The following is a 54,832-nucleotide window of genomic DNA, read 5'->3' as shown; positions in this document are numbered from 1 at the left end:
CAGCGAGACGGACAGCGCCACGACGGCGAGCAAACTTGTAAATTGAGGCAAACGCTTCATGGCTTCCTTGGGTTTCTTATCTGACGAGCTGATTGATTTCGATAATCGGCATCAGCACGGCCAGCACGATCAGCAGCACCACCACGCCCATGGCCAGGATCAGGGCCGGCTCCAGCAGGCCGGCGATGGTGAGCGTGCGGCGTTCCAGGTCCTGCTCCTGCGCGCTGGCGGCGCGTTCCAGCATGGCCGGCAGCTCGCCCGTGATTTCACCCGCGCGTATCATGTGGATCAGCATCGGTGGAAAATGCTTTTGCGCCGACAGCGCGCGCGCCAGGCTGACGCCCTCGCGCACGGCGCCGCTGGCCTCCTGCACCAGTTCCTGCATCGCCACGTTGGTGAGCGTGTCGCGGCTCGTGTCGAGCGCGCGCAAAATCGGCACGCCGGACCCCGTGGTGATGGCCAGGGTGCTGGCAAAACGCGCCGTATTCAGGCTGCGTTCGAACTTGCCGTACAGGGGCGCCGTCAGCAGCCAGGTATGCCAGCGCCGTTTCAGGGCTGGCTGCTGCAGCGCGCGGCGCCAGGCGAACCAGGCGCCGGCCAGGATCACGGCCACGATAAGGCCATAGTTGCGCACGAAGTCCGACAGCGCCAGCATGATCACGGTGAGCATGGGCAGCTTCTGCTTGGTATTGGCGAACACGGAAACGATCTGCGGCACCACGTAGGTGAGCAGGAAGATCACGATGGAAAACGCCACCACGGTGACGATGGCCGGATACGTAAAGGCCAGCTTGACCTTCTGCACCAGCGCATTGCGCCGCTCGATATAGTCGGCCAGGCGCGAGAGCACGCGTGACAAATGGCCGATCTGCTCGCCCGACGCCACCAGCGCCCGATAGATCTCGGCGAAATCGCGCGGATGGCGCGCCAGCACGTCGGAAAACGCGGCGCCGCCGATCACTTCCGAACGGATCGAGGCGATCAGGTCGCGCAGATACGGCCGCTCGGCCTGTTCCAGCAGCGCGGAAAACGCCTGCTCCAGCGGCAGGCCCGCTTCGAGCAAACTGGCCAGCTGGCGTGTAAACAGGGCCAGCTCGGTGCTGGACAGGCGCTCGCCGAAGCCGCGCCGCTTGGTCACGCCGGCGGCGTCGACCTGCGCGGCGATCGGCTCGACGGCCAGCGGCACCAGGCCTTGCACGCGCAGCTCGGCGCGCGCGGAACGGGGACTGTCGGCATTGAGCACGCCCTTGCGGGTAGCGCCCTGCGCGTCGACGGCTTCATAGCGGAATGCGGGCATGGTGGCGGGCCTAGTCTTTGGTCACGCGCAGCAATTCAGCCTGCGTGGTGGTGCCGTCGCGCAGCCAGCGTTCGCCGTCGTCGCGCATGCTCAGCATGCCGTCCTGCAGGGCCACCGTGCGCACTTCCGCTTCCGACGCGCGGTTGTGGATCTGCGCGCGGATCTGCTCCGTCGTGCGCAGCAGTTCGTACACGCCCACGCGGCCCTGGTAGCCCGTCTGGCCGCAATGCTCGCAGCCGACCGCCTGCCAGTACTGGCCGTCGAAGGTCTTGCACGAGCCGCACAATTTGCGCACCAGGCGCTGCGCCAGCACGCCCAGCAGGGACGACGAGAGCAGGAACGGCTCGATGCCCATGTCGAGCAAGCGCGTGACGGCCGCCGAAGCGTCGTTCGTGTGCAGGGTCGCCAGCACCAAGTGGCCCGTCAACGATGCCTGCACGGCGATCTGCGCCGTTTCCAGGTCGCGGATCTCGCCGATCATGATCACGTCCGGATCTTGCCGCAGAATCGCCCGCAGCGCCTTGGCAAAGGTCATGTCGATGCGCGGGTTGACCTGCGTCTGGCCCACGCCGGCGAGGTCGTACTCGATCGGGTCTTCCACCGTCAGGATATTCGTGGTGGTGGCGTTGAGCATCGACAGCGCTGCATATAAGGTCGTCGTCTTGCCCGAGCCGGTGGGGCCCGTGACGAGCACGATGCCGTGCGGCTGCGTGATCAGGCCATCGAACTGCGCCAGCATGGGCGCGCTCATGCCCAGGTGCTGCAAGTCGAGGCGGCCCGCCTCCTTGTCCAGCAAACGCAATACGGCCCGTTCGCCATGCCCCGTGGGCAGGGTCGAGACGCGCACGTCGACGGGTTTGCCGCCCACGCGCAAGGTGATGCGGCCATCCTGCGGCAAGCGTTTTTCGGCGATGTCGAGCTGCGCCATGATCTTGATGCGCGAAATCAGCGAGCCGTGGATGGCTTTACGGGGGCGCACGACGTCGCGCAGGCTGCCATCGATGCGGAAACGCACGACGGACGTCTGCTCGAACGGCTCGATATGGATGTCGGACGCGCCTTCGCGCAGCGCCTGCGTGAGCAGCGCGTTGATCATGCGGATGACGGGCGCGTCGTCGGACGATTCAAGCAAGTCCTCGATGGCCGGCACGTCCTGCAGCAGCTTGGTCAGATCGAGGTCGGCGTCGAATTCATCGGCCATCTGCGACGCGTCGCCGCCGCCGCCCGCGTAGGCGCCGGCAATGGCCGCATCGAGTTCGCCGCGCGGCAAGACCGTCAGCTGGATCTGGCCGAAACGGCGCGACACTTCGGCAATGGCCGCCGGCGCCGTCGATGCGGCCACCAGCACTTCGACGGGGGCGCCGTCGATGCCGCCGGGCCGCGCCAGCAAGCCGAAATCGCGCGCGTAGGCGTAGGGAAGCAGATTGCTCATGACTGCCCCATCACTTCTGCTGTTGCGGCAATTGCTGCTGCTGGTATTGCTGCAGCAGCGGCTGCGGCGGCGTAGCCGCGTTGGCCGGCGCGCCTGGCGGCGGCGTCGGTGCCGGCGGCACGGGACGCGTCACCATGCTGCCACCCACGGGCTGGCCATCCTGCAGGGCCGGCAGTACCGGCGTGCCCAGGTCTTTCAGCATCAGGTTGCCCGTGGCCGGCACGGCGGCCGTCTCGGCCGAACGCATGTAGTCGTAGCGGTCGGCCGCCAGACTGCCGCTCTGCTCCTTGTTGCGCACGATGACGGGGCGCAGGAAGATCATCAGATTGGTTTTCTTGCGCTCGCGCGTCTGGTACTTGAACAGGTTGCCGATCAGGGGGATGTCGCCCAGGCCGCGTACTTTTTCCGCATTGTCGCCCGTGCTATCCTCGATCAGGCCGCCGAGCACGATGATCTGGCCATCGTCGGCCAGCACATTGTTTTCGATCACGCGGTTGTTGATGGTGATGCCGCTGACGGCGGCCGCCGTGGATTTGTCCACGCTCGACGTCTCGTGATAGATGCCCAGCTTGATCGTGCCGCCCTCGGAAATCTGCGGACGCACCTTCAGGGTCAGGCCCACTTCCTTGCGGTCGATGGTCTGGAACGGATTCGTGTTGGTGCCGGCCGTGCTCGTGTACTGGCCCGTCAGGATAGGCACGTTCTGGCCCACCTTGATGGTCGCCAGTTCATTGTCCAGGGTGATCAGGTTCGGCGTCGACAGGATGTTGGCATTGCCGTCCGATTCCAGCGCATGCGCCACGGCGCCCAGGCCCAGCGCGCCGTTGATCTGCTTGAAGATGCCGACCGTCAGGCCGCCCGTCGGCAAGACCTTGCCGCCGCCCGTGGCGATGGCGGCGATGTTGTTGCTGGTGCCCGAAGCGAACGATTGCAGCGCGCCCACGCGGTAGTTGCTGCCGCTGTCGCCGGACAGGCCCAGCCACTGCACGCCGAATTCCGAGGCCTTGGACGACGTCACTTCGACGATCAGCGCCTCGATGTAGACCTGGGCACGGCGCACGTCGAGCTGGTCGATCACGGCGCGCAGGTTGCGGTAGACGGCTTCGTTGCAGGTCAGGATCAGGGTGTTCGTCGATGCGTCGGCCTGGATGAAGCCAGCCGCGCCGCCCGACGACAGCTGCTGTGGGCCGTTGTTCAGCGAAGCGCCGCCCGTGGTGCCGCTTTGCGTATTGCCGCCCAGGCCAGTGCTGTTCATGCCGCTGTTGTTCTGGTTGATCTGGTTATTCGTGGCGGCGTTGCTGGTATTGCCTTGCTGCGCCGACGCGGCCGTGCCGTCCGATGTCACCACCGAGCGCAGGGTCTGCGCCAGCTTGGTGGCGTCCGCGTTTTTCAGGTACACCACGTGCACGTTGCCCAGCTGCGTGGTGGGCTGGTCCAGCTTCGAGATCAGCGACTTGGCCAGGTTGGCGCGCGCCGCCGAGGGCGCGCGCAGCACCAGCGAATTGGTGCGCGGGTCGGCCAGCACGGACACCTTGCCCGCGTCGGCCCCTGCGGCGCCGCCCGCATTGCCGCCTTCCATCAACTTGTTCACCATCGAGGCCAGGTCGGACGCGATCGCATAGCGCACTGGGATGACGTCCAGGTCCGTCGATGCGGGCACGTCGAGCGCGGCGATGATCTTCGCCAGGCGCTTGAGGTTATCCGCGTAATCGGTGATCACCAGCGAGTTGTTGCCCGGGTTGGCGTTGATCGTGTTGTTCGGCGAGATCAAGGGGCGCAGCACGGCCAGCAGGTTGGCCGACGATTCGTAGTTCAGGTAAAACACCTGGGTGGCGATCTGGTCGCCCTTCACCTGGCTGGCGCCATTGCCCACCTGGGTCGGCACGGATTGCAGCTTGGCGTCCGCTTCCGGCACCACTTTCGCATAGCCGTCGCCGGAGACCACCGCATAGCCTTGCAGGCGCAGCGCGGAGGCCAGCAGCCCGAACGCCTGCGTCTTGCTGATCGACTTTTCCGACACCAAGGTGATCGTGCCCTTGACGCGCGGGTCGATGACGAAATTGATGTTGGTGTAATGGCCCACCGCCTTGATCACCGATTCGATGTCGGCGCCGACGAAATTGAGCGCCGCTTCATCGCCGGGCGCGGCCCAGACGGGTGCCGGCATGCCGGCCACGGAACAGCACAGCAAGGCGGCGGCCGACAGGCGGCGCAGCGAGAAGGAGGAGGTAATGGGGCTCACGGATGGTTTTTTCATTGTCTGAACTCTAAGGCGATGATGTTTTTTTCGCTATTGCTACGGCGCTGTCCCAGCAAATTCAACAAACTCGCCAAGGTCTCTTCATATCCTGCTGCGGCCTGGGCCTGGCCGGAAAACTGCATGCGCCCCTGTTGCAGGCTGCCGCTGCCGTCAAGCAGCAGCGGTCCCTTGATGGAGCGCAGTGTCAATGTCGCCTGCTGCCCCTGCCAATCGAAATCGAGCTCGTAGCTGCCCAGCGGACGCAAGGACGACAGGCGCGACGCCATGTCCGTCATCTGCAAGGTGGTGCGGCCGACGGCGGAAAACTGCCGCTGCTCCAGGGCCAGCTGCAAGGTGCTCCACGACAGGCGCATGCTGCCCGTCGGCGCCACGGTATTCAATGGTGCGCCCAGGCCGCCGAGGCCATCGGCCGGCAGCAGCAGGGCCGCCGGGCTCACTTGCCAGTGCGACCACGAGCCGCGCAGGTTCACTGGCTGCGACAACGCCTGCGGGTTCTGCAGTTCCACGTCCGCCGATCCCCACAGCACCGAGGGCGAAATACGCCAGCTGAAACGCCCCGGCAGCAGCGGCGTCACGGCGCCATTCGCGCTGGCCGCCCCGCCGATAAAGGCCGAGCCGCGCCACAGGGTACCTTGCGCGTCGCCCAAGGTCAAACGTCCGCCCGTCTGCTTTTCCACGATGCCAGCGACCCAGCTGGCCGGGAAAAACACCAGCAGGGTGACGCAGACGCTGACGATGATGGCCAGCAGCCAGCCAAGCAAGCGCATCATCGTGCCGCGCCCGGGCTCTGGTGCAGGGTCAGGCTGGCGTCGACCAAGCCCGCCTTGCCCTGCGCCGTGATCTTCGCTTCCTGCACGGCCACGCGGCCTTCGCGGCGCAAGCCATCGAGCCACAGCATGACGCTGGCGAACGGCACACCGGTCAATTGCACGCGCGCGTACTCTCCCGTCAGCGACAGCGATTGCGGCGCCAGGCCGCGCGCTTTCAGCGAAGCGTCGAGGCTTTCACGGGCCATGGGAGCCACCTGCACGGGTGCCTGGCGCGCCAGCTCGCCCGCTTCACGGGCCAGCGCCTGCAATTGGGCCGCGTTCTGGCGCAGCTCGGGCAAGCTCTTTTGCAAGGCGATGCGGCCCGTCCAGGCGGGCTCGAAAAACACCGCGTAGACGAGAGCCAGCCCCGCCACCACGCCGCCGATGGCCAGCAGCTTGCGCTCCTGCTGCGTACGCTCCGTCCAGAACGCCTGCAGGTTCTGTTCCTGGCCAGTCAGCGCGGCGCGGACCTTGTTCAATGCTGCACTCATGCTTTTGCTCCCGTGGCCGGCGTGATCTTCCACACGCCCGGCGCCGTTTCATTCAAGGCCAGCTTGCGCGCGGCCAGGCCGTCGCGCACCTGCGCCTGGGCGCTGGCATCGACCATGTCCGGTTTCAGCTTGACGATCAGGCTGCGCTCGCGGTATTCCAGCGACGCCACCACGCCGCGCCCGGCCAGGCCGCCCAGCGCCTCGCCCAGGGCCGCGCTCATGCTCGTGAAATCATCCATGCTGGCTTGCCCGCTTTGCAGGCGGGCGGCGGCGATATTGCGCCGCATCTGCTCCGCTTCCAGCCCATACACGGGCACTTCGTTCGGATACGCGGCCTTGAAGGTTTGCTGCATCGAGGTGCGCACGGTGGCGGCCTCGCGCTTCAGCCGCATCCATTCGATATTCATGCCCGCCAGGTTGACGACCACCGTCAGCAGCGCCAGGCGGATGGGCCAGCGCCAGCGGCGCCAGTCGGCCGCCGCCCCCGTCGCCGTGCCCAGGGCGCCGGCCAGGTCCAGCCCCGCATTTTTGGCGCCGGCGATCCAGTGCGCCCAGTGATCCAGCTCCACCGTCACTCCATCCATGCCGGCGGCCAGCTGTTGATACTGCGCCAGCTCGGCCTGCGCCACATAGACCGTCAGCGGCACGTCGCCGGCAAACGCGCGCGTCGTCAGCAGCGCCTGCTGCGGCTGGGCCGGCAATACGAGGCCCAGGCCCTCTTGCGGCGCCTGGCGCAAGGCCAGTTCCAGGCCGTCGCCGCTAGCCTGCAGGGCGGCCGTCACGCTGCCCGGCTGCAAGGGCAGGCACAGCTGCGATGGCAGCAGCGCCACCTTGCGCGCGCCCTGCGCCAGCAAGGCTTTCACGAGTACCTCGGCCCAGGCGCGCTGCGCCACGGCCACCGTGCGCATGCCGGACGCGTCGGGCGCGCCGGCGGCCAGCAGGCAATCCTGGGCGTCGCCAAGGATGTGTTCTTCCACCAGGCCCGGCAGGGCCGCGCGCAAGCGGGCGCCGGCCAGCGGCGGGGTTTTCGGGCGCAGCAGGGTCACGTCGGCCGCCGCCAGCAGCAGCACCACCCGCTGCGCTCCGGCGATCAGCTGGCCCAGGCTGCCCAGCGGCGCGCTGCCCTGCTGCAGCAGGGCGCCGCCGTCGCCGGCCAGCACGAAGGAGCAGGCGGGCGCGCTGTCGGTGGACGCCTTGGCCGGGTGACGGATATACAATATTGTCAAAGTGACTCGCTTTCAGCTGTTAATTTTCCCGCAACCAGACCAGGCTGGTGGTGCGCTGCGGATTCGGCTCGCGCCACACCAGTGCCTGCGCATCGAGCGCGGCGCGGTCCAGGCGCACGCGGATCACGGTGAGGAAGTACTGACTTTTCACATCGATCTCCACGCCGTCGATCGGTTTCTTGCCGTTGATATTATTCTGGAAATTTGATCTATCGACAAACTTTTTACGCGGGTTGCTCAAGGTAAGCGCGCTGGCCTCGGACACGGACATGTCGGTGACGGCCGACAGCACCTCGGCCGGGGCCGTATTCACGTTCACCGCGGTCGGTTTCGGCAGCACGATGATGAAGTCGCGCAGTTTCTCGATCATCTGCGGCGTATAGCCGGGCACGGCCAGCAAATCCTCGACCTGCGTGAACGCCACCGGTTCGCTGCTGCCGCCCGATGCGGGCGTGGCGGAGGGCGTCTTGCCGTCGGCGCCGCTGTCGGCAGTGCGCGGTTTCGGCCGCGCGCGCAGCACGGCATCGGCCGTCGCCTGCGCCAGGGAACTATCGAGCTGCAAGTTGGACAGCAGCCGCTGGTAGGCCTGCACGTTGGGCTGGCTGACAATCCCCGTGGCGGCGGCCAGGTTGGTGATATTGAAACGCGCCTGCGCATCGAGCGCGCGGCCCGAGACGGTGGCGTCGAATTTTTCCGTGTCGACCTTTTCGCGGTCCACATAATCGTCAAGCCGCGCTTCCTCGATGGGCGTGGCCCAGACGCCGTCAAGCGCCGTCAGCGTGACATTATCCTGGCGCAGCCAGAAACGGGCAAAGTCGACCATGCCGCGCATGGCCCACTGCGTCTGCAGGCGCAAACGCTGGTTTTCCATCGAACGCACCTGCACCTGCTGCTGCCAGAACAGGCTGGCAACGACGGTAATCGCCAGCGCCGTCAGCAGCAAGGCCGTGATGACGGCCACGCCGCGCTGGCGCGAGGGACGTGTAAAAGTCCTCATCCCGGCCCCAATAAAAAGACCTTGGACAGGCCCGCGTCCTGGCCCGGCATCTGCAAGGTCACTTCCAGGCCCGGCACTTGCGTGGAAATGGCGGCGCCCGCCGTCAGCACGTTCCAGGCGCCATTGCTCCAGCCGCGCATGACCATGCTGTCGACGCCGCGCATCAGGGCCACGTCGGCGCTCGAGGTATCGGTATCGTCGCGCGCCGCCTGCCACAGGGTGTCGAGCACGGCCAGATCGCGCGTGCCGTTCGACTCGCGCCGCGTCAGCACGCCGCCGCGCAGGCGGTAAGTGACCACTTGCAACTGCTGCGGCTCCTGTTCCGACGCGGCCAGGCGCACCAGCGTCAGGCGGTCGGTCTCGGCTGTCAGATTGGTGCGACCATTGAGCAGGCTGGCGTTCTGGCCGGCGCCGGCCAGGTGGTCGCAATCGCTCTGCATCTGGGCAAACGCCAGCTGCATGCCGCGTGCCTGTTCGAGCTGGCTGGTCAGCACTTCGCGCGAGCGCATGATGCTGTCCAGACCGCGCCAGCCCAGCACGGCGACCATGGCCAGGATACCGATCGCCACGAGCAGCTCGATCAGGGTAAAACCGCCGGCAGGGACAGTGCGGCGCGCCATCAGTCGTTGAACGCCAATAACACCAGGCGCACGATGCGCCGGGCCGGATATTGCACGTCGTACACGTTGACGCGCACTTGCCGGATGCGGGGATTCGGCGTGGCCACCACTTCCTCTTCACAGATCAGTTTCAGATCGCCCTGCGGGCAGTCGACCGTGCGCTTGCCCGTCTGCGGGAAGGTTTTTGCCAGGCGCAGGCGCACCAGGTGGTTTTCCGCCGACCAGGTGGCCATCATGGCGCTGCGCAAGCCGTCGCTGTTCTGCGTCAGGCTGCCGACGGCGCGCAAGGAGGCGCCCAGGGCCGTGCCGACGATGACGAGGGCGACCAGGACTTCCAGCAAAGTGAAACCGCGCTGGCGGCGGCGCAATGAGAACCGCATCATTGCTCGACCGTGAAGTGGCCGATGCCGTCGGCGCGGATGGCCACGCTGCGCTCGCCGCTGGCCAGGGTCAGCACGAAAGGCTTGTCGACCGGTTCACGGCCGAAGATGATGCGCAGCGGCTGGGCCACGCTGTTCGATGGCTGCACGCTGAGCAGCATGGGCGTGTTGGCAAACGCCCGCTCGCGCAGCAAATCGTCCTGCGTCACCGGTTGCCACAGCTTTTCATTGAGAACCAGGAAACGGTATTGATTTTCGTCCGCCTCGAACGCCACCTGCCGGCTGCGCACGATGGCTTCATCGCGCGCCAGCTGCAGCAGCAGGGCGATGCGCTCGGCTTCCTTTTGCAGCGCCTGCTGGCCATTCGGCATGGCGTTCAGCGAGACCAGGCCCAGGGTGACGCCGATGATGACCATCACCACCAGCAGCTCGATCAGCGTGAAGCCGCTGGCGCGTGGCCGGGGCAGTGCGCGGCCGGTGCTCATGGCTGGCATGCAATGGAAAACTTACAGTTCCCAGGAACCGATATCGGCGTCGTCGCCGCTACCGCCGGGCTGGCCGTCGGCGCCCAGCGAGATCAGGTCGACTTCGCCTTTCACGCCCGGCGACAGGAACTGGTACGGGTTGCCCCATGGATCCTTCGGCATCTTTTCCAGGTAGCCGCCCGCTTTCCAGCCATTCGCGGCCGGTCCCGTGGTCGGTTTTTCGATCAGCGCCTGCAAGCCCTGCTCGGTGGTCGGGTAGCGCTGGTTATCGAGGCGATACAGTTTCAACGCTTGCATCACGGTGGCGATGTCGACTTTCGCCGCCGCCACTTTCGACTCGCCCGTGCGGGCGATCAGCTTGGGCACCACCAGCGACGCGAGGATGCCCATGATCACCACCACGACCATGATTTCGATCAAAGTGAAGCCGCGCGCGCGGCGCTGGCGTATCGGATGGTTTGCTGCGTTTTGCATAAGAAAGAGAGAAGAAGGTGAGTAATGAGAGCAGAGTATAAAGCGGAAATATGACAAAGCCTGTCATATAGGGAAAAATTTCTGCGGGGGCTGTCAGGCCGGCAAGACCACTTTGCCGCAAACGGCGCAGCCGGGGTCGCGCGCGACGCGCATGCTGCTCCATTCCATGTGCAAACCGTCGAGCAGCAGCAGCCGTCCGGCCAGCGATTCGCCCGTGCCCATGATCAGTTTCAGCGCCTCGGCCGCCTGCATGGCGCCCACCACGCCGACCAAAGGCGCGAACACGCCCATGGTCGAGCACGCCTCGTCCGTGAACTGCTGCTCCTGCGGAAACAGGCAGGAATAGCAGGGCTGAGTGCCCGTGCGCGGGTCGAACACGCTCACTTGCCCGTCGAAACGGATCACGGCGCCCGACACCAGCGGCACCCTGGCCGTAACGCAGGCGCGGTTGACGGCGTGGCGCGTAGCGAAGTTGTCCGTGCAGTCGAGCACCACCGTGGATGACAAGACCAGTTCGGCCAGGCGCGCGCCGTCGAGGCGCTCCTGCAAGGCCACTATTTCAATCTCGGGATTGATGCCGGTCAGGGTTTCGCGCGCCGACAGCACTTTCGGCTGGCCCACGCGGGCGGTCGTGTGGGCGATCTGGCGCTGCAGATTGGTCAGGTCGACCGTGTCGTCATCGACCAGGGTCAGCTTACCGACGCCGCTGGCAGCCAGATACATGGCCGCAGGCGAGCCGAGCCCGCCCGCGCCGATCACCAGCACATGCGCATCGAGCAAGGCTTGCTGGCCTTCGATGCCGATCTGATCAAGCAGGATGTGGCGCGAGTAGCGCAGCAATTGATTGTCGTTCATGGTTTTACGTCTACTGCAATCCCAGATCACACCCTGGGGTCGGACCCTCAGGGTCCGACCCCGGCACTTGCATTGGGTTAAGCATCAAGGCTTCCGCACCGGAATCTTCTTGTCATCGGCCTTGATGTCGGAAGCGATTTCCGGCTTGGCGCCGATCTTTTCAACCTTGGCGTCCACCTTGGCCAGCTGCACCGGCAAGCCCTGGAAATGGTTCAAGGCTTGCTGCAGCTGGAAATCGTCCTTGGCGCCGTATTCGAGCGGCTTGCGCTTTTTCGCCGTGGCGATCAGGCGCTGCTCTTCTTCCAATTGATCCTGCATGCCTTCCATCGTCGGCTTGGCCGCTTCCGGCTTGCCATCGTTGCTGCTCAAGTGTTTTTCCAGGTCCGCCTCGCGCACGCGCAGGCTGTTCCAGCCATCGCCCTCGGCCGTTTCATCGACCAGCAAGTCGGGCACGATGCCGCGCGCCTGGATGGCCCGGCCTTTCGGCGTGTAGTAGCGGGCCGTCGTCAGCTTGACGGCCGTGTCGGCCGTGATCTGGCGCAAGGTTTGCACGGAACCCTTGCCGAACGTCTGCGTGCCGATGACGGTGGCGCGCTGGTAATCCTGCAGGGCGCCGGCGACGATTTCCGAGGCGGACGCGGAGCCGGCATTGACCAGCACCACCAGCGGCACGGTTTTCAGCGCGGCCGGCAGCTTGGCCAGTGGATCGGCCTTGGCGCCCGGCGGCGCATAGAACTCGCGGCGGCCGTAAAACACCTGTTTCGACTCGGGCAGCTGGCCCTTGGTCGAGACAATCACGGAATTGCCGGGCAAAAATGCTGTCGCCACGCCGATGGCGCCCGGCACGACACCGCCGGGATCGTTGCGCAAGTCCAGCACCAGGCCCTTGAGCTTGGGGTCTTGCGCATACAGCGCGTTGATCTTTTTGACCATGTCGTCGACGGTCGGTTCCTGGAACTGGGCGATGCGCAGCCAGGCATAGCCGGGCGCGACCATCTTGGCCTTCACGCTTTGCACGCGGATTTCCTCGCGCACGATGGGGAAGACCAGCGGCTTGCTTTCGCCCTTGCGCGACATCGTCAGCACCAGCTTGCTGCCGGGCTGGCCGCGCATCTTCTTGATGACTTCTTCCAGCTGCAAGCCTTTCAGCGGAATGTTGTCGAGACGGGTGATCAGGTCGCCCGCCTGGATGCCTGCCTTGGCGGCGGGGCTGTCCTCGATGGGCGAGACGACTTTCACGTAGCCGTCTTCCATGCTCACTTCGATGCCGATGCCGACAAACTTGCCCTGCACGCTTTCGCGCATTTCCTTGAAGGCATTTTTATCGAGATAGACGGAGTGCGGGTCCAGCGACGAGACCATGCCGGAAATGGCTTCCGTCAAGAGTTTCTTGTCTTCCACCTTCTCGACGTAATCGGACTTGATCAGGCCGAAGACGTCGGACAACTGGCGCAGCTCGTCGAGCGGCAGCGGGGCATTCGTGATCTTCTGCGCCACGGCCGGGAACTGCAGCGACATGCCGATGCCGGCCAGTACGCCCAGACCGATCAGGCCGATACTTTTGACTTTGATACCCATGTATTCTTCGCAATCTACAAATTCGCTGCCGCAGCAATGGTGGGAACTTAAAACTTCACCCAGGTGGCGGGATCGAAGGCGCGGCCCTGATGACGCAATTCAAAGTATAGCCCTGATTCCTCGTTGCCGCCGCTGTTGCCCGCGCTGGCAATGGCATCGCCACCCTTGACGGCGTCGCCCACCCGTTTCAGCAACGATTGGTTATTGCCATAAATACTCATGTACTGGCCGCCATGGTCGACGATGATCAAATTGCCGAAACCGCGCAGCCAGTCGGAAAACACGACCCGGCCGCCGGCGATGGCGTGGACTTCGCTGCCTTCGCCCGTACGGATGAACACGCCCTTCCAGCTGGGGCCGTCACCACGCTTGCTGCCGAAGCGGGCGGCGATCTTGCCCGTCACAGGCGCGCGCAGCTGCCCTTTCAGGCTGGCAAAGGCGCCGGCCGGCGCGGCCGGGCCCAGGCTCGGGCGTTCCGGCTCCGGTTCCGGCTTCGGTTCCGGTTTCGGCGCCACCTTGGCCACTTGCGGCGGCTCGTCGTCGTCGATCGGTTCCAGTTTCACGGGCGGCGGAGGCGGCGTCTGCGGCTTGATCTTGCCCGATTTGTTTTGTTGCTCTTTCGCAATGCGTTCGCGTTCGGCCTGCGCCTGGGCAGCCTTGGCGCGCGCGGCCAGCAGGCGTTCGCGTTTTTCCGCCGCGATCTTCGCGTCGGCGGCCGCTTTGGCGGCGGCGCGTTGCTCGGCCAGCAATTGCTGGCGTTTCTTTTCAGCCGCGGCGGCCGCGGCCTGCTCTTCGATCAGTTTGGCCAGCTTGTCGACCAGGTTGCCCATGCGCTGTTCGTCGCGCTCGACATTGCCCACTTCCTTGCGCTGCGCCACCAGGCGCTGCGACAGGGTCGTCAGCAAGGCGGCGCGGCGCGCCTTCTCCTGCACCAGCAGGGCCTTCTGGTCGCGCTCTTCCTGCGCAATTTCTTCCAGTTCATCCTTGGCGTTCTGCACGTCCGCCTGGTTTTTCTCCACGGCCAGCAAGTTGGCGCGCAAGGCTTCCAGCAGGCGCGCCTGCGCCTGCGAGACATACGCCATCAATTGCAAGTCGCGGTTGATGCGGTTGGGGTTGTCGCCCGACAAGAGCAGCTTGATGCGGTCTTCGTTGCCGGCGACATATTGTTCACGCAGCAACTTTGACAGCTGCGTCTTTTGTTTCTCGACGGTGGCCGTCAATTGCTGGTGCTCTTGCCCCAGCGCATTGAGTTTCACGCCCGTCTCGCTTTGCTCCTGCGCCAGGTCGCGCAAGGCGCGGTTGGCATTGGAAATGGCTTCTTCCGACTCGGCCAGGGTATCGGCCGCGTCATCCTTGGCGCTTTCCGTGCGGCTGATGTCGCGCTTGAGCGCCGTCAGCTTTTGTTGCAATCCAGCACGTTGTGCTTCCGCGGCCGCCTTCTGCTTGCTGCGTTCGGTGGGCTTGGCGCCCTGCGCGGCACCGCTGGAAAGCAGCAGCGCCAGGCACAGCATGGCACCGGCGCGCCACGCCGGCAGGGGTCGTTCAGCAGAGGGGGCGATGGCTGTGCCGCGGAAGAAAGACGACAAGTTACTTGGCCTTCCCTTGGTTCGCCACGGCTGCTTGCGCTGCCGCAATCGCTGCCGGGTCGCCCAGGTAGTAGTGACGGATCGGTTTCAGGTCGGCATCCAGTTCATACACGAGCGGCTGGCCGTTCGGGATGTTCAGGCCGACGATATCGCTGTCGCTGATGCCATCTAACATCTTGATCAGCGCGCGCAGGCTGTTGCCATGGGCCGAAATGATGATCTTTTTGCCAGCGCGGATGGCCGGGGCGATTTCTTCATCCCAGGCCGGCATCACGCGCGCCACGGTGTCTTTCAGGCATTCGGTCAGCGGAATCGACGCTTTCGGCAAGCCGGCGTAGCGCGGATCGTTGAACGAGGCGCGGTCATCGTCTTCCGCCAGCGGCGGCGGCGGCGTGTCGTAGCTGCGGCGCCACACGAGGACTTGCTCGTCGCCATACTTGGCGGCCGTCTCGCCCTTGTCCAGGCCTTGCAGGGCGCCATAGTGGCGCTCGTTCAAGCGCCAGTCGTTCTTGATCGGCAGATACATCATGTCCATCTCGTCGAGCGCCAGCCACAGGGTGCGGATGGCGCGCTTCAGGACGGAAGTGTAGGCCACGTCGAACGTAAAACCTTCCTGCTTGAGGATCTGGCCGGCGGCCTTGGCTTCGTTGACGCCCTTTTCCGTCAGATCGACGTCGGTCCAGCCGGTGAAGCGGTTATCGAGGTTCCAGGTGGACTCGCCGTGACGCATGAAAACGATTTTGTACATAGTTCTATCTTCTCAAGGGGTTCAAATCAAAAAAGCAAAACGTAAAAAGACCTCGTCCAGCTTCTATTTTATAATGCGCGGATTGACTTAAACCATTGGACCCTACGTGAAATTCATTATCGACCACATTTTTCTGTTTGCCATCGTCATTATTTCCGGCGGCGCCCTCCTCTGGCCACTGCTGTCGATGCGCGGCAAGCGCGCGACCGTGCTGGAAGTCACGCAACTGATCAACCGCGGCAAGACCATCATCGTCGACGTGCGTAGCGCGGAAGAATTCGCCACGGGCCACTTGCCTGACGCGAAAAATATTCCGCTGCCGGAACTGTCAAAACGCCTGGGCGAGCTGGAAAAATTCAAAACGCGCCCCATTGTAGTGGTTTGCCAGAAAGGTTCGCGTTCGGCAACCGCCGTCGGCCTGCTGGGCAAAGCTGGTTTCGCTGAGGCAACGAGCCTGGAAGGCGGCCTCGACGAATGGAAAAAGCAAGGTTTGCCATTGAAAACCTTGTCGCTGGCGAAGTAAGCCGGCACTTAACTGGAAGGAATCATCATGACTGTCCCCGTAATTGTGTATAGCACCGCCGTGTGCCCGTATTGCGTGCGCGCCGAGCGCCTGCTGGAATCGAAGGGCGTCGCCGTGCAAAAGATCCGCGTCGACCTCGACCCGGAAGAGCGCATCAAGATGATGGAACGCACGGGCCGCCGCACGGTGCCGCAAATCTATGTGGGCGACACCCACGTGGGCGGATTCGACGATTTGTATGCGCTCGATCAAGCTGGCAAGCTGGACCCCTTGTTAAACGGCACGGCAGCCTGATATAAAGCTGGTTCGAGAAATTGCTTGGTTTTTTGTCGTATTGTTTTGATACAATTGCCCTCGCACCTGATCTGGCCGCGCCTATCCGGCGCGGTTTACATACCGCAAGCACCATATTTGAACGGTGTGCCGTTCTTGTCCTTTACAACGAAAGCGTTCCATGTCTGACGAAAACCTGCAACCAGTCTTCCAAATCCAACGCGTCTACCTGAAAGACATGTCGCTGGAACAACCAAATTCCCCAGCTATTTTCCTGGAACAAGAAGCACCAGCGATCGAAGTCGCACTGGACGTGGGCGCTGCGCCTCTGGCCGACGGCATCTTCGAAGCCACCGTGACCATCACCGTCACCGCCAAAGTCGGCGATAAAGTCGCTTTCCTGGTTGAAGGCAAGCAAGCCGGTATCTTCGAAGCACGCAACATTCCTGCCGATCAACTCGATCCGCTGCTGGGAATCGGCTGCCCGAACATCATCTACCCTTACCTGCGCGCCAACATCGCCGACGTGATCACCCGTGCCGGCTTCCCGCCAGTGCACCTGGCCGAGATCAACTTCGAAGTGTTCTACCAACAACGTCTGCAAGCTATTGCTGACGCCGCTGCAGCTGCCCCGGCAGCCGACGCGACGACGCACTAAGCTTCAGGCAAGACCCCGCCAGCCGTCAAGGCTGGCCTGACACGGCGGCCTGGCCGCCGTGTTTCGTTAAGGTTCAAAATATCATGTTGAAAAGTGCGCTCTTGAGCAAGTTCCGCTGGATGGCCGGCGCCGTGCTGCTGCTGGCGACCGCCGCCAGTCACGCCGTCGATTTCAAAACGGTGGGCGCAGCCCCCGTGATCCTGTACGACGCGCCATCCTCCAAGGGCGGCAAGCTGTACGTGGCGCCACGCGGCATGCCGCTGGAAGTCGTGCTCAGCTACGGCGAATGGGTCAAGGTACGCGACGCCAGCGGCGAAATGGCCTGGACGGAAGCCAAGGGCCTGTCGGCCAAGCGCAACGTCGTGGCGCGCGCCGCGAACCTCAAGGTGCGCGCCAGCCCCGACGATACCGCCTCCGCCATCCTCCTCGTCGACAAGGGCGTGCTGCTGGAAATGAGCGAGCAAGCAAGTTCCGGCTGGGTCAAGGTGCGCCACAAGGATGGCCAGAGCGGCTACGTCAAGACCAGCGAAGTGTGGGGCCTGTAAGCACCGCGTCCGTTCCCCCTGCCCCGTTTGAGGTTGCATGCAAGTTTCTCCTGAAGTCATTCCCGATAGTATTCCCGCCGCCCGCAAGATCACCCTCCTGGGCGCCGGCGCCTGGGGCACGGCCGTGGCCATGGCCCTGGCCGGCCGCCACGACGTGCTGCTGTGGGGCCGCAATGGCGACGCCATGGCCGCCATGGCCGCCAGCGGCGAAAACAGTTATTTGCCCGGCTTCCCTTTGCCGCCGCAACTGCGCATCAGCGCCGATTTCGACGCCGCCGTCGCGCATGCCAGCGGCGAACAGGGCCTCTTGATCGCCGCCTGCCCCGTGGCGGGCTTGCGGCCCATGCTGCATCAGCTGAAAGACAAAGCCATCGGCAACCTGGTGTGGCTGTGCAAAGGGTTTGAAGGCGGCACGGGCATGCTGCCGCACCAGATCGTGCAGGAAGTGCTGGGCGACACCATCCCCGGCGGCGCCCTGTCCGGCCCTTCGTTCGCGCAGGAAGTGGCGCGCGGCTTGCCGTGCGCGCTGACCATCGCCTCGCACAATGCGGCCTTGCGCGGCGCCGTCGTCTCGGCCTTGCATGGCGGCACCATCCGCGTGTATGCGAGCGACGACCTGGTCGGCGTGGAAGTGGGCGGCGCCGTCAAGAACGTGCTGGCCATTGCCACCGGCGTGGCCGACGGCCTGGGCCTGGGCTTGAATGCGCGCGCCGCGCTGATCACGCGTGGCCTGGCGGAAATCACGCGCCTGGGCACGGCCCTCGGTGGCCAGACGGAAACGTTCATGGGCTTGACCGGCATGGGCGATTTGATACTCACTTGCACGGGCGACCTGTCGCGCAACCGCCGGGTCGGCCTGGGCCTGGCGCAAGGCAAGGCGCTGGAGACCATCGTGGCCGAACTCGGTCACGTGGCCGAAGGCGTACCGTGCGCCAAGGCCGTGCGCGAACTGGCGCGCCGCATGGGCGTCGACATGCCGATCACCAATGCGGTGGCCGGCGTGCTGTTCGATGGGGATTTGCCGCACGTGATGGTGCAGCAGTTGCTGTCGCGCGACCCGCGCGCCGAAGCGGCCTAAGGCGAAACCTAGCGCCCCGCCTTGGCCATCAAGATCGTCAGCAGCAACAGACTGTCTTCGCGCGCTTCCAGGGCGTGCGCCTGGCCGCCAAGCAGGTACAGCATCTGCCCCGGTCCCAGCACTTGCACGCCGCCATGCGCTTCCACCGCCACCTGCCCTTGCAGGCACAGCAAGGTGATTTCACCGAGCACATGATGCTCGGGCATGGTCTTGCCTTTGGGCATGCACATGCGGATCAGTTCCAGCTCATCCGTCTTGGCCAGCGCAATGGCGGAAAACTGCGACAGGTCGTCGCCGTCCCTGCGCAGCACGTCGATCACCTGTCCTGAACTTGCATGCTCCAATGCCATCATGTGCTCCTTCAGCAATTATTCGGCGACTTCCTCCGGCTCTTTCGCGCCGCGCATCCACTCGACCAGCGGCCACGCATCCTTCAAGCCTTCCGCCAGGGTCGGCAGCAGTTTCTCGGGGGCGTTGACGGGCAGCGGTACTTCGGTCCAGACGAAAAAGCTTTTCAGCTTGATGAATTCGATATGTTCGGCGTCCGCGTCAAACCCCTTGGGCGGGCGCTGCAGCTTGCCCTCGTTCTGGATGGTGCCGAAACGGGCCTTCAAGCGCTTATTTTTCAGCACTTTGGAAAAGCCTGGCGCATCGTTGACCATGTGCTCGCGCAGCGCCTTCAGGCGGCCCGGTGGCGGCATGTACTCGCCGGCGCCGAACAGCAGGTTCCCCTGGCCGTCGATCTGCAGATAATACGTGGGACCGCCCGCCTTGCTGGGGCGGCGCATGTCGTTCGGTGCGATGGCGGCCGAAAAACGCGTCTTATACGGGCTTTTATCATGGGCAAAGCGCACGTCGCGGTTGATGCGGAACATGGCCTTCTTCGGATTGCAGTATTTCACGGCAGGGTCGAACTTGCCCAGCTCGCCGATCAGGCTGGTGACCAGCGCCAGGAATTCCTCGCGCAGGATGTCGTAGCGGGGCTTGTTCATCACAAACCAGGGACGGTTGTTGTTGTCGCTCAGTTCACGTAAAAATTGGGTCAAATCACGCACATGCATGTGTCAAATTCCGATCAGCAACTATTTGGAAAGCTCTTTCGGGATGGGGCGTTTTCCCACCATCACGTCGAGTGCCGCTTCGCGATTCTTGCGCAGCACCGTCATTTTAGCTTTTTCGCCAGGCGGCAGTTGGGCGATCAGGTTCAGCATTTCCGTCGTGTCGCCCACGGGCTTGCCTTGCACCGTCAGCAGGATGTCGCCGGGCACGATGCCCGCCTTGTCGGCCGGGCCGTTGCGCACCACACCGGCGATGATGGCGCCGCTGGTGCGCTGCAAGTTGAAGCTTTGCGCCAGTTCGGGCGTGATGTCCTGCGTTTCCACGCCGATCCAGCCGCGCACTACGTGGCCATCCTTGATGATGGCTTCCATCACCGTCTTGGCCGTCGACACGGGAATGGCGAAGCCGATGCCGACGGAGCCGCCGCTTTGCGAATAAATCGCCGTATTGATGCCGATCAGATTGCCGCGCGTATCGACCAAGGCGCCGCCCGAGTTGCCGAAGTTAATCGCCGCATCCGTCTGGATGAAGTTTTCAAAGCTGTTGATGTGCAGGTTGTTGCGGCCCAGGGCGGAGATGATGCCCATGGTCACCGTCTGGCCCACGCCGAACGGATTGCCGATGGCCAGCACCACGTCGCCCACGCGCGCCAGTTCCGACTGGCCCAGCACGATGACGGGCAGCTTGTCGAGGTCGATCTTGATGACGGCCAGGTCCGTTTCCGGATCGAGGCCCACCACCTTGGCCGGCGCCTTGCGGCCATCGGTGAGCACCACTTCGATTTCATCGGCGCCTTCGACCACGTGGTTGTTGGTCAGCACATAGCCTTCATGGCTGACGATGACGCCGGAGCCGAGGCTGTTTTTCAAGTCGTCGTCATCCCCGTCGTCCGGGTCGCGGTCGCCGAAGAAACGTTTGAAGAAGGGATCGCGCGCCAGCGGATGGGCGCCGCGCTTGGGGACTTGCAGGGTGAGGATGTTGACGACGGCGGGCATGGCGCGCGCCGCCGCGTCGCGGTAGGAGCCGGGCGCCAGGCTGCTCGACGCCGTTTCCACCACGGGCACCGGTTTGGCGGGAGAGCCCAGTTGCTGTACCCGGCTGGCCGGGCGCAGCGCGCCGTACACAAAGTACAGCGCCAACGCGATCGTCACGGTTTGCGCAAACAATAACCAGAATCGTCGCATACAGTTCTCTGCCCAGGTCAGCCGGCCCGTGCCGGAACGACTTATTTTGCCAGATCGTTGCTATTCTGTCCGTTCTTCTGCAGCGAGTCGCGGATTTCACGCAGCAGCACGATGTCTTCCGGCGTGGCCGGTGCCGCTGCCGGCGCGACCGGTTCGCTGCGGCGTGCCTTGTTCATCAGGCGTACCATCTGGAAGATGATGAAGGCGAGAATGACGAAATTGAGCAGAATGGTCAGGAAGTTACCGTAGGCCAGCACAGCGCCCGCCTTTTTCGCTTCCACCAGGGTCAGGGTGGTGGCTTGGCCATTCAGGGGCAGGTAGTAATTGGCGAAATCGAGGCCGCCGAAAATGCGGCCGATGGGCGGCATGATCACGTCTTGCACCAGCGAATCGACAATCTTGCCGAAGGCACCACCGATAATGACACCGACCGCCAGATCGACGACGTTACCCTTCATTGCAAATTCTTTAAATTCTTGCATCATTGCCATGAATTTCTCCTTCGGATAGATATAAAAACATGCCGATCATACTATTGATTCCTGGGGACACCAACTTGTGGTTGCCGGCAGGACCAATTCCGGCACAGCCATGCGCATCTAGTTCGAAAGAACTAGCCACCTCCTGCAAAAGTATATAAATTATGGTACAAGCAACGTTTTTGTTTTATTCGTTGTTTGCTTCACTTATAATTTGCGGTTGCCAGAAGTGGCTTTTTCACTTCCGGATAATCAACAAGAAACTGGCACGGGCTGCGCCATTGGCCGAAGTTCCGCAGGGATGTTGCCACGTTACCGTACAAAGATGCGGATCGCGGCAATCAGTGGGATAGAGCTTCGGCGACGGGTTTTTCGCGGCTGCCACTCATAATAAAGATTCGCATTTTGACTGATTGGGGTTTGCATGAGTAACGAAAAGCAGGTCGATTCAGGCCGTCGCGGCTTGCTCGTCGCCACGTGCGCGGCGGGCAGTGTAGTTGGATTGGCAACCGCGGGAGCCTTGGTAAGCACCTTCCAGCCGTCGGAGCGCGCGAAAGCGGCTGGCGCGCCGGTCGAAGTAGACATCACCACCTTGCAACCCGGCGAAATGCGCACCGTCGAATGGCGCGGCAAGCCGGTCTGGATCCTGAAGCGCACGCCGGAAATGATCGCGTCCCTGAAAAAGACCGACGGCAAAGTCGCCGATGCCAATTCCCAACGCAACCCCGACGAATTTACGCCACCGTACTGCATGAACGAGGCACGCTCGATCAAGCCTGAAATTCTCGTCGCCGTCGGCATCTGCACCCACCTGGGCTGCTCCCCTTCCTCGAAATTTGCCCCCGGCCCGCAACCGTCGCTGCCCGATGACTGGGAAGGCGGCTTCCTGTGCCCTTGCCACGGCTCCACCTTCGACATGGCTGGCCGCGTGTTCAAGAACAAGCCGGCGCCGGACAACCTGCAAGTGCCGCGTCATATGTATCTGAGCGACACCAAATTGCTGATAGGTAAAGACGAGAAAGGCGAGGCTTGATCATGGCTGCTTTCAAAGAGACGAAATTCCCGGCAGACGCTCCCGTCGCCGAAAAAGCGCTGGGCTGGGTCGATGACCGCTTTCCCCTGACCAAGCTGTGGAACGACCAATGGGGCAAGTACTACGCCCCGAAAAACTTCAATTTCTGGTACATCTTCGGCTCGCTGGCCATGCTGGTGCTGGTCTTGCAGATCGTCACCGGCATCTTCCTGACCATGCACTACAAACCGGATGCGGCCCTGGCCTTCAATTCCGTCGAGTACATCATGCGCGAAGTACCGTGGGGCTGGCTGGTGCGCTACATGCACTCGACGGGCGCCTCGGCCTTCTTCATCATCGTCTACCTGCACATGACGCGCGGCCTGCTGTACGGCTCGTACCGCAAGCCACGTGAGCTGATCTGGCTGTTCGGTTTCGCCATCTTCCTGTGCCTGATGGCCGAAGCGTTCTTCGGCTACCTGCTGCCATGGGGCCAGATGTCGTACTGGGGCGCCCAAGTGATCGTCAACCTGTTTGGCGCCATCCCGCTGATCGGCCCTGACCTGTCGCTGTGGATCCGCGGCGACTATGTTGTTTCCGACGCGACCCTGAACCGTTTCTTCGCCTTCCACGTGATCGCCATCCCGCTGGTACTGCTGGGCCTGGTTGCAGCGCACTTGATCGCACTGCATGAAGTGGGCTCGAGCAATCCGGACGGCATCGAAGTGAAAGAAAACCTGGGCGCCGATGGCCACCCGGTCGATTCGATCCCTTCACATCCTTACTACACCGTGCATGACCTGTTCGGCGTATCGATCTTCCTCGTCATTTTCAGCGCCGTCGTCTTTTTCGCGCCGGAAATGGGCGGCTACTTCCTGGAATACAACAACTTCCTGCCGGGCGACTCGCTGAAGACTCCGCTGCACATCGCGCCAACCTGGTACTTCACGCCGTTCTACTCGGTGCTGCGTGCCACCACGGCCGACTTCATGTACGTGCTGATGGGTGTCGTAGCTGCCTACGTGGTGTTCATCTGGCTCAAGTCGCGCCTGTCGACGGTCGTCAAGTCGGTCATCGCCGGCATCGCCATCGTCGCCATCATCGGCATGCTGCCGCAGGTGCTGGACGCGAAATTCTGGGGCGTGGTGTTCTTCGGCGGCTCCGTCGTGATCCTGGCGTTCCTGCCATGGTTAGACCATTCGCCGGTGAAATCGATCCGCTACCGTCCGACCTGGCACAAATACATCTATGCCATCTTCGGCCTGTCGTTCCTGATCCTCGGCTACCTCGGGACCCAGGCGCCAACGGATGCAAAAACCATCGTGTCGCAAGTGTGCACCCTGATTTACTTCAGCTTCTTCCTGCTGATGCCATGGTGGAGTGCCATGGGCAAGTTCAAGACCGTGCCGTCGCGTGTGACGTTCCACCCGCACTAAGCCGCTCTCACGCCACGCTCAAAGGACATACATCATATGAAGATTGCAAAAAAACTGCTCGCCATCCTGGCACTCGTGCCCGCCATGGCTCTCGCCAGCGAAGGCGGCTTTCCGCTGGACAAGGCGCCTGACCGCCAGACCAACATGGCAGCGCTGCAGCATGGCGCCAAATTGTTCGTCAATTATTGCTTGAATTGCCACTCTGCCGTGTCGATGCGCTACAACCGCCTGCGCGACTTGGGCTTGACGGAAGACCAGATCAAGCAGAATTTGTTGTTCACCAGTGATAAAGTGGGCGACCTGATGACGACAAGCCTGGCAGCGCAGGACGCCAAGGCCTTCTTTGGCGTCGTACCGCCGGATTTGTCGGTAATTTCGCGCGCGAAATCATCTTCCGCTGGCACAGGCGGCGACTACCTGTATACTTACCTGCGTACGTTCTATAAAGACGACACTCGTCCGACCGGCTGGAACAACATGGTCGTGCCGAATGTTGCCATGCCGCATGTATTATGGGAATTGCAAGGTGTCCAGACTGCCAAGTTCGTGGAAGAGAATGATCCGCACGAAGCTGGCAAGAAGATCCACAAATTTACCGGCTTCGAGCAGGTCAAGCCAGGTACGTTGAACAAGATCGAGTATGACAATGCGGTAGCCGACCTGGTCGGCTACATGGAGTGGATGGCCGAACCGGCACAGCAAACACGCAAGCGCCTGGGCGTGTGGGTGCTGCTGTTCCTGTCGGTCTTTGCTCTGCTGGCATGGCGCCTTAACGCGTCGTTCTGGAAGGAAGTCAAATAAGTGAGGCGCCGGCCATAGGCCGGTTTATGCCTGTTTCTGCGTTGTCCGCATGAGTGGACAAGCGACCTGGGGTGAGCCGTTCGCGGCTTCACCCCCTTTGTTTCTAAGGAACTATAAAAAATGATGGTTCTCTATTCGGGTACAACCTGCCCATTTTCGCAACGCTGCCGCCTGGTTCTGTTTGAAAAAGGCATGGATTTCGAAGTGCGCGACGTCGACCTGTTCAACAAACCGGAAGACATTTCGACCATGAACCCGTATGGCCAAGTGCCTATCCTGGTCGAGCGCGAACTGATCCTGTATGAATCGAACATCATCAACGAGTACATCGATGAGCGCTTCCCGCATCCGCAACTGATGCCGGCCGATCCGCTGATGCGTGCCCGCGCGCGCCTGATGCTGTTCAATTTCGAAAAAGAACTGTTCGTGCACGTGCACGTGCTGGAAAGCGAACGCGCCAAGAGCAACGACAAGGCCCACGACAAGGCACGCGCGGAAATCCGCGACCGCCTGACGACCCTGGCGCCACTGTTCCTGAAAAACAAATACATGCTGGGCGACGAATTCTCGATGCTCGACGTGGCTGTCGCGCCGCTGCTGTGGCGCCTGGACCACTACGGCATCGAACTGTCGAAGACGGCCGCACCGCTGATGAAATACGCCGAACGCATCTTCTCGCGTCCAGCCTATATTGAAGCACTCACTCCGTCTGAGAAAGTGATGCGTCGTTAAAAGATATTCCCGGCAAGCCGCGCTTGCCGGGATCTCTTGCGTCAGCAGCCAGTCTTTTGAATTACCGGTGCGCCCGCCTTGTGGGGGCGCTCCCGCCTCACAGTGCCTACCATGTCTGAAATCTCAACCAAACCTTATATGCTGCGCGCCATCTACGAGTGGTGCACCGACAGCGGCTACACGCCTTATCTCGCGGTCAAAGTCGATTCGCGCACCACGGTACCGATGGAATACGTGAAAAAGGGCGAAATCGTGCTCAACATCAGCTTCGGCGCCACCAGCGGCCTGAAGATGGACAACGACGCCATCCGCTTCCACGCCCGCTTTGGCGGCGTCTCGCGCGAAATCTACGTGCCGGTCGACAACGTGATGGCCATCTACGCCAACGAAAACGGCCAAGGCATGGCCTTCGAGCCCGTGCTGGGCAATGATGACCCCGACGCGCAACCGACGGACAGCCCGGCCTCCGCCGACGTCCCGCCGCCTGTGCTCGCCCCCACCGCCAGCGCCCCGACTCTGTCGTCCGTGCCGACCAGCTCCCCCGAACAACGCGACAGCGCCACACCAGGCGACGACGAGCCACCAAAAAAAGGCGGCCGCCCGACCCTGACACGCATTAAATAGCGTATAATTCGCAACGCGCAGTTTTTGCCGACTTAGCTCATTTGGTAGAGCAGTTGATTTGTAATCATCAGGTGGCCAGTTCGAAACCGGCAGTCGGCACCAGAATTCAGTAGGAAATCAAAGGGTTACCCGCTTCGGCTGGTAGCCCTTTTTGTTTCCGGCTTAGGTGTCGTTTCCATCTAACCCTTGAATAGCTTGCTTTGTCTAATCCGTGTGCAGCGGTTTATGTACGGATCGTCCTTTCGACAAATAAGGCAGTGTCAATTGCTGAGCTCTCCTAATCGATCAGCAACATCAGAAAGACATATCAGTAGCGATTGCCGCTCATTCTCTGGCATCGTTGCGGCGAATGCGATAACTGTATCGACAGTTTCATTCTTGTAGCGATTCGCAAACTGCATACGTTCGCCACTTGTAATTGCCAAAATTGCGCTGACTGTTAGGCTAAGGTCGGTAGCCTCAAGAATGTATCCAGGTGTCTCAGCAGCAATGATGTGCAGTGGAGATATTGCCTTTCCTTCGGCCTCTTTGGCAATCCAGAACTTGATTGGTGCAGGCAGGACAGCATTCGTATTAGGTTTTCCCTTAACGAGACTACTATTTGAAGTACTAGACTTGCCGGCTTTAATTAGTCCTCCTGCCATATCGGCACGGATTGCCAAGGTAAAGTCATGAGCATCGACAAATCCCGGTCTGGAGTCAGTGATGATGGCGCGTACGCCGCATGAGAAAAAGCCGGACTGATCCCTATCAATGTACGGCTGCAATTTAACTGCACTTGCTTGCACCACCACTTGAGCGTCAGCACATGCCAAACTTAGTGAACCTGCCAAAAATAAAATGTACTGAAGCAGTCTCTTGATTTTCATTGAACATTCTCCCAGTAGCATTGCGTTCGATTGTAAACCGACTTCTGCCAGAGAGATCATCATTGCGTCAAGTAACTCAAGCCACCACTTGCATTGACAGCAATACTGTCAGCATGACTTTGGCCTTTCCCCACTTCACGCTCGCATTGCTGCACCGCGCAATGACTATCAGCACATTTAGGCGCAAGATGAGCATGTGCTTGCGCAATGCAGGCTCCCGATGTCTGGCTTGCCTACCTGGGGGAATATCATGTCCGCACACACTTACAAGCTGATCGAACTGGTGGGAACGTCTACCGAAAGCAGCGATCAGGCGATACGCGATGCCATTGCCAAGGCGGCGCTGACGGTCAAGCATATGGACTGGTATGAAGTGACGGAATCGCGCGGGCATATCGTCGATGGCAAGGTGGCGCACTTCCAGGTCACGCTGAAGGTCGGCTTCCGGCTCGAATAGGGTAGGTCGGCAACTCACCGCCGCCCGACCGCTCCCCGGCTCTCCAGCCATTCCCGGCCGCCGCTGTCGAGCGCGGTCTCTATGACCTTTTCCGGCAAGCTGTAGACGGTCGCCCAGCTGGCGCGGCCGTCCTGCGTGTTGGCGGGAAAGCTGTGCGTCTCGATCGGCCAATGGTATTTGCGTTTCAGCGCTTTCACGATGGCGGCCAGCGAGACGCGGCCTTGCAGCGGTTCGGCGCCGGACTGGTCGCGGTTCGACAGCAGCACGGCCAGGACCTGGCCGCGGCCCGTGCGTGCGCCGGGGAAAGTGGGGGTTTTGTTTGCCATGGCCTATTTTACCGGGCAATTATCGGCGCGAGGCGATGTGCCGCACCTTTGATCTGGCGCAAACGCCGCATCGGCTTTGCGGCCACGATAGACGTTTCGACAGGTTGCCAGTGCCCCTCTGGCAGCCTGGTCCTACCATCACGGGGCACAGGAGCCTATCATGCACAGCCTGAACATCCACGCCATGCAATGGCAGCCCGTCGCCGATATTTCCGCCGTCAATCCGCTGCTGCCCGACGACCTCGCCTGCTTTCGCGAACTGCGCGACGTGCTGCAACGTTATGGCGCGCTCGACCGCTTCGGCATTTCCCTGATCCACCGCCATTTCGACATCGACGACGACGAGGAGCTGATGGAGTACACGGATGCGGAAAACCGCACCTTGACGGTAAAGCCTGTCAAGAAAAGCGACATCGACTGGCAGCACACGACGATTACCAACTGGAAACTGACGGAAGGCGAGGAGGTGGCGCGCATCGGCTGCGGCTGCGCGCGCAATTCCGGCGGCCACCTCGGCTATCACCGGGGCACCTGAAAGCGGCGTCGGCCTTTCTTACACTTTGCTTCCACCGGCTCAGTCCGCTTTGCGCAAGCCCTTGATTCAATATGCTTTTTTTGTGTGGCACGCAAGCTGCTTATCACTGTCTACGAGATGAATCCAGGCAGGTCATTCTGGATTCTTTCTCCCCCGGATTTTCCGAGACTGACTACGATAAGAGGCTGCGATGAATGTCGATCACACACGAAGCAAGACCCTGGGTTGGCTGGGCGCACTGGCGGCGGCAAGTCTGCTGGCCAGCGGCCAGGCGCAGGCCGGCGCGTACGGCCTGGCCGTCAACGAATTGAACTCTTTCCGCATCACCACCAGCGCTGGCGCGCTGTCGCTGGCCGGCGCCAACCGCAATGCCAGCGACAGCGCCTTCTTCGAGGGCGGCGTGGCCGTCAATCCGCGCGCCGTCAATACGGGCCCGGCCGCCAACGCCGACGTGCTGCAAGTATGTTCGGGCGGCGGCTGCAGCGGCTTGCCGCAAAATAACTACGCACCCAGCCCCAGTTCCACCCTGGAGTTCGCGCGCGGCGACGCGCATGCCTTTGGCAATATGCTCACGGCCGCCGGCTCCACCGTGCGCGCCGTTGCGGAAGCACAGCGCGACACGGTCGGCGCCGCCACGGCCACGGCAGGCGATACGCTCACCGGCTCCGTCAACCTGACCCTGTCGAGCGCCGGCTTCATCACCTTCAACTTCATGGGACGGCGCGACCTGCGCACCAGCGTGACGACCATGGGTGACAAGTCGAGCGTGTCGATCATGGATATCTTCAATATCTCGTGCAATACTTCCAGTCCCGTGGGCTGCCTGTCGAACGCGAATGCCGATGGCGTGATCTTCCAGTTCGCGCCCGATGGCGACGCCAACAATGGCAGCGACGTCAATGGCAACCATACGGTCGGCAGCCTCGATCCCTTCAGCCTGAACATGACGGCCGGCACCAACGACCCGGCCACCGGGCGCGCCTTCACGAATGGCTTTGCGATGTTTTCGCTGACGTCGAATTTCGCCCTGCCCGCCGGCAGCTACACCTTGAACTTTTCCAAGTCCACGCGTACCGACATCGTCGTCATCGAACCCTTGCAAGTACCGGAGCCAGGCACTTTGTTCCTGCTGGGCACGGGACTGGCAGCCCTGGCTTTTACGCGCCGCCGGCAGCCGAAATAATCCGCAGCATGAAAAGCACGCGGCGCCCGCAAAGGCGCCGCTTTTTTATGCGGCAGAGATGTGTTAACCGAGCCGCGCCAGCGCCCGGCGCGCCAGCTGCAATTGCTGCAGATAATAGCGGTGCAGCATGGCGGGATCGCTGAGGTCACGCCCCAGCACCAGGCGCAGTTCGCTGACGGGGCAGTCGGCGGCCTGGATCTGCACCTGGGTACGCACCTGTGCACCGAGTTGGCGAGCCAGTTGGCGCGCCGCCTGCTCCTGCGCGGGCCGGTATTCGACGCGTGTGCGCGCCACCTGGAAGCTGGTTTCATTGGCCAGGCGCACCACTTGCACGGGCGCACCAGCCAGGCTGCGCGCCAGCGCGGCTGCCAGGCCAGGCACGCCGTTGCCATTGACAATTTCCAGGCGCGGATGCGGCGCGCCGGCCACAGGCACGGACGCCGCCGGCAACGACGCGCTAACGGGCAGGCTGCGCACCGCCGCCGGCACGCGCTGCAAGCGGGCCATGCCGTCGCTCTGCGTGATCTCCACGCGCGCCATGGCGCGCGCATCCGGCACAGGCTCGGGCGCAAGCTTCGGCGGCGCCTCGGCACGCAACAAGGCCATGTCGCGCCGCACATCGTGTTCCTGCAAGCTGCTCGCCTGGCGCCGCATGACGGCCGCGCGCTCGTGCTGCCCCAGCCGTTCGAGCACCTGCGCCAGATGCCGCCAGGTCAACGCATTGAGCGGGTCGAGCAGACAGGCCTGTTCCAGCGCAGTCAACGCTTGCGCATCGCGTCCGCTCAAATAATAGGCATGACCGAGATTGCTGAACAGATAGGCCTGCCGCGGCTGCGGCATGCCCGCCTCCTGCGTCAAGGCCAGCCAATGGGCGATCGCCGCGTCGTGTTCACCGCGCTGCGCATGCAGCACGGCCAGGCCATTGCGCGCGTTCACGTGGCGCGGCGCATGGCGCAGGGCTTGCTCATAGGCCGTTTGCGCAGCGGGCAAGTCGCCCCGCTCGAAATGCTGGCGCCCCGCCGCATAGGCGGCATCGGCGTCGGGCCACGCCGCCACCGGCACGTGGGCCAGCTGCGTGGTACAGGCGGCCAGGCCCAGGCAGGCGCAGGTGGCGGCCAGGCGGGAAATCGTCAAGCGCATGGTAGTTCCTTTCAGCGGCTGGCCATGCCCGGCACGAGCACGCGATAGACTTCGATCACGGCCGGCCCCATGAGCACCAGCATCAGGGTGGGAAAGACGCAAAAGATCAGCGGGAACAGCAGTTTCAGGGCGATCTTCGCTGCCGCCTCTTCTGCAAGCAAGCTGCGCTTGCCGCGCAGGTTTTCCGAATGCACGCGCAGCGAATCGCCCATGCTCGTGCCGAAGCGTTCCGATTGGATCAGCATGGCGACCAGGGTGTCGACGTCTTCCACGCCGCTGCGCAGGGCCAGGTTGCGCAGCGCCTTTTCCTTGGAAAAGCCGGCGCGCATTTCCATCAGCACCAGCTGCAACTCCTGCGCCAACACCACGCTCTTGATATGGATTTCGCCCGACACCTTCACCAGCGCGCGCTCCAGGCTCAGGCCCGCTTCCACGCACACGGTCAGCAAGTCGAGCGCGTCGGGGATGTTTTCAAAGATGTCGCGCTGGCGCCGCTTGGCCGTGCTGGCCAGCACCAGGTTCGGCAGGTAATAGCCGACGGTGGCGCTGACGCACAGCAGCAACAGCAGCACGCTGCGCAGCTGCGCCGCCATGGCGCTGGCCGCATACAGCCCCAGCACGGTGGGAAACAGCAGGGCCAGCACGGTCTTCGCCGCAAAATACAGGGCCGGCGCGCTTGCCTGCCGCCAGCCCGCGTTCATGAAGCGCGTACGCAGCGGCGAACGTTCCCAGCCCTCTTCCGGCAGCGACAGCTTGCTGAACGGCTGCGCCACGCGCGCCACGCGCTCCACCCAGCCATTTTCCACCACCGCCGCGCTGGCGACCGGCGCCGTGGCGCCAAACAGGCGCTGGCGCAAAGTGCCAGGAAAGAAGATCACCCACGCCAGCAGGGCCAGCGCCACCACCACGGCAAAGACGATCACGAGAAACAGCAGTTGTGCACCGCTCATAGCACCTCCTGTTTTAGATGCGGATGCGGATCACATTGCGCATCCAGACCACGCCCAGCGCCACCATGCCGGCCGCGTACCACAGCAGTTTGATGCCGCTGGGATCGGTCCACAGCAGGCGGATGTATTGCGGGTTGACCAGCGCCATGACGCCGATCATCACCACCGGCATCAGGCCCAGCACCCAGGCCGACATGCGTCCCTCGGCCGACAGCACGCGCACCTGCCCCAGCAGCTTCAAACGGGCGCGGATGATGCGCGCGATGCTGACCAGCACCTCGGCCAAATTCCCCCCCGATTCGCGCTGCACCAGCACGGCGATGACGAGGTAGCGCAAGTCCGTCAGCGGAATGCGCGCGGCCAGGTTTTGCAGCGCCTCGTTCATCGGCACGCCGTAATTGATCTCTTCGTGCGCCATCTTGAATTCGCCGCTGATCGGCTCATTGAGTTCATCGCCGACCATCTGCAGCACGTTCGAAAACGAGTGCCCGGCGCGCAGCGCACGGGCCAGGAAATCGGCCGCTTCCGGCAGTTGCGCTTCGATCTTTTTCAGCCGCGCCGCGCGCGCGCGCAGCACGCACAAGCACGGTGCGCTCGCGGCGCAGGACAACAGCAGCACGGCGCCGGGCACGGGCATGGACCATGCCGCCAGCAGCAGCAAGGCCGCCAGCAGCAAGGCGCCGGTGCCGCCCAGGAATTGCGCCACCGACCAGGACAAGCCCGATTGCAGCAGCAAACGATCGAGCCGCGCCGCCTGCGGCGCGCGCCGCAGCAAGCGCTCCAGGCCGGGCGAACGCGCATAGCGGCGCTGCTTGAGGATGGAGACCCGCTCGCCGCCCCCCTCGCCGCGCGCCGCCATCAGCCGCAAGCGCCGGTTGATGCGTCGTGCCGCGCTGCCATGCGTGCCCGACCACCACAGCCAAACGCCCTCCACCATCAGGATGCAGGCGGCGAACAGCAGCACGGCAAAGCCGTAGAAGACCAGGTCCATGGTTCCCTCCTTACTCGTAGATGCGGTCGGGGTCGAACACGCTGTCGGGCACGGGCGCGCCGAACATGCGCAGCCGTTCCGTAAAGCGCGGCCGCACGCCCGTGGCGCAGAAGTGGCCCTGCACCTTGCCATCGGCATCGACGCCCGTCTGCTCGAAGCGGAAAATTTCATGCATGGCGATGATGTCGCCTTCCATGCCCGTCACTTCCTGCAGGCTGACCAGCTTGCGCGCGCCGTCCGTCAGGCGCGACACTTGCATCACCACCGTCACGGCCGAACAGATCTGCTGGCGCGTGGCGCGCGGCGTCAGGTTCACGTTGGCCATGCCGACCATGTTTTCCAGCCGCGCCAGCGCGTCGCGCGCCGTGTTCGAGTGGATGGTCGCCAGCGAACCCTCATGGCCCGTGTTCATCGCCTGCAGCATGTCGAGCGCCTCGGCGCCGCGCACCTCGCCCAGGATAATGCGGTCGGGCCGCATGCGCAGCGCATTGCGCACCAGCGCGCGCTGGCTCACTTCGCCCTTGCCCTCGATATTCGGCGGGCGCGTTTCCAGGCGCACCACGTGCGGCTGGCGCAGCGCCAGTTCGGCCGCATCTTCGATGGTGACGATGCGTTCGCTGCCGGGAATGAAGCCGGATAGCACGTTGAGCAGGGTCGTCTTGCCGCTGCCCGTGCCGCCCGAGATCAGGATGTTGACCTTGGCCTGGCCCAGCGCCTGCAGCACCTGCACCATGGGCGGCGTCAGGCTTTTGTAATCGAGCAGGTTGGCGATGGTGAGCGGCTGCACGGCAAAGCGCCGAATCGACAGAATCGGTCCATCGACGGCCAGCGGCGGAATGATGGCATTCACGCGCGAGCCGTCGGGCAGGCGCGCGTCGACCATCGGGCTCGATTCATCGACGCGCCGCCCCACGCGCGAGACGATCTTTTCGATGATCTTCATCAGGTGCGCATTGTCGTGGAAGGTCACGTCCGTCAGTTGCAGCCGCCCGCCCCGCTCCACATACACCTTGTCGCAGGTATTGACGAGGATGTCGGACACGCTGGCATCGGCCAGCAGGGGTTCCAGCGGGCCAAAGCCCAGCATCTCGTGCTGGATGTCGAGCACCAGGCTATGCCGCTCATGCTGGTTCAGCACGATGCGCTCTTCCTCGATCACGCGCTGCACCAGCAGCGCCAGTTCGTGCTTGAACTGCTCCGCCGTCAGGCGTTTTAACCGTTCCAGGTCGATACGGTCGAGTATCGTCTGGTGCATGGTTTTTTTCAGTTCCTGGTAGGCGTGCAGCGCCAGCGCGCCTTGTCCATTCGTGGCGGGGCGCACCGTTTCATTCGCCGCCAGGCGTTCGCGTAAAGTCATCTCGGCTCCCATGATGGCTCCCGGCGGGAGCCTTGACATCGTTCATCGGCGACCGCGTCAAGCCTCGCTGCGGCTGAACAGGCGGTCGAACAGGCCGCGGCTTTCCGTCACGCGGCGTGCCGTCACCAGTTCCACCAGTTCGGCCAGGCTGCGCGCCACGGCGCTGGTGCGCGACAGCTGCAGCAGCGGAATGCCCTGGTTGACGGAATCGGTGGCGGCGATGTAATCGTTGGGCACCGTGTGCACCACTTCCGCGCTCAGCGCCTGCTCCAGGTCCGCCAGGCGCAGGCGACCACCCTTCTCATAGCGGTTGACGATCAGGCGCAGGCGCTCGCCCGGATAGCCGAGCGAACGGAAAATGTCGAGCAGGCGGCGCCCGTCGCGGATATCGGGCAAGGCCAGCTGCAGCACCGGATAGATGGCGTCGGCGTTGTCGAGCGCGCGCAGCGACAGCGCATCGATCTGGCGCCCCACGTCGAGCACGATGTAGTCGTAGTGCTGGCGCGCCACGGCCAGGATGCGATCCATGTGCTCGGGCTGCATGTCGACCTTGTGCGACGGGTCGTCGGCCGCCGCCAGCACGCCGAAGTTCGGCGTCACGTGCACCAGGCACGAGGCGAGAAAGGCGCCGTCCATGCGCGCGATCTGCGCGCAGATGTCGGACAGGGTCATGGCCGGCTTCTGGTCCGACACGTACAAGGTGGCGTCGCCGAACTGGCCGTGCAGGTCGATCAGCAGCACCTTGCAGCCGGCCAGGCTGGCCAGCGCGTAGGAAAAATTCGTCGACAGGAAGGTGGCGCCGCTGCCGCCCTTGCACGAGATGAAGGCGAGCACTTTACCGTCGCGCATCTGCGTCACGCCAGCCTGGATATCGACCCTGTCCATCGCCTCGTGAAAGGCCTTGTGCACCAGCGGCAGCTGCAGCACTTCGCGCATGCCGGCGCGCATGGCGCGTATGAGCACATCCTGCTGCTGGCCGCGCGTGAGCAGCATCAGCACGGCCAGCGGATACTGGCGCGCCAGGCGCTCGAGCAGGTCAGCTTCATCGGCATCGATGCCGCTGGCGTCGACGATCACCAGTTCCGGCGCTTCCGGCAGCATGCGCTCGACGGCGTCGCGCAGGCCGCTGCGCCGTTCCAGGAGGCGCAGCACGGGCATGCGGGCCGCCCCCTGCGCGGCAATTTCGTCGTGCAAGCTGGCGTCGCGGCTAATCATCAAGGCTTTCATCGCACTTCCTCGCTTCTTTCAGGTCTACACATTCGGCTGCGCCGTCAAGTGGCGCTCAAGGACAAAAACCGGGATTGTCCGGATAGCCCAACGACTCGGCCACCGCCATGGTGGCGCCGTTGGGCAGGCGCACGGCGCCTGCTCCGGAGGGAAACATCACGTTCAGCAGCGGCAGGATGGGCCGGTATGGCACGCTCTCGCAACGCCCGCCGTCGCCAGGCACGCACAGGCTCGCGCGCACGAAACGGATGCAGCTGGCGCCATGCGGGTCGTCCAGGCAATTGATGCGGTTGCGTTGCGGGCAGCCCGGCATCACCGTTACCGGCACGGCCGCCAGCGCGGCGCCGCTGCTCGACTGCGACAGATAATCGATGCGCACATACGCGTCGCTGATGCCGCCGCCCAGCGGCAGCACGCCCGGCGCGGCGCGCAGCACGGCATGCGTGCGCACGGCCTGCAGCGCGCTTGCATTGCTGAAATCGGTGACGGCCGCGCCGCGCGCGGCACGCCGGGTAATCTCGTGCACCATATTCCATAGGTACACGGCGCGCGCCAATTCCAGCATGGCGAACAGGAAGAGAAAGAACAACAGCGCCAGCATGGCGAACTCGACGGCAAAAACACCGCCCTGGCGCTGGCGGCGCAGGCGCAGGCGCAGGTTAATTGACATAGCGCAATGTCGCGTTGGAACGCAAGGGGATCGGCGCCAGCTGCGGCAGCCACGCGCGCGTCAGGTCTGGCAGGAAGACGATGGGCATGTCCACCGACACCTTGATATGCACCTGCTGCGGCGGCGTCCCGTAATTGCCGCAGTTGTAGGAATCGTCGGCATAGGTACAGTCCACGCTGACCCGGACGGACTCCATGGTGGGCCAGCTTTCCGCCATCGCCTCGACCACCATCTGGCGCGAAAATGCGACGCCCTGGGTCGCCGTGCCGATACTGGCCATCTGCGACAGCGGCACGGTCGCCAGGTAGCGCGCCGCATCGTGCGTACTTTTCTGCAGGGCCGTGTACACCAGCAGCGCGCGGCCGAACAGCAGCACGAAGGGCAACAGGCCCATGAAAAACAGCATGATCAGCGCCAGCTCGATGGCGGCGACACCATGCTGGCGGCGTGGCGCGCGGCAGGGCGGCCTCATTGCAGCAACTCCGCGGGGCCCATCAGCGCGCCCTCGGCCGCCAGGCCGTCAAATTCGGCGCTCAGCACGCCATTGGTGGCCGGCGCCGTCATGAAGAAGCGGCCGATGCCGCGCACTTGCGCCAGCACGTCGCTGCCGGCCGGCAGCGGGCAGGCCAGCAAGGGAATATGCAGCAGGCGCCGTTGTGCCACGCCCGTGTTGCCGGTCGGTGCCGTCTGGAATCCCAGCGTCTGGTATGGCGGCGTGGCAGGATAGCCGGACTTGGCGGCCGGCGCGGCGGGCAGGGCCGGATACAGCTTGCTCCAGTCGCTGGTGGCAAACGGCAGATAGCCGCCGGCCGGCTTCACGCTGCTGTACTTGACCGCCCTGCCAAACGACCACAGCGGCCCATAACTGCCGACGGCGGGCGGCGTCGCGTTCGATTCCGGATCGGCCACGGACAGCAGCGGATTGCCGGTGCTCAGGGCGCTCGGCGCGTCAGGCGTGTTCGTCATCCACCAGTTCGCGGCCGCATTCGGATAGGCGCGGATATTCGTGTCGGGCGGCGACGTGACGGGATGGCAGCCGCTGCCCGCGTGCAGGTTGAAGCGTGCGTTGAAGGCCGGCCACAAGGTGGCGGGAAACGGCCGGTGCACGTGCACTTGCGCGCTGCCGATGCGCGGGTACAGCACCGTGCCGCTGCACACAAACGGCAACACGCTGGTCTCGCCGACCTGCAGCGACGGTCCCACCACACCCGGCTGGCCCAGGGGATTGAGCACGAAATGTTCGGCCGCCGGGCCGTTCGGATTGAGTTTCAACAGGTTATACGCCACGCCGCGGCGAAAGCCATATTCCAGCAGCTCGACGGCCGGCAGCAGCGCCGCATTCGTGCGCGCACTGGCCGCGCTGGCCGACAGTGCGCAAACGGCCAGCGGCGTCAGGTTCAGACTGGTACGTCCCGCCACGGCGCGCGCGCCCGTGTCCAGGGTGCGCAGCGCCGGCGACCAGGCGCCCAGGAACGCCGTCGCCACCCGCCCCAGCGACGGCTCATTGGCCTGCGTATCGATGCGCACGAACAGCGCCGTGGCCGCATCGGGCACGGCGCCCGCCGCATGCCATTCGCTGGCGGGCGCGTCGGGCACGCTGGCGAAGCGGATGCTGGCGTCCGACAGGATCGCGCCCTGCATGCGGCGCCGCCACGCGCTCTTGTCGGCCGCGCTGCTCTTGGCCTTCGTCACGGCAGCAAGCAAGCCTTCGGGCGTGCCCACCAGTTCCGCAGCCGCCGCCAGCGCCGCGTTGTCGGCCAGGTTCTGCAATTCCGTCTTGCGGCCGATGACCTGGCCCACGTCGAGCGCCAGGCCGATAAAACCCAGCACCAGGATGAGCAGGATGGAAAAGGCGATCAGCATCGCCCCGCGCTGGCCTTGGCGTCTATTTGCCATTGCCGCCTCCCAGCATGAACTGCACCGGCTGCGGCGCCTGGCCGTTCGGTTCGACGAACGAGGCGCGGTAGCGCTGCATGACGGCGTGCGCGCTGGGCCCGTCCAGGCCGTCGGCAGGCTGGCGATTGCCCGCGCTGGCCGGATCGCGCACCTGCTGCGTCATGGCCAGGCGCACGGCGTCGCCGAAGCGCGGGTCCAGCTGTGGCGTGCTGCTGTGCGCGCAGGCGGCCAGCAGCATGGCCAGGGCGAGGGCGGCCAGGCGCCGCAGCAATATCAGGAGCGAGTTCGGCATGGCGTGTCTCCCCGTCTCATTTCAACTCGAAGCCGTTGGCCGCGCGCGGTGGCGGCACGGACGGCGGCGCCAGCGGCAAGGTGCCTTCCATCTTGCCGCGCAACATCAAGTCCGTGCGCGAGGGTGGCGCCAGCTGCGCCGTCGGCAGCACGGCGTCCGCCGGCAACGGTTTCACCAGGTGCGCGGTAATGACGAACAACAATTCCGTGCGGTCATGCTGGAAGTCCGTGCTGCGAAACAGCGCGCCGAGGATGGGCAGCTCGCTGAGCCACGGCACGCCCGTGATGTTGCTCACCTGGTTGTTCTTGATCAAGCCGCCGATGGCGTAGCTCTGGCCGTCGTACAGCTGCACCGTGGTCGAGGCGCGCCGCGTGGTAATCACGGGCAAAATGGAGCGCCCGCTGACGCCGGCGGCGGAAATGCCCACCCCCTCGCGCGACAGTTCCGACACTTCCGGCGCCACCTTCAAATTGATGCGCCCGCCCGACAGCACGGTGGGCGTAAAACGCAGGCCGACGCCATACTCGCGCTCTTCCAAGGTGATCTTGTTGTTGTCCTGGCCGACGGGAATGAAGATCTTGCCGCCGGCCAGAAAACTGCCCTCCTGCCCGCTGATCGCCATCACGGTCGGCTCGGCCAGGATGCGCACCAGGCCATCCTGTTTCTGCGCCTCGATGGTCAGCTGCTGGCCATTCGACTTGCGCACGTCGAGCAAGCCATTGGCCGTGCCGCTCAGGAAATTCGACAGCAAGGTGGTGGCCCAGCTGCCGGACGCGAAGCGCAAGGTGGCGCCCACTTCCAGCCGCTCCAGCAGCGACTTCGACACTTCGGCGATCTGCACGGCCAGCATCACCTGCTGCGGCGCGCTGACGTCAAGCATATTGATGATGCGGCTGTTTGCACCACCCGCGCCGCCAGCGGGCACCGTGGCGGCAGCCGGCATGGCGGCGCCGTCGGCGGGCTTGGGCAGCGCCAGCGGTGCGGTAGCGCGGCGCACATACGCGTGCGCCAGCTCGGTGGCGCGCAGCACGGCACCAGCGTCCTGCACCGTGCCCGACAGCACCAGGGTGTCGGCCACGGCCGTGACGCGAATGGCTTTTTCTTCCGGCATCAGGGCCGCCAGGGTCGTTTGCAAGCCGGACGGATCCATGCTGACGCTGACGTTCACCACGCTGCACACGCCGCTGCGTCCCTGGATGATCATATTCGTGCTGCCCACGTCGACACCGACCACATATAAAGTGTCGGGCGCGACCAGCATGGCTTGCAGCATGGCCGGATTGCCGACACTGCGGGCCAGCACCGCCTCGGGCAGGCGCAACATGCTCGACTTGCCCACCTGCAGCTGCAAGTTGCCGGGCGTCGCCGCTTCGCCGCCGCAGCGGGGACCAGGATCGGCTGCCGCGCCGGCAAGCGGCAACAGCAGGCAGCACAGTGTCAGCAGGGCGCGGTTCATGAGCGTGTCCATGGTTGGCTAAAAACATTCGCGCGACTGGCGCGTCCCATCGATGACGGTGCTGCACTGGCGCTGTGGTTCCGGCGGCGCCTTCGCCACGCGCACCGGACGCGGCGCCACGGCCAGCACGGGGGCGGCGGCAGGCACGGGAGCAGGCTCGGCGTCGTGCGGTCCGCCCAGCAAGGTCAGCTTGGTCGCGCCCGCCGTCACGCCCGGCTGCGGATCGACCTGGTTGCGCAGCACCAGCGACAGGCTGCCCACGCTGCGCGCCAGGTCCAGGTTTTCCGCCTGTTCCGGCGTCACTTCCAGGGTCACCGCGTTGACCACGCGCGGCTTGGTCTCGTCGCGCCCCACTTCCTGCGCCACGGCCAGCACGAGGATGCGTTCGAGCACGATCTTGGAAATGTTGCGGCTTTGCGGAAACGCGCGGTCGCCGGCATCTTGCTGGGTACTGACGATGATGTCGACATAGTTGCCCGGCAAGGCGAAGCCGGCCACGCCGATCACGTCGTTGACGCGCACGGTGATGGCGCGCCGCCCTTCCGTGATCAGGGCCGACAGGCCACCCAGGGTGCCGACGGGGGCCAGCTTGGCCTCGCTCAGCGGCTCGCCGCGCAACACGCTGGTTTTCAGCACGCGTCCCGCCAGTTTTGCCGGGTCTTGCAGCGCGCCTTGCGGCAAGCTTTCCGCCGGCCACTCGGCCAGGCGCAGCATCTCGGGTGTCAGGCGCTGGCCCAGATTGACATCGGTGGAGGCGACGACGATCTTGCCCTTGCCGGCCGGCGTCTGGCGCAGCAGCCAGTGCGAGGCCAGCAGCACGGCCAGCAGACCCAGCACCACGGCCAGGACCATCATCAGGAGGGCGCGCCGGTTTTTCATGCGATACGCTCGCACAGGCTGGCGGCCGGCATGTCGCAGCTGGCAAACAGGCTGCTCCAGGCCTGCTCCAGGGCGGCCACCGTCAGGCGCGCTTCACAGCCGGCGAAGCCGGCGAAGTCGCCCATGCGCGCCAGCAATTCCTGCGGATAGCTGGCCAGCAAGGGCCGTCCCTGCGCGCCATGCAGCTGCAGCAAATGGTTGATAGCCATTTCGTCGATGGCCATACCGGCCAGCCGGCATTGCTGGCGGAACAGGGCGCGATAGGCGTTCTCGGCCAGCGGCCCCACCTGCACCTTGTAGCCGATGCGGCGCAGCAAGGCGGCGTCAAACAGCTCGCCCGGCGGCACGTTCGTGGCCAGCACAAGGGCATTATCGAACGGCACGCTGATCTGCACGCCGCCGGGCAGGCCCAGCTGATCGCTGCCGCGCGCCAGCGGCTGCATCAGCCGCGTCAGCAATTCTTGCGCGCCCAGGCGCTGGCGGCCCAGGTCGTCGATGATCAGCATGCCGTTATTCGCCCGCACATGGGGCGGCGCCTGGTAGCAGCCGCCGCTGGCGTCATGGCGCAGTTCCAGCATGCCGGCGTCGAGCTCGGCGCCCACGTGGATCACGGGACGCTGGCACAGCACCCAGCGAATATCCGTGCTGCGGCGTTCCAGCGCCTGGCGCGCATGGCTGACGTGCTGCGGCGCGGGCGGCAGGTGCTGGGCCGGATCGTACAACTGGATGATGTCGTGGCCGACGACGATGGCGTAGGGCACGGCGACGAGGCCGTGCAGCAATTGTCCCAGCTGCAATGCCAGGGTGGACTTGCCGCTGCCGGGCGGACCGTACAGCAACAGCGAGCGCCCCGAATGCAGGGCCGCGCCGACCACGTCAAGCATGCCCGGCCCCGCATGGGCGCCACCGAGCACGGCGGCCAGGTCATCGCTGCCGACGCGCTGTTCCTGTGCCAGCCACGACTGGCGCGCCACCATGGCGCGGTACGCTTCCAGGGTGACGGGCGCGGCGCCGATATACGCGCAGCGTTCGAGGAAGGTGCTGGCGCGCTGCTTGCCGGCGCTCGTCAGCTGGTACTGCACATCGATATCGGATTCGCCGCGCCAGGCCACTTCGGCCATCTGCTCCGTCACCATGAAATCGAGCACTTCGCGCAAGACATTGATCGACAGGCGCAAGCGCGTCGTCAGCGCCGACAGGTGCGTCTTGCCGCCCACAAACATCAGCTTGGCGATCAGTTCGACGACCAGCGGCCGCTCGAGTCCCGTTTCACGCAAGCTCTTCGGCTGCGGCGGCAAGGGCGGCATCAGGTTCGTGTCGGCAGGGCGCGGCACGCTGTCGGTGCTCATGGAATAGTCGACCTCGGTCATGCTGCGTCTCCAAGCCGGTTAGGACTGCATTGAACAGAATTCATTCTAGCGAGCGAGAACTGGCGTCCATTGATTCAGAGCAATGAATGCCAATCAGAAATAATTCCGCCCTTGCACCACCAGGCAGCCCAAGGCAACGGCCAGTCCGTACGGCATGTTGCCCACGCTGGCGCCGCTGCCCAGCGCGCTTGGCGCCAGCGGAATGCCGGCCATGCGCGCGATCATCGGCCACATCAGCTGGCGCAGATTACCGAGGCAAACGCGCCACTTGCCCTGCCAGGTGATCATCAGCACGGCCATCACGCCGCCCAGGACAAATGTGGCAAAACAGATCTGCAGCACGGGCCAGGGACCGACAAAGGCGCCCACCATGGCGATCAGCTTGACGTCGCCGGCGGCCATGCCGCGCAGCACGTACAAGGGTAAAAAGAGGAAAAAACCCGTTGCCATGCCGCCCAGCACCAGTTGCGGCACGCGGTGTGGCCACAGCCACAAATGCAGCGCCAGCGCGGCGAGCATGCCCGCCAGCACCAGCCAATTCGGAATCTTGCGTTGGATCAAATCACTGACGGCGGCCCCCGTCACAAAGCACAGCAGCAGCAGGTCGCACAAGGCAGTTGCAGGCATGGCACACCTCCCGAAAAAAACCCGCCACTGGCCGGCCAGCGGCGGGCACCCGCTTAGGGCGTCAACACCAGGTTCGACGAAATATCGGTGAGGACGGCCAGCAAGTTGGTCTTGATCAGCAAGAAACCGGCCGTGATGGCGGTAGCCATCAACGCCGCGATCAGGCCGTATTCGATTGCCGTAATGCCATCCTCATCCTTGACAAACTGCTGTACTGCCGACAGGAAGGTATGCATGACAAGCTCCCAAAAGTGAATCACAAGTCCCTGGCGCAATCGGGTGGGAAACATTGCCCTTTCCTGCTAATATGTTTCCTGCCGTAAATTTCTGCGCCATTACATTGACTATAAAGCGTCCACGTTTTGGCAAATTGACGCGCCACAAGTTTCCACATGGAAATTATCAAACTCTGGTGAAATGGCGGCTGGCGCAAACAAATGTTGCGATCCGGATTGAAAGCCTGCGTCAGGGCAAGTTTTTTGCAATGCAGTGCATGAATCTCATGTATTTACATGAAATATTGCATACGTTAATTGCCTATTAGGCAAAAAGACATTATCCTGCTTAGCTCTTCTTTGGAAAGGCCTCTCGCCCGGCGGTACAGAGCGTCATGCCACCAAATAAATCTTGGCTTCTTGTAGACGGACGCGAACATGCTCTTGCTTGATGCAATGCTGGTATGACGACACTTGTGTGACCACTTTCCAGAGATCGACAATGGATTCCCTACTGAAACACATGGTGGACATGACCGGGCACCGCGACCATACGATGCTCGACATCTCCGTGATCTCGGCGGTCCAGGAACTCGCTGCCGCGTCGCAGACCCGTGTGTTGGCGCTGACCACCGTGCGTGGCCAGGTGTTCGTGCGGTCGCGGGCCATCATCGTGGCGGGCAGCGTAGCCCGCATGGAAGAGCATAACGACCCGACCCTGCCAGGCGAACCGCTGTCCGACTACCCGGCTCTGGCCGCCTGCATCAAGCGCCATGAAGCGAGCGCCGACACTCTGTGCGCGGACGGCCGCCACCTGCTGTGGCTGCCCATCTGGATCGGCGACCAGGTCACCACCTGCCTGGAAATCACCAATCCCACGCCGTATACGGGCGCCACCATCCAGGTGATCGGCGGCATCGTCAGCGTGTACCGCAATTTCCAGAACTTGCTCGACTACAGCGAACGCGATTCGCTCACCGGCTTGTTGAACCGCAAGACCTTCGACGACCAGCTGGCGAAAATCCTGCACAGCCGCGGCGAACCGGAAACGGAAAAGCCGCGTCCCGTCGATGAAGAACGGCGCCACCATACGGACACGGAACGGCAATGGCTGGCCGTGATCGACGTCGATCATTTCAAACTGGTCAACGATAAATTTGGCCACCTGTATGGCGATGAAGTGCTGATCCTGATCGCCAACCAGCTGCAATCGTCGTTCCGCTCGCAAGACCGCATCTTCCGCTTCGGCGGCGAGGAATTCGTCGTGCTGCTGCGCTCGATCACCCTGGAAAATGCACAGAAAATCATCGACCGCTTCCGCACCAATGTCGAAGCGCACGACTTCCCGCAAGTGGGCAGAGTGACCGTCAGCGTGGGCTTCGTCAGCATCAACGCCTACGAAGCGCCCGTCATCATCCTCGGCCGCGCCGACCAGGCCTTGTATTACGCCAAGAGCCATGGCCGCAATCTGGCGTGCCACTACGACGAACTGGTGGCAAAAGGCTTGCTGACAACCATTACCTCGAACGATACGGCAGAGTTTTTCTAAGCGTCTGCAAGGGAAAGAAAACGCATGGGATCGACTTGCCACTTGGCGGCCGACTCATGGCCGACGATCTTGTCGGCGCCGCCGAAGCCGAAGCCGCGCGACAGGTCGACCGTTTCCGGCTTGATGTAGGTCTTGCTCTTCGTACTGAAAAACACATTGACCTTCGGCGCCAGCAGATTGCTTTCGTGCGCCTCGATGACGACGGCCAGGCGGCCCGATTCCAGCATCACCATGGTGCCCACCGGATAGATACCCACGCAGCGCATGAAATCCTGCGCTAACACGGGATTGAAGTGGAATTTGCTCCACTCATAGATCTTGCGCAAGGCTTCGGCGGCGGGAATACCCTTGTGATAGCTGCGGTCCGACGTCAGCGCGTCATACACGTCGACGATGGCGGCCATCTGCGCCAGTTCGCTGATGGCGTCGCCGGCCAGCTGGTCCGGGTAGCCGCTGCCGTCGCGCCGTTCGTGGTGGTGCAGGGTGATGTCGAGGGGAATGGCGCCCACCTCGGGCGACTGGCGCAGGATGTCATAGCCGTCGCGCGGATGGCGCTTGATCTGGATAAACTCTTCCGGGCTCAGGGGACCCGGCTTGTTCAGCACGCTATCGGGCACCAGCGCCTTGCCCGTGTCGTGCAGCAAGCCGCCGAGACCGGCCTGGTGCGTGGTGGCCGCATCGATGCCGCGCGAGCGGCAAAACGCCACCAGCAGCGCGCACACGCTGACGGAATGCAGGAAGGTGTAGTCATCCTTGCTCTTGATACGCAACAAGCCGACGAGGGCGCCGGGATTGCGCAGGATCGATTCGGTAATATCCTGCACCGTGTGCTGCACGCGGTCGAGCTCGACCGCCTTGCCCAGGCGCACATCAGCCATCACCGTGCGCACCAGGCTCGCCGCCTGCCGCCGCACCTGCGTGGCGCGCGCCAGTTCCATGCCCAGCGACACGCGCGTGACCACTTGCGGCGGCGTGGCGATCTGCACCAGTTCGCGTTCCGTGTCAGCCTGCGCCTGCGCCACCGTGGGCGCGTCCTGCACGTCGAGGCCCTTGCTGCTGTCGATCACCACGTCGTGGATGCCTGCCTGCACGATCTTGCGGATTTCATCGTCGCTGCGCAACAGGAAACGGTTGCGCACGAATGGATGCGTCATCCAGTCGCAGCTGAGGTCATGAATGTACATGCCCACTTTTAATTGAGACGAATCAACTTTCTTGAGCATGCTGTCATCCCACAAATACGCGGCTGGAACACCGAAGGCGTTAGAATGAGTATAACAAAATTGTTATTCTGCTGGCCGCGTTCGGCGCTGCGGCGCAATATGCTGCTTTTCCGCTCAACGCACCGCTTTTGGGACCCATGGAACTGCGCCAATTACGCTACTTTGTTGCCATCGTCGACCACGGCTCGCTGTCGCGCGCGGCCCTGATCCTGCACGTGGCGCAGCCGGCCCTGACGCAGCAGCTGCGCCAGCTGGAAGAGGAATTGGGCGTACAGCTGCTGCACCGCTCGGCCCAGGGCGTGCTCAGCACGGACGCGGGCAAGGTGTTTTACGAACATGCGCAAGCGATTTTGAAACAGGTGGCCGACGCCCGTTCGGCCGTCACGCAAAGCGCCACGCGGCCGTCGGGCAACGTCACCCTGGGCTTGCCGCACAGCATATCGGGCGCGCTGGCCCTGCCCCTGCTGCTGGCCGCGCGCGAACGCTACCCTGAAATCACCCTGCAACTGACGGAAGAAATCACGGGCAACCTCAATGAACAGCTCAAATCGGGACGCATCAACCTGGCCGTGCTGTTCGACGATGGCCAGCTGACCCCGTTTGCCTGCAGTCTCCTGGTGGAAGAAGAGATGCGTTTCATCTGCCGCAGCGACTCGCCGTTCGCGCCCCCGGGCTCGGCGCTGTCGTTCCCGCAGGCGTTGAGCGCCACCCTGATCCTGCCGGGCCTGCAGCATGGCGTGCGCCCGCGCATCGACAGCCGCGCCCGCGAACTGGGCCTCGAGACGGCGAACGTGATCGAGATCAACTCGATCGCCATCCTGAAATCGGCCATCCTGGCAGGCATGGGCGCCACCATCCTGCCCGCCGCGCCCCTGCTGGCCGAACTCGACAGCGGCGCCATGCGCAGCTACGCCATCCACAGCCCCGTCCTGTCGCGCACAGTGGCCCTGTGCGCCTCGAAAAACATTCCCCTGACGAATGCCGGCAATGCCGTGAAGAACCTCGTGCTGCAAGTGGCCGCCGAGCTGTGCGGCAGCGGGCGTTGGGTGGGGGCGCACGTGCTCTCGCCCATGACATAAGTATTTCTTATACCCCCATCGTCAAACCGTATTTGCCCCTTCCCCATGGTCGTTCTACACTGACCACATTAACTATTTTAAATTTAAAATAGTTATGTGCCGCCCACACGCGGCCATCCCGTCTGCACAGCGCGCGCCTTACCGGGCGCGTCCCTTGTACAGCCGTCATCTGAAACACCCTTTTGGAGACAGCCATGTCCGTGACCACGGAAAACGGCTCCGCAGCGTTCGCTAGAAACGCCGGTGCCGCGCCATCTACACCCCCCGACACTTCCCGTTTGACCACCGTCAGCCTCGACGACAAATACACGGCCACTTCCGGCGCCATCTTCCTGTCCGGCATCCAGGCCCTCGTACGTCTGCCGATGATGCAGCGCCTGCGCGACCAGGCTGCTGGCCTGAACACGGCCGGTTTCATCTCCGGCTACCGCGGTTCGCCCTTGGGCGGCCTCGACGAGAACCTGTGGAAAGCCAAGAAACAGCTGGAAGCGCACCACGTGCAGTTCGTGCCCGGCGTCAACGAAGACCTGGCCGCCACGGCCGTCTGGGGTTCGCAGCAGGTCGACCTGATCGGCCCGGCCAAGTACGACGGCGTGTTCGCCATGTGGTATGGCAAGGGTCCTGGCGTGGACCGCTGCGGCGATGTCTTCAAGCACATGAACCATGCGGGCACGGCGAAACTGGGCGGCGTGCTGCTGGTGGCCGGCGATGACCATGGCGCCTATTCGTCGACCCTGCCGCACCAGTCCGACCATTTGTTCTCCGCCTCGATGATCCCCGTCCTGTATCCATGCAATGTGCAGGAATACCTGGACCTCGGCATCCACGGCTGGGCCATGTCGCGCTTTTCTGGCTGCACGGTCGCTTTCAAGGCACTGGCCGACACGGTCGAATCGTCGGCCTCCATCGATGCCGACCCGTTCCGCGTGGAAGTGAAAATTCCGCAGGATTTCCAGATGCCCGAAGGCGGCCTGAACGCGCGCCTGTCGAGCATCCCGCTGGGCCAGCAGGCGCGCAACCAGGAAGCGCTGATGCAGGATTACAAGATCTATGCGGCTCTCGCTTACGCGCGAGAAAACAAGCTCAACCACACCACCATCGACAGCCCGAACGCCAAGCTGGGCATCATCGCTTCCGGCAAATCCTACCTGGACGTGCTCGAGGCGCTGGAAGAGCTGGGCATCGACGAGCAAATGGCGGCCGACGTCGGCATGCGCCTGTTCAAGGTGGCCATGCCGTGGCCGCTGGAACCGGACAGCGTGCGCGAATTCGCGCAAGGCCTCGATGAAATCCTCGTCGTCGAAGAAAAACGGCAAATCGTCGAATACCAATTAAAAGAGCAGTTGTACAACTGGCGCGACGACGTGCGCCCACGCGTGATCGGCAAATTCGACGAAAAAGGCGAATGGGTGGCGCCACGCGGCGAATGGCTGCTGACCTCGAAGGCGGATTTTTCCGTCTCGCAAGTGGCACGGGTCATCGCCAGCCGCATCGCGCGCCTGATTTCCGACCCCGTCACGTGCGACCTGATCAAGGCACGCCTGAGCTTCCTCGACGCCAAGGATGCGGTGCTGAAAAAGGCCGTAAATACGCCGTTCCGCCCCGCGTTCTACTGCTCCGGCTGCCCGCACAACACCTCGACCAAGGTCCCCGACGGCAGCCTGGCGCTGGCCGGCATCGGCTGCCACGTGATGGCCACGTCGATCTACCCGGAAATGAACAAGCTGACCACGCACATGGGCGGCGAAGGCGCGCCATGGATCGGGCAAGCCGCGTTCTCGGAACTGCCTCACGTGTTCCAGAACCTGGGCGACGGCACATATTTCCATTCCGGTTATCTGGCCATCCGTGCCGCGCAGGCGGCCAAGGTGAATATCACTTACAAAATCCTCTACAACGACGCCGTCGCCATGACGGGAGGCCAGCCCGTGGACGGCCTCATCACCGTCCCGATGATGGCGCAGCAGGTGGCGGCCGAAGGCATCGCCCGCATTGCGCTGGTGACGGAAGACCTGAGCCGCTACAGCGACCGCAGCAACCTGCCCGCCCACCTGACCTTGCACGATCGCAAGGACATGGATGCCGTGCAGCGCGAATTGCGTGAAGTCCAAGGCGTATCCGTGCTGATCTACGACCAGACCTGCGCGGCCGAGAAACGCCGGCGCCGCAAGAAAGGCGAGTATCCGGACATTGCCAAGCGCATGGTCATCAACGACGCCGTCTGCGAAGGCTGCGGCGACTGCGGCGTGCAGTCGAACTGCGTGTCGATCTTGCCGAAAGAGACGGAATTTGGCCGCAAGCGCACCATCGACCAATCCTCGTGCAACAAGGATTACTCGTGCGCCAAGGGTTTCTGCCCCAGCTTCGTCACCGTCGAGGGCGGCAGCCTGAAGAAGACCAAGACGGGCGCGAGCAAAGCAGGTGAGACGGACAACTTCGGCCCACTGCCGGAACCCGTCCTGCCCGCTTGCGACGCGCCGTACAACATCCTGATCAACGGCATCGGCGGCACCGGTGTCATCACCGTCGGCGCCCTGATGGGCATGGCGGCGCACCTGGAAGGCAAGGGCGCGTCCGTGCTGGACATGACGGGCATGTCGCAAAAGAACGGTTCCGTCACCTCGCACGTGAAAATTGCCAAATCCCCCGCGCACATCCGCGCACAGCGCATTGCCACGGGTGAAGCGGACCTGATCCTGGGCTGCGACATGCTGACGGCCGGGGCGCAGGATGCCGTGTCGAAAATGCGTCCGGGCCGCAGCCTGGCAGTCGTCAATCTGCACGAGCAGCCGCCGGGCACGTTTGCGCAGAATGCGGACTGGCAATATCCGACGGCCGAAGTGCGCCAGCTGATCGAGGAATCCGTCGGTGGCGCCGATGCGGCCGACTTCATCGACGCCACCAAACTGGCCACCGCGCTGATGGGCGACTCGATTGCCGCCAACTTGTTCATGCTCGGCTACGCCTGGCAAAAGGGCCGCATCCCGTTGACGGAAGCGGCCTTGCTGCGCGCCATTGAACTCAATGGCGTGGGCATCGAATCGAACAAGAAGAGTTTCCTGTGGGGCCGCCGCGCCGCCGTCGACGTGCGCCGTGTCACGCAAATCGCCACGCCGTCGCAAGCGATCATCGTGCAAATGCCGCAAAGCCTCGACAGCGTCATCAAGAAGCGCGTGGAGTTCCTCACGGCCTACCAAAACGCCGCGTATGCGGATGGTTATGCGACCTTGGTGAAACAGGTGCGCGACCGCGAAAACACCCTGGGGCTGGGACAGAAACTGTCGACCGCCGTGGCGAAAAGCTATTTCAAATTGCTGGCCTACAAGGATGAATACGAAGTGGCGCGCCTGTACACGGATGGCCGTTTCGTCGAGCAATTGCAGCAGCAATTCGAAGGGAATTTCTCCGTCAAATTCAACCTGGCGCCGCCACTGTTTGCGAAAAAGGATGCGAAAGGGCATCTGGTGAAAGCGGAGTTCGGTTCCTGGATGTGGCGCGCCTTCAAGCTGCTGGCCAAAGCCAAGGGCTTGCGCGGCGGCACCTTCGACCTCTTCGGCTACACGGCCGAGCGCAAGATGGAGCGCGCGCTGATCGTCGAATACCGCGAACTGCTGGCCGGCCTGCTGGTCAACCTGACGGCGGAGAACCTGTCTACCTGCGTGGAACTGGCCTCCCTGCCCGAGAAAATCCGCGGCTTCGGCCACGTCAAGGAAGCGGCCGTCGATACTTACCGCAAGGATAAGGCGAGACTATTGGCCGTGCTGGCGGATGGAAGCAAGCACGCGGCATAAAAGACAACGCAGAGCCTCGGCTCTGCGTTTTTTTTATTCGGGGCAGCGCCCCACCGTCGCTCCCGGCAACAGCACCGGCTGCCAGATTTCCTGCAGCCGTTCCGGCGGCGTGCCGGCCAGCAGCGATTCCAGCATTTCGACCATCTTCGCGCCAGCGCGGCGCAGGTCGGGCTGGTCGATGGTGGTGACGTTGATGCCGATCAAGGTGTCTTCCACATTGCCCCAGACGATGACGGAGATTTCCTTGCCGATCTCGATGCCCGCATCCATCAGCGCGCGCACCACGCCCACGCCGGACAAATGGTTGTCGACGATGACGGCCGTGGGTCGGGGCGAGCAGGCCAGCAATTGCTGCATGGCCTGGTAGCCGCTGCGGCGATCAAAAGTATTGTCGAGCAGATAGGCGGGATCGACCGGCAAGCCCGCTTGCGCCATGCAGCGGATAAAGCTTTCCTTGCGCTCATACGCAAAATGCAAATCCAGCGGCGCGCTCAGCAGGGCGATGCGCTGGTGGCCATGTGCCGCCAGGAAAGACACGGCCAGGTCGATGCCCGTGTCGTTGTCGTAGTCAAAATAGGCGTACGGCGCGTCGATGCGCGTGCGGCCATTCGTGACAAAGGGAAAGCCCACTTTCGTCAGGTAGGCGATGCGTTCGTCGACCACCTTGGTGCGGCCCACCACCAGGCCATCGACCTGGCGCCCGCGCACCATGTTTTCATACGAGGGCTGTTCGTTCTGCGGCGACACGGGCGCGATGATCAAACTCATCTTCGACGCTTCGACGGCGTCGGACATGCCATTGACCACGGAAAGAAAGACGCTGTCGCCCAGGTCGCTGGGCAGCAAGGGATAGATCATGCCGAGCACATTCGTGCGGCCGACGGCCAGGCTGCGCGCAAGCGGATTGGGCCGGTAGCCGACTTTCTTGGCGGCGGCCAGGACGATTTCACGGGTGCGGGAATTGACTTCCGGATAGCCGTTCAACGCCCTGCTGACTGTCGTTTTCGACATGCCGAGGGCAATTGCGAGGCTCTTGAGATTCATGTTAACTACCTGTCTGTATGGCAAAAGAAACCAACTCTGACCGTCCATTATAGCCCAGAGCGCCAAACAGGCCGCGCATTAGCGGGCGCAGACATGGTATAAAAACAACAATACATTGACTATCTAAAAAGCAACGTTTTAAATGTGAGCACTTGTGCCCCTCTACGGCACGGCGTCACCGATGGCAGAGAAACAATGCTCGCAAGCGACAGCATGTACTCACTTCGACAATCATTGCCTCACCTTTGGCATGCCGCTTCGGCAACACAGGGCGCGCGCGATAGCATTATCAAGAAAACATATTGACTGGAACTGTGCGAGAATTTGTCCTACTCTTGATTCAGGTAAAGGTTACTGCCAGGCATGTTGCGTCTGATGCAACACATGGCCCGGGCCCCCTCCCTTCCCTGTACGCCTGGACATACTTTCAAAGGTGAACAATGTGGTATCGCTAACGTCCGTCAACAACTTGCAAGCCTCGCTGGCCACGGCGCAGCGCAGGGTCGAACAAGGCCAGAACCAGGTGCAGCGCGACAGCGAACAGCTGGCACAAAGCCGCCAGTTGCTGGCGCGGGAACAGGAATCGCTGAGCCAAACGCAACGCAGCAGCCAGCAAGCGCAGGCCGATGCCCCGGCCGCCGTCAAGGCACCGCAGCTGGACCAGGCGATCAAGGTGGCCGTGCCGCAACAAGCGGCCCCGGCCGCACCGAAAAGCACGCCCCAGCTGAACGGCTATGGCCAGACCCTCGGCCGCCTGATCGACGTGACGGCCTGAGCCAACGTTACTGCGCCATCTCTTCTTCCAGCATTGCCAGCCACCATTTTTCGCCTTTTTTCGGCTGCGCCAGGTCGACCGCTTCGCCCATCTGCGGCGTGGCCAGGTTCACGCCCTGTTTGGCCGCCAGCCCCGTGATGCGGTCGAACGGTTCGTGCCAGGCATGCAGCCCCAGGTCAAACGTGCCGTTGTGCACGGGCATGAGCCACTTGCCGCGCAAGTCCTGGTGCGCTTGCAAGGTCTGTTCCGGCTGCATGTGCACGTCCGGCCAGAGTTTGTCGTAGGCGCCCGTCTCGATCATGGTCATGTCGAACGGGCCGTACTTGTCGCCGATCTGCTTGAAACCGTCGAAATAGCCGGAGTCGCCGCTGAAAAACACGCGCACGTCCGGAGCGTCGATGACCCACGACGCCCACAGGGTTTGATTGCTGTCAAACAGGCCGCGCCCCGAGAAATGCTGCGACGGCGTGGCGACGAGTTTCACTCCGGCAATCGTCGTGCCTTGCCACCAGTCGAACTGCTGCACCTTTTCCTTCGGTACGCCCCATTCGACGAGGATATCGCCCACGCCCAGCGGCGCAACGAAGTGTTCGGTCTTGGCGGCCAGTTGCAGCACGGCGGCATAGTCGAGGTGGTCGTAATGGTTGTGCGACAGGATGATGGCCTTGATCGGCGGCAAGTCAGCGATGCTGATGGGCGGCTGGTGGAAACGTTTCGGTCCCGCCCACTGCATCGGCGAGGCGCGCTCGGAAAACACGGGGTCGGTGAGGAAGAATTCGCCGTTAAGTTTCAGCAGCAGGGTCGAATGGCCGAGGCGAAACAGGCTGTTGTCGGGCGCGGCCAGCAGCTGCGCCCGGGTCAAGGCTTGCACGGGAACGGCCGCGGCCGGCACCGTGCTATCCGGTTTATCAAAGACAAATGTCCACAGCAGCTTGAGCGTCGCTGTCGTGCCCAGCTTGTACATTTCCACGGGATTGCGGAACTTGCCTTCGTGGCGTTGCGGTGATTCAGCGGGCGCGGCAGGCGCGGCGCGCAAGGTGCAAGAACTCATGATGATCAGGACTCCCAGAAAGAAGAGACGACGTGCGGCTCGGTGCAAGTGCATATATGGCCCGGCAAGGAATTAACAAGGATTAAATTACACTACACAGTGTAGTTCCTATTTCTGGCAAAGTAAACCAAGAGGTGTAAAATATTGTTTTCAAAGGAGATTTTCAGCCATGGCCGCACCGCAACGCCTCACCGACCGCAAGCGCGTCGCCATCGTCGATGCCGCCATCGCCGAGTTCCGCGACCACGGCTTTGATGCGACCAGCATGGACAGGATCGCTGCCTCGGCCGCCGTTTCCAAGCGCACCGTGTACAACCATTTCCCCAGCAAGGACGAGTTGTTCGCGGAAATCCTGCAGCGCATGTGGGAAAGCAGCGTGTCCCAGCCAGCCGTGCCCTATGTGGCCGACCAGCCGCTACGGCCGCAGGTGCTGGCGCTGGTCGAGCAGAAAATGGAATTGCTGTGCGATCCCGCCTTCATCGACCTGGCGCGTGTGATCTTTGGCGAAACCATCCACTCGCCCGAGCGGGCGCAAGCCATGGTGGCGCGCCTGAATGAGAAGGAAACGGGACTGAATATCTGGATCCGCGCGGCGCAGCAAGACGGGCGCATCAAGGCGGGCGAGACCCTGGAAGTGGCGCATCTGCTGATGTCGCCTTTAAAAACCTTTGCCTTTTGGCCGCAGATCACCATGGGTGAGCCCCTGCTGGGCCCGGCACGCCAGCGCGAAGTAGCGGAACTGGCCGTCGATATCTTCCTGTGCTATTACGGCGTGGCGAAACAGACGGCATAAACGGGCGGCAAGTGGGCAGACAGCGTCTGCCAGTGTTCGCCCTCATCGCCGGAATACCAGGCGCCGCCCGTCGTCGACGCCATCAATAAACTGCGCCCGTCGTCGGCCAGCGCCAGCCCGTGGCGGTAGATGAGGTCGTAGCAATGCTGCTGCGGCAGTCCATCGCGCAACACTTCGAAAGTTTTTCCGCCATCGCGCGTGCGCGTGACGGCCAGCGCGCCGTCGATGGGAATGCGCAGCACGTCCGCCTGCGCCGGCACGAACCAGGCCGTACCGCCATCGCGCGGATGCACGGCCACGGCAAAGCCGAAATGCGACAGCGGCGCCGTCGTCACTTCCTGCCAGTGCCAGCCGGCATCGTCCGAACGCCAGATGCCGTTATGGTGCTGGCACCACAGCGCGTCCGGCGTGCCGGCACTGCGCACGATGCGGTGCGGGTCTTGCACGGCTTCGTTTTCATCGAGCTCGGGCGGCATGTAGTCGGCGCGCATGCCCGTCGCGCTCAAGGCCCAGCTGGCGCCGCCATCGAGCGTTTGCCACACGCCGCCGCAGGACACGCCGACGAGCACTGTGTTGCTGTCGCGCGGGTCGACGCAGATGCTGTGGATGCCGGGCACGTCATAGCCGCCGCCAAACCACTGCGCCCGCTGCGGCACGTTCCACAAGGACTCCACCAGCTGCCAGCTCTCACCGCGGTCGTTGGAGCGGAACAGGCCGCCAGGCAAGGTGCCCGCCCACAGCACGCCGGGCTGGTCCGGGCCGCCGGCCGCCAACGACCAGATTTGCCGCAAGGTCCAGTCCACGGTATCGGTGCTGTCCTCGGGCTTGGCGGGATAGGCGGGCACGGCGACTTCCTGCCACGCGCTGGCGCCCGCGTCGAGGCGGTGCAGCTTGGCGCCGAAGTGGCCCAGGTTCAGGGCCGCGTACACGGCACCGTCGCGGCCATCGTGCAGCAGCATGGAGACGGGATCGCCGGCAAACTGCACCAGCGCCAGCTGCCAGGCGCCGGCCGCATCGACATCGAACTGGAACAGCCCCTTGCGAGTGCCGAGATACGCGCGTTGAACCATGCCTTGTCCCATACTTAACCTCCGGAAAGTGCCTGCAAGATATAGACCTGACTGTCGGGCAGCAAGGCATCGTCGAGCACGCGCCGCTCGCGGCAACGGGCGCCGTCGATGAAGATCACCACGTTCGGGCGCAACGCGCCCTGCTCGTCGAGCACATAACCGCGCAGGCGCGGCTGCTGCGCAAACGCGGCATCGAGGGCGGCGCGCAGGCGTGGTGCATCGACGTCCACCATGGGGACGTCGAGGTAGCGTGCCAGTTGTTGCGTAAAATGCAGATGCGCCATGCTGCCCTTCGACGTCGTCGGCCTCGACTCATTCTAGTCCGCTTTGCGGCCAATACAATTAAAATAGCGGCAAGCACACAAGGAGGCCAGG

At 63.4% G+C, this 54,832-nt stretch carries 59 protein-coding genes and 1 tRNA gene (1 of these 60 running past the window's edge); 19 read left to right on the top strand and 41 right to left on the bottom strand.

Features of this window, described 5'->3' with window-relative positions; all coding sequences use genetic code 11:
* The 16 genes from SKZ59_RS13885 to gpmA form a co-directional block, all read right to left on the bottom strand.
* On the bottom strand, positions 1–60 hold the beginning of the coding sequence (locus SKZ59_RS13885) for a type II secretion system protein N (RefSeq protein WP_080698615.1). The gene continues 507 nt to the left of window position 1, outside the view; the window shows 60 of its 567 coding nt (coding positions 1–60); its start codon is at positions 58–60; the stop codon falls past the left edge of the window.
* Positions 61–76: 16 nt separating this feature from the next.
* The gene (gene gspF, locus SKZ59_RS13880; RefSeq protein ID WP_034753056.1) at positions 77–1,297 is read right to left on the bottom strand and encodes a type II secretion system inner membrane protein GspF; all 1,221 of its coding nucleotides are present in this window, start codon (positions 1,295–1,297) and stop codon (positions 77–79) included.
* Positions 1,298–1,307: 10 nt separating this feature from the next.
* Entirely contained in the window at positions 1,308–2,729 is a 1,422-nt protein-coding gene (gene gspE / locus SKZ59_RS13875; RefSeq protein ID WP_319992090.1) for a type II secretion system ATPase GspE, read from the bottom strand.
* Positions 2,730–2,739: 10 nt separating this feature from the next.
* Positions 2,740–4,986 (bottom strand): type II secretion system secretin GspD, encoded by a 2,247-nt coding sequence (gspD, locus tag SKZ59_RS13870; protein WP_034753053.1) that lies wholly within the window; start codon positions 4,984–4,986, stop codon positions 2,740–2,742.
* Positions 4,983–5,759, bottom strand: a complete 777-nt coding sequence (locus tag SKZ59_RS13865; RefSeq protein WP_034753051.1) for a type II secretion system protein N — start codon at positions 5,757–5,759, stop codon at positions 4,983–4,985. The genes gspD and SKZ59_RS13865 overlap by 4 nt, the downstream gene beginning before the upstream one ends.
* Positions 5,756–6,289, bottom strand: coding sequence for a type II secretion system protein GspM (gspM, locus tag SKZ59_RS13860; RefSeq protein ID WP_034753050.1), 534 nt, complete (start codon positions 6,287–6,289; stop codon positions 5,756–5,758). The genes SKZ59_RS13865 and gspM overlap by 4 nt, the downstream gene beginning before the upstream one ends.
* Positions 6,286–7,515 (bottom strand): type II secretion system protein GspL, encoded by a 1,230-nt coding sequence (gspL, locus tag SKZ59_RS13855; protein WP_319992089.1) that lies wholly within the window; start codon positions 7,513–7,515, stop codon positions 6,286–6,288. Before gspL ends, gspM begins: the two co-directional genes overlap by 4 nt.
* Before the next feature lie 19 nt (positions 7,516–7,534).
* The gene (gene gspK / locus SKZ59_RS13850) at positions 7,535–8,512 is read right to left on the bottom strand and encodes a type II secretion system minor pseudopilin GspK (protein ID WP_034753048.1); all 978 of its coding nucleotides are present in this window, start codon (positions 8,510–8,512) and stop codon (positions 7,535–7,537) included.
* Positions 8,509–9,132 carry a type II secretion system protein J gene (locus SKZ59_RS13845; RefSeq protein WP_070304516.1) on the bottom strand — a complete coding sequence of 208 codons (624 nt, stop codon included), beginning with the start codon at positions 9,130–9,132 and terminating at the stop codon, positions 8,509–8,511. Before SKZ59_RS13845 ends, gspK begins: the two co-directional genes overlap by 4 nt.
* Entirely contained in the window at positions 9,132–9,515 is a 384-nt protein-coding gene (gene gspI / locus SKZ59_RS13840) for a type II secretion system minor pseudopilin GspI (protein ID WP_034753043.1), read from the bottom strand. The genes SKZ59_RS13845 and gspI overlap by 1 nt, the downstream gene beginning before the upstream one ends.
* Positions 9,512–10,006 carry a GspH/FimT family pseudopilin gene (locus SKZ59_RS13835; RefSeq protein WP_152254116.1) on the bottom strand — a complete coding sequence of 165 codons (495 nt, stop codon included), beginning with the start codon at positions 10,004–10,006 and terminating at the stop codon, positions 9,512–9,514. The genes gspI and SKZ59_RS13835 overlap by 4 nt, the downstream gene beginning before the upstream one ends.
* Positions 10,007–10,018: 12 nt before the next feature.
* Complete coding sequence (gspG, locus tag SKZ59_RS13830; protein ID WP_058051125.1) at positions 10,019–10,471, bottom strand: type II secretion system major pseudopilin GspG; 453 nt, start codon at positions 10,469–10,471, stop codon at positions 10,019–10,021.
* Positions 10,472–10,564: 93 nt separating this feature from the next.
* Positions 10,565–11,326, bottom strand: coding sequence for a molybdopterin-synthase adenylyltransferase MoeB (locus SKZ59_RS13825; protein ID WP_319992088.1), 762 nt, complete (start codon positions 11,324–11,326; stop codon positions 10,565–10,567).
* An 84-nt stretch (positions 11,327–11,410) separates the two neighbouring features.
* The gene (locus SKZ59_RS13820; RefSeq protein ID WP_034753035.1) at positions 11,411–12,904 is read right to left on the bottom strand and encodes a S41 family peptidase; all 1,494 of its coding nucleotides are present in this window, start codon (positions 12,902–12,904) and stop codon (positions 11,411–11,413) included.
* Positions 12,905–12,951: 47 nt separating this feature from the next.
* Positions 12,952–14,415, bottom strand: coding sequence for a murein hydrolase activator EnvC family protein (locus tag SKZ59_RS13815; RefSeq protein ID WP_219328674.1), 1,464 nt, complete (start codon positions 14,413–14,415; stop codon positions 12,952–12,954).
* Between the two features lie 76 nt (positions 14,416–14,491).
* On the bottom strand, positions 14,492–15,238 hold the full coding sequence (gene gpmA, locus SKZ59_RS13810) for a 2,3-diphosphoglycerate-dependent phosphoglycerate mutase (RefSeq protein WP_034753030.1): 747 nt from the start codon (positions 15,236–15,238) through the stop codon (positions 14,492–14,494).
* Positions 15,239–15,344: 106 nt separating this feature from the next.
* Between gpmA and SKZ59_RS13805 the strand changes: the two genes are divergently transcribed.
* The 5 genes from SKZ59_RS13805 (at position 15,345) to SKZ59_RS13785 (ending at position 18,315) form a co-directional block, all read left to right on the top strand.
* Entirely contained in the window at positions 15,345–15,761 is a 417-nt protein-coding gene (locus tag SKZ59_RS13805; protein ID WP_219328497.1) for a rhodanese-like domain-containing protein, read from the top strand.
* 27 nt (positions 15,762–15,788) lie between these two features.
* Entirely contained in the window at positions 15,789–16,055 is a 267-nt protein-coding gene (gene grxC, locus SKZ59_RS13800) for a glutaredoxin 3 (protein WP_034753025.1), read from the top strand.
* Between the two features lie 160 nt (positions 16,056–16,215).
* Positions 16,216–16,692: a protein-export chaperone SecB gene (secB, locus tag SKZ59_RS13795; protein ID WP_034753023.1), complete on the top strand. Its 477-nt coding sequence runs from the start codon at positions 16,216–16,218 to the stop codon at positions 16,690–16,692.
* Positions 16,693–16,775: 83 nt separating this feature from the next.
* A complete protein-coding gene (locus tag SKZ59_RS13790) occupies positions 16,776–17,237 on the top strand; it encodes an SH3 domain-containing protein (RefSeq protein ID WP_051991348.1) in 462 nt (153 codons plus the stop codon).
* 37 nt (positions 17,238–17,274) lie between these two features.
* The gene (locus SKZ59_RS13785) at positions 17,275–18,315 is read left to right on the top strand and encodes an NAD(P)H-dependent glycerol-3-phosphate dehydrogenase (protein ID WP_319992087.1); all 1,041 of its coding nucleotides are present in this window, start codon (positions 17,275–17,277) and stop codon (positions 18,313–18,315) included.
* A gap of 8 nt (positions 18,316–18,323) precedes the next feature.
* On the opposite strand, the gene SKZ59_RS13780 is transcribed toward SKZ59_RS13785, so the two are convergent.
* Genes SKZ59_RS13780 through mscL form a run of 4 tightly spaced genes read right to left on the bottom strand, consistent with a single transcriptional unit; the run spans position 18,324 to position 21,049 of the window.
* Positions 18,324–18,668 carry a hypothetical protein gene (locus tag SKZ59_RS13780; protein ID WP_223278961.1) on the bottom strand — a complete coding sequence of 115 codons (345 nt, stop codon included), beginning with the start codon at positions 18,666–18,668 and terminating at the stop codon, positions 18,324–18,326.
* Between the two features lie 15 nt (positions 18,669–18,683).
* Positions 18,684–19,376, bottom strand: a complete 693-nt coding sequence (locus SKZ59_RS13775) for a DUF2461 domain-containing protein (protein ID WP_319992086.1) — start codon at positions 19,374–19,376, stop codon at positions 18,684–18,686.
* Between the two features lie 21 nt (positions 19,377–19,397).
* Complete coding sequence (locus tag SKZ59_RS13770; RefSeq protein WP_072455825.1) at positions 19,398–20,558, bottom strand: Do family serine endopeptidase; 1,161 nt, start codon at positions 20,556–20,558, stop codon at positions 19,398–19,400.
* 41 nt (positions 20,559–20,599) lie between these two features.
* Positions 20,600–21,049 (bottom strand): large conductance mechanosensitive channel protein MscL, encoded by a 450-nt coding sequence (mscL, locus tag SKZ59_RS13765; RefSeq protein WP_034753010.1) that lies wholly within the window; start codon positions 21,047–21,049, stop codon positions 20,600–20,602.
* A 412-nt stretch (positions 21,050–21,461) separates the two neighbouring features.
* Between mscL and petA the strand changes: the two genes are divergently transcribed.
* From petA to SKZ59_RS13735, 6 genes are all read left to right on the top strand, one after another.
* Positions 21,462–22,070, top strand: coding sequence for a ubiquinol-cytochrome c reductase iron-sulfur subunit (gene petA / locus SKZ59_RS13760; protein WP_072455827.1), 609 nt, complete (start codon positions 21,462–21,464; stop codon positions 22,068–22,070).
* A 2-nt stretch (positions 22,071–22,072) separates the two neighbouring features.
* Positions 22,073–23,485: a cytochrome b gene (locus SKZ59_RS13755; protein ID WP_219328499.1), complete on the top strand. Its 1,413-nt coding sequence runs from the start codon at positions 22,073–22,075 to the stop codon at positions 23,483–23,485.
* Positions 23,486–23,521: 36 nt separating this feature from the next.
* The gene (locus SKZ59_RS13750) at positions 23,522–24,286 is read left to right on the top strand and encodes a cytochrome c1 (protein WP_034753006.1); all 765 of its coding nucleotides are present in this window, start codon (positions 23,522–23,524) and stop codon (positions 24,284–24,286) included.
* A 120-nt stretch (positions 24,287–24,406) separates the two neighbouring features.
* Positions 24,407–25,018, top strand: a complete 612-nt coding sequence (locus SKZ59_RS13745) for a glutathione S-transferase N-terminal domain-containing protein (protein ID WP_010394154.1) — start codon at positions 24,407–24,409, stop codon at positions 25,016–25,018.
* 111 nt (positions 25,019–25,129) lie between these two features.
* Complete coding sequence (locus SKZ59_RS13740; RefSeq protein ID WP_128140997.1) at positions 25,130–25,642, top strand: ClpXP protease specificity-enhancing factor; 513 nt, start codon at positions 25,130–25,132, stop codon at positions 25,640–25,642.
* A gap of 26 nt (positions 25,643–25,668) precedes the next feature.
* Positions 25,669–25,744: transfer RNA gene (locus SKZ59_RS13735), tRNA-Thr, on the top strand.
* 158 nt (positions 25,745–25,902) lie between these two features.
* Here SKZ59_RS13735 and SKZ59_RS13730 read toward each other — a convergent pair.
* Positions 25,903–26,574, bottom strand: a complete 672-nt coding sequence (locus SKZ59_RS13730; RefSeq protein ID WP_319992085.1) for a hypothetical protein — start codon at positions 26,572–26,574, stop codon at positions 25,903–25,905.
* Between the two features lie 187 nt (positions 26,575–26,761).
* Between SKZ59_RS13730 and SKZ59_RS13725 the strand changes: the two genes are divergently transcribed.
* The gene (locus SKZ59_RS13725; protein WP_034753599.1) at positions 26,762–26,968 is read left to right on the top strand and encodes a dodecin; all 207 of its coding nucleotides are present in this window, start codon (positions 26,762–26,764) and stop codon (positions 26,966–26,968) included.
* A gap of 14 nt (positions 26,969–26,982) precedes the next feature.
* On the opposite strand, the gene SKZ59_RS13720 is transcribed toward SKZ59_RS13725, so the two are convergent.
* Positions 26,983–27,294 (bottom strand): hypothetical protein, encoded by a 312-nt coding sequence (locus SKZ59_RS13720; protein ID WP_034752996.1) that lies wholly within the window; start codon positions 27,292–27,294, stop codon positions 26,983–26,985.
* A 160-nt stretch (positions 27,295–27,454) separates the two neighbouring features.
* On the opposite strand from SKZ59_RS13720, the gene SKZ59_RS13715 reads away from it, so the two are divergent.
* Together SKZ59_RS13715 and SKZ59_RS13710 are read left to right on the top strand one after the other, a co-directional pair.
* Complete coding sequence (locus tag SKZ59_RS13715) at positions 27,455–27,829, top strand: hypothetical protein (RefSeq protein ID WP_319992084.1); 375 nt, start codon at positions 27,455–27,457, stop codon at positions 27,827–27,829.
* Positions 27,830–28,019: 190 nt separating this feature from the next.
* On the top strand, positions 28,020–29,012 hold the full coding sequence (locus SKZ59_RS13710; RefSeq protein WP_072455836.1) for an EDSAP-1 family PEP-CTERM protein: 993 nt from the start codon (positions 28,020–28,022) through the stop codon (positions 29,010–29,012).
* Between the two features lie 63 nt (positions 29,013–29,075).
* Here the strand turns inward: SKZ59_RS13710 and SKZ59_RS13705 are convergent, their stop codons facing one another.
* The 14 genes from SKZ59_RS13705 to SKZ59_RS13640 form a co-directional block, all read right to left on the bottom strand.
* On the bottom strand, positions 29,076–30,152 hold the full coding sequence (locus SKZ59_RS13705) for a LytR C-terminal domain-containing protein (protein ID WP_319992083.1): 1,077 nt from the start codon (positions 30,150–30,152) through the stop codon (positions 29,076–29,078).
* Between the two features lie 11 nt (positions 30,153–30,163).
* Positions 30,164–31,102 carry a type II secretion system F family protein gene (locus tag SKZ59_RS13700; RefSeq protein WP_319992082.1) on the bottom strand — a complete coding sequence of 313 codons (939 nt, stop codon included), beginning with the start codon at positions 31,100–31,102 and terminating at the stop codon, positions 30,164–30,166.
* Positions 31,103–31,115: 13 nt separating this feature from the next.
* Positions 31,116–32,093 (bottom strand): type II secretion system F family protein, encoded by a 978-nt coding sequence (locus tag SKZ59_RS13695; RefSeq protein WP_319992081.1) that lies wholly within the window; start codon positions 32,091–32,093, stop codon positions 31,116–31,118.
* A gap of 10 nt (positions 32,094–32,103) precedes the next feature.
* On the bottom strand, positions 32,104–33,450 hold the full coding sequence (locus SKZ59_RS13690; protein WP_080698639.1) for a CpaF family protein: 1,347 nt from the start codon (positions 33,448–33,450) through the stop codon (positions 32,104–32,106).
* Positions 33,451–33,507: 57 nt separating this feature from the next.
* The gene (locus SKZ59_RS13685) at positions 33,508–34,677 is read right to left on the bottom strand and encodes an AAA family ATPase (protein WP_319992080.1); all 1,170 of its coding nucleotides are present in this window, start codon (positions 34,675–34,677) and stop codon (positions 33,508–33,510) included.
* 55 nt (positions 34,678–34,732) lie between these two features.
* Positions 34,733–35,347, bottom strand: a complete 615-nt coding sequence (locus SKZ59_RS13680) for a TadE/TadG family type IV pilus assembly protein (protein WP_319992079.1) — start codon at positions 35,345–35,347, stop codon at positions 34,733–34,735.
* The gene (locus SKZ59_RS13675; protein ID WP_319992078.1) at positions 35,337–35,819 is read right to left on the bottom strand and encodes a TadE/TadG family type IV pilus assembly protein; all 483 of its coding nucleotides are present in this window, start codon (positions 35,817–35,819) and stop codon (positions 35,337–35,339) included. Before SKZ59_RS13675 ends, SKZ59_RS13680 begins: the two co-directional genes overlap by 11 nt.
* Positions 35,816–37,243 carry a pilus assembly protein TadG-related protein gene (locus SKZ59_RS13670; RefSeq protein ID WP_319992077.1) on the bottom strand — a complete coding sequence of 476 codons (1,428 nt, stop codon included), beginning with the start codon at positions 37,241–37,243 and terminating at the stop codon, positions 35,816–35,818. Before SKZ59_RS13670 ends, SKZ59_RS13675 begins: the two co-directional genes overlap by 4 nt.
* Complete coding sequence (locus tag SKZ59_RS13665) at positions 37,233–37,535, bottom strand: hypothetical protein (RefSeq protein WP_319992076.1); 303 nt, start codon at positions 37,533–37,535, stop codon at positions 37,233–37,235. Before SKZ59_RS13665 ends, SKZ59_RS13670 begins: the two co-directional genes overlap by 11 nt.
* A 16-nt stretch (positions 37,536–37,551) precedes the next feature.
* Positions 37,552–38,991, bottom strand: a complete 1,440-nt coding sequence (locus SKZ59_RS13660) for a type II and III secretion system protein family protein (protein WP_319992075.1) — start codon at positions 38,989–38,991, stop codon at positions 37,552–37,554.
* Positions 38,992–39,009: 18 nt separating this feature from the next.
* A complete protein-coding gene (cpaB, locus tag SKZ59_RS13655) occupies positions 39,010–39,870 on the bottom strand; it encodes a Flp pilus assembly protein CpaB (RefSeq protein ID WP_219328506.1) in 861 nt (286 codons plus the stop codon).
* Complete coding sequence (locus SKZ59_RS13650) at positions 39,867–41,240, bottom strand: ATP-binding protein (protein WP_219328507.1); 1,374 nt, start codon at positions 41,238–41,240, stop codon at positions 39,867–39,869. The genes cpaB and SKZ59_RS13650 overlap by 4 nt, the downstream gene beginning before the upstream one ends.
* Positions 41,241–41,333: 93 nt before the next feature.
* Positions 41,334–41,867, bottom strand: a complete 534-nt coding sequence (locus SKZ59_RS13645) for a prepilin peptidase (protein ID WP_070304497.1) — start codon at positions 41,865–41,867, stop codon at positions 41,334–41,336.
* Positions 41,868–41,920: 53 nt separating this feature from the next.
* Positions 41,921–42,103: a Flp family type IVb pilin gene (locus tag SKZ59_RS13640; protein WP_034752975.1), complete on the bottom strand. Its 183-nt coding sequence runs from the start codon at positions 42,101–42,103 to the stop codon at positions 41,921–41,923.
* A 481-nt stretch (positions 42,104–42,584) separates the two neighbouring features.
* On the opposite strand from SKZ59_RS13640, the gene SKZ59_RS13635 reads away from it, so the two are divergent.
* Entirely contained in the window at positions 42,585–43,631 is a 1,047-nt protein-coding gene (locus SKZ59_RS13635) for a GGDEF domain-containing protein (protein ID WP_319992074.1), read from the top strand.
* Here SKZ59_RS13635 and SKZ59_RS13630 read toward each other — a convergent pair.
* Positions 43,628–44,854, bottom strand: a complete 1,227-nt coding sequence (locus SKZ59_RS13630; protein ID WP_319992073.1) for an HD-GYP domain-containing protein — start codon at positions 44,852–44,854, stop codon at positions 43,628–43,630. The genes SKZ59_RS13635 and SKZ59_RS13630 overlap by 4 nt on opposite strands.
* A 137-nt stretch (positions 44,855–44,991) precedes the next feature.
* Between SKZ59_RS13630 and SKZ59_RS13625 the strand changes: the two genes are divergently transcribed.
* Both SKZ59_RS13625 and SKZ59_RS13620 read left to right on the top strand, forming a co-directional pair.
* Positions 44,992–45,933 carry a LysR substrate-binding domain-containing protein gene (locus tag SKZ59_RS13625; RefSeq protein ID WP_319992072.1) on the top strand — a complete coding sequence of 314 codons (942 nt, stop codon included), beginning with the start codon at positions 44,992–44,994 and terminating at the stop codon, positions 45,931–45,933.
* Positions 45,934–46,127: 194 nt separating this feature from the next.
* Positions 46,128–49,724 (top strand): indolepyruvate ferredoxin oxidoreductase family protein, encoded by a 3,597-nt coding sequence (locus SKZ59_RS13620; protein WP_319992071.1) that lies wholly within the window; start codon positions 46,128–46,130, stop codon positions 49,722–49,724.
* A gap of 33 nt (positions 49,725–49,757) precedes the next feature.
* Here the strand turns inward: SKZ59_RS13620 and SKZ59_RS13615 are convergent, their stop codons facing one another.
* A complete protein-coding gene (locus SKZ59_RS13615) occupies positions 49,758–50,768 on the bottom strand; it encodes a substrate-binding domain-containing protein (protein WP_319992070.1) in 1,011 nt (336 codons plus the stop codon).
* Between the two features lie 442 nt (positions 50,769–51,210).
* Here SKZ59_RS13615 and SKZ59_RS13610 point away from each other — a divergent pair, with 442 nt between their 5' ends.
* On the top strand, positions 51,211–51,543 hold the full coding sequence (locus SKZ59_RS13610; protein WP_034753595.1) for a hypothetical protein: 333 nt from the start codon (positions 51,211–51,213) through the stop codon (positions 51,541–51,543).
* A gap of 7 nt (positions 51,544–51,550) precedes the next feature.
* Here SKZ59_RS13610 and SKZ59_RS13605 read toward each other — a convergent pair whose 3' ends face one another.
* The gene (locus tag SKZ59_RS13605) at positions 51,551–52,594 is read right to left on the bottom strand and encodes an MBL fold metallo-hydrolase (RefSeq protein ID WP_319992069.1); all 1,044 of its coding nucleotides are present in this window, start codon (positions 52,592–52,594) and stop codon (positions 51,551–51,553) included.
* A 169-nt stretch (positions 52,595–52,763) separates the two neighbouring features.
* Here SKZ59_RS13605 and SKZ59_RS13600 point away from each other — a divergent pair, with 169 nt between their 5' ends.
* A complete protein-coding gene (locus SKZ59_RS13600) occupies positions 52,764–53,387 on the top strand; it encodes a TetR/AcrR family transcriptional regulator (protein WP_319992068.1) in 624 nt (207 codons plus the stop codon).
* On the opposite strand, the gene SKZ59_RS13595 is transcribed toward SKZ59_RS13600, so the two are convergent.
* Positions 53,360–54,457, bottom strand: a complete 1,098-nt coding sequence (locus SKZ59_RS13595; RefSeq protein ID WP_034753594.1) for a WD40/YVTN/BNR-like repeat-containing protein — start codon at positions 54,455–54,457, stop codon at positions 53,360–53,362. The two genes, SKZ59_RS13600 and SKZ59_RS13595, sit on opposite strands and share 28 nt — an antisense overlap.
* A gap of 14 nt (positions 54,458–54,471) precedes the next feature.
* Positions 54,472–54,741: a MoaD/ThiS family protein gene (locus SKZ59_RS13590; RefSeq protein ID WP_319992067.1), complete on the bottom strand. Its 270-nt coding sequence runs from the start codon at positions 54,739–54,741 to the stop codon at positions 54,472–54,474.
* Positions 54,742–54,832 lie beyond the last annotated feature (91 nt).

The organism is Janthinobacterium sp. GMG2 (assembly GCF_033949445.1).
GTDB lineage: Bacteria > Pseudomonadota > Gammaproteobacteria > Burkholderiales > Burkholderiaceae_D > Janthinobacterium > Janthinobacterium aestuarii.
Note: the sequence above shows the minus strand (reverse complement) of the source record. Positions and strands in the feature narration are given on the sequence as shown.

Bases quoted from the DNA above. Each gene is read 5' to 3' on its own strand.
- gspF (WP_034753056.1), bottom strand. From the start codon at position 1,297: ATGCCCGCATTCCGCTATGAAGCCGTCGACGCGCAGGGCGCTACCCGC.
- gspE (WP_319992090.1), bottom strand. From the start codon at position 2,729: ATGAGCAATCTGCTTCCCTACGCCTACGCGCGCGATTTCGGCTTGCTG.
- gspD (WP_034753053.1), bottom strand. From the start codon at position 4,986: ATGAAAAAACCATCCGTGAGCCCCATTACCTCCTCCTTCTCGCTGCGC.
- SKZ59_RS13865 (WP_034753051.1), bottom strand. From the start codon at position 5,759: ATGATGCGCTTGCTTGGCTGGCTGCTGGCCATCATCGTCAGCGTCTGC.
- gspM (WP_034753050.1), bottom strand. From the start codon at position 6,289: ATGAGTGCAGCATTGAACAAGGTCCGCGCCGCGCTGACTGGCCAGGAA.
- gspK (WP_034753048.1), bottom strand. From the start codon at position 8,512: ATGAGGACTTTTACACGTCCCTCGCGCCAGCGCGGCGTGGCCGTCATC.
- SKZ59_RS13845 (WP_070304516.1), bottom strand. From the start codon at position 9,132: ATGGCGCGCCGCACTGTCCCTGCCGGCGGTTTTACCCTGATCGAGCTG.
- gspI (WP_034753043.1), bottom strand. From the start codon at position 9,515: ATGATGCGGTTCTCATTGCGCCGCCGCCAGCGCGGTTTCACTTTGCTG.
- SKZ59_RS13835 (WP_152254116.1), bottom strand. From the start codon at position 10,006: ATGCCAGCCATGAGCACCGGCCGCGCACTGCCCCGGCCACGCGCCAGC.
- gspG (WP_058051125.1), bottom strand. From the start codon at position 10,471: ATGCAAAACGCAGCAAACCATCCGATACGCCAGCGCCGCGCGCGCGGC.
- SKZ59_RS13825 (WP_319992088.1), bottom strand. From the start codon at position 11,326: ATGAACGACAATCAATTGCTGCGCTACTCGCGCCACATCCTGCTTGAT.
- SKZ59_RS13820 (WP_034753035.1), bottom strand. From the start codon at position 12,904: ATGGGTATCAAAGTCAAAAGTATCGGCCTGATCGGTCTGGGCGTACTG.
- SKZ59_RS13815 (WP_219328674.1), bottom strand. From the start codon at position 14,415: ATGCTGTGCCTGGCGCTGCTGCTTTCCAGCGGTGCCGCGCAGGGCGCC.
- gpmA (WP_034753030.1), bottom strand. From the start codon at position 15,238: ATGTACAAAATCGTTTTCATGCGTCACGGCGAGTCCACCTGGAACCTC.
- grxC (WP_034753025.1), top strand. From the start codon at position 15,789: ATGACTGTCCCCGTAATTGTGTATAGCACCGCCGTGTGCCCGTATTGC.
- secB (WP_034753023.1), top strand. From the start codon at position 16,216: ATGTCTGACGAAAACCTGCAACCAGTCTTCCAAATCCAACGCGTCTAC.
- SKZ59_RS13790 (WP_051991348.1), top strand. From the start codon at position 16,776: ATGTTGAAAAGTGCGCTCTTGAGCAAGTTCCGCTGGATGGCCGGCGCC.
- SKZ59_RS13785 (WP_319992087.1), top strand. From the start codon at position 17,275: ATGCAAGTTTCTCCTGAAGTCATTCCCGATAGTATTCCCGCCGCCCGC.
- SKZ59_RS13780 (WP_223278961.1), bottom strand. From the start codon at position 18,668: ATGATGGCATTGGAGCATGCAAGTTCAGGACAGGTGATCGACGTGCTG.
- SKZ59_RS13775 (WP_319992086.1), bottom strand. From the start codon at position 19,376: ATGCATGTGCGTGATTTGACCCAATTTTTACGTGAACTGAGCGACAAC.
- SKZ59_RS13770 (WP_072455825.1), bottom strand. From the start codon at position 20,558: ATGCGACGATTCTGGTTATTGTTTGCGCAAACCGTGACGATCGCGTTG.
- mscL (WP_034753010.1), bottom strand. From the start codon at position 21,049: ATGGCAATGATGCAAGAATTTAAAGAATTTGCAATGAAGGGTAACGTC.
- petA (WP_072455827.1), top strand. From the start codon at position 21,462: ATGAGTAACGAAAAGCAGGTCGATTCAGGCCGTCGCGGCTTGCTCGTC.
- SKZ59_RS13755 (WP_219328499.1), top strand. From the start codon at position 22,073: ATGGCTGCTTTCAAAGAGACGAAATTCCCGGCAGACGCTCCCGTCGCC.
- SKZ59_RS13750 (WP_034753006.1), top strand. From the start codon at position 23,522: ATGAAGATTGCAAAAAAACTGCTCGCCATCCTGGCACTCGTGCCCGCC.
- SKZ59_RS13745 (WP_010394154.1), top strand. From the start codon at position 24,407: ATGATGGTTCTCTATTCGGGTACAACCTGCCCATTTTCGCAACGCTGC.
- SKZ59_RS13740 (WP_128140997.1), top strand. From the start codon at position 25,130: ATGTCTGAAATCTCAACCAAACCTTATATGCTGCGCGCCATCTACGAG.
- SKZ59_RS13730 (WP_319992085.1), bottom strand. From the start codon at position 26,574: ATGATGATCTCTCTGGCAGAAGTCGGTTTACAATCGAACGCAATGCTA.
- SKZ59_RS13725 (WP_034753599.1), top strand. From the start codon at position 26,762: ATGTCCGCACACACTTACAAGCTGATCGAACTGGTGGGAACGTCTACC.
- SKZ59_RS13720 (WP_034752996.1), bottom strand. From the start codon at position 27,294: ATGGCAAACAAAACCCCCACTTTCCCCGGCGCACGCACGGGCCGCGGC.
- SKZ59_RS13715 (WP_319992084.1), top strand. From the start codon at position 27,455: ATGCACAGCCTGAACATCCACGCCATGCAATGGCAGCCCGTCGCCGAT.
- SKZ59_RS13710 (WP_072455836.1), top strand. From the start codon at position 28,020: ATGAATGTCGATCACACACGAAGCAAGACCCTGGGTTGGCTGGGCGCA.
- SKZ59_RS13705 (WP_319992083.1), bottom strand. From the start codon at position 30,152: ATGCGCTTGACGATTTCCCGCCTGGCCGCCACCTGCGCCTGCCTGGGC.
- SKZ59_RS13700 (WP_319992082.1), bottom strand. From the start codon at position 31,102: ATGAGCGGTGCACAACTGCTGTTTCTCGTGATCGTCTTTGCCGTGGTG.
- SKZ59_RS13695 (WP_319992081.1), bottom strand. From the start codon at position 32,093: ATGGACCTGGTCTTCTACGGCTTTGCCGTGCTGCTGTTCGCCGCCTGC.
- SKZ59_RS13690 (WP_080698639.1), bottom strand. From the start codon at position 33,450: ATGACTTTACGCGAACGCCTGGCGGCGAATGAAACGGTGCGCCCCGCC.
- SKZ59_RS13685 (WP_319992080.1), bottom strand. From the start codon at position 34,677: ATGAAAGCCTTGATGATTAGCCGCGACGCCAGCTTGCACGACGAAATT.
- SKZ59_RS13680 (WP_319992079.1), bottom strand. From the start codon at position 35,347: ATGTCAATTAACCTGCGCCTGCGCCTGCGCCGCCAGCGCCAGGGCGGT.
- SKZ59_RS13675 (WP_319992078.1), bottom strand. From the start codon at position 35,819: ATGAGGCCGCCCTGCCGCGCGCCACGCCGCCAGCATGGTGTCGCCGCC.
- SKZ59_RS13670 (WP_319992077.1), bottom strand. From the start codon at position 37,243: ATGGCAAATAGACGCCAAGGCCAGCGCGGGGCGATGCTGATCGCCTTT.
- SKZ59_RS13665 (WP_319992076.1), bottom strand. From the start codon at position 37,535: ATGCCGAACTCGCTCCTGATATTGCTGCGGCGCCTGGCCGCCCTCGCC.
- SKZ59_RS13660 (WP_319992075.1), bottom strand. From the start codon at position 38,991: ATGAACCGCGCCCTGCTGACACTGTGCTGCCTGCTGTTGCCGCTTGCC.
- cpaB (WP_219328506.1), bottom strand. From the start codon at position 39,870: ATGAAAAACCGGCGCGCCCTCCTGATGATGGTCCTGGCCGTGGTGCTG.
- SKZ59_RS13650 (WP_219328507.1), bottom strand. From the start codon at position 41,240: ATGACCGAGGTCGACTATTCCATGAGCACCGACAGCGTGCCGCGCCCT.
- SKZ59_RS13645 (WP_070304497.1), bottom strand. From the start codon at position 41,867: ATGCCTGCAACTGCCTTGTGCGACCTGCTGCTGCTGTGCTTTGTGACG.
- SKZ59_RS13640 (WP_034752975.1), bottom strand. From the start codon at position 42,103: ATGCATACCTTCCTGTCGGCAGTACAGCAGTTTGTCAAGGATGAGGAT.
- SKZ59_RS13635 (WP_319992074.1), top strand. From the start codon at position 42,585: ATGGATTCCCTACTGAAACACATGGTGGACATGACCGGGCACCGCGAC.
- SKZ59_RS13630 (WP_319992073.1), bottom strand. From the start codon at position 44,854: ATGCTCAAGAAAGTTGATTCGTCTCAATTAAAAGTGGGCATGTACATT.
- SKZ59_RS13625 (WP_319992072.1), top strand. From the start codon at position 44,992: ATGGAACTGCGCCAATTACGCTACTTTGTTGCCATCGTCGACCACGGC.
- SKZ59_RS13620 (WP_319992071.1), top strand. From the start codon at position 46,128: ATGTCCGTGACCACGGAAAACGGCTCCGCAGCGTTCGCTAGAAACGCC.
- SKZ59_RS13615 (WP_319992070.1), bottom strand. From the start codon at position 50,768: ATGAATCTCAAGAGCCTCGCAATTGCCCTCGGCATGTCGAAAACGACA.
- SKZ59_RS13605 (WP_319992069.1), bottom strand. From the start codon at position 52,594: ATGAGTTCTTGCACCTTGCGCGCCGCGCCTGCCGCGCCCGCTGAATCA.
- SKZ59_RS13600 (WP_319992068.1), top strand. From the start codon at position 52,764: ATGGCCGCACCGCAACGCCTCACCGACCGCAAGCGCGTCGCCATCGTC.
- SKZ59_RS13595 (WP_034753594.1), bottom strand. From the start codon at position 54,457: ATGGTTCAACGCGCGTATCTCGGCACTCGCAAGGGGCTGTTCCAGTTC.
- SKZ59_RS13590 (WP_319992067.1), bottom strand. From the start codon at position 54,741: ATGGCGCATCTGCATTTTACGCAACAACTGGCACGCTACCTCGACGTC.